We start from the raw sequence: 57,671 nt of genomic DNA on the forward strand, positions 1-57,671 counted from the left end.
AACGTGCTTCGTCAATCAGACACTGCGTGGCGGTTCGCGCCAGCCATTCGGCACCACCTTCAACCTGAATCTGGGGCAGAAGTTTCATTACCAGCTCCGGAATTTCGCAGGTGGGTTGTAAAGACCGCCGGACCATTCAACCAGGTCAGACACGCTACCTGCCGCCAGCAGAGAGCGAGTGGCGTCGGTGCGGCGAATACCCATATCTTCCGGGTAAACCACTTTGCCGCTCTGGCGCAGTTCCGCCACGCGTTTAGCGTCAACGCCCAGACCGATGTCGGTGATACCGGCAACTGCGGCCACCATGGCGCGACGTTCTTCGAGGTCTTTCGCACGATAGAGGTAGGCAATCCCCTCTTCCGTGAGCACGTGGGTAACGTCATCGCCGTAGATCATCACCGGTGCCAGTGGCATCCCGGAGGCTTTAGCCACCTCGACGGCATCGAGTTTTTCCACGAAGGTGGGTTTCACACCGGCCTGGAAGGTTTCGACCATTTGCACGACCAGTTTTTTACCGCGCTGCATTGGGTCAGGCTCGGTGATCATGTTCAGCCAGGCTGGCGTGGCGTGACGACGACCGTGCGGGTCATGACCCATGTTTGGCGCGCCGCCGAAGCCGGAAAGACGACCACGCGTGACCGTTGAGGAGTTGGCGTAACCGTCAACCTGCAAGGTAGAACCGATAAACATATCCACCGCGTACTGACCCGCCAGCTGGCAGAAGGCACGGTTGGACCGCATAGAGCCGTCAGCACCGGTAAAGAAGACGTCAGGACGGGCGCGGATATACTCTTCCATTCCCAGTTCGCCGCCGAAGCAGTGCACGCTTTCCACCCAGCCGCTTTCAATTGCCGGAATAAGCGTAGGGTGCGGGTTCAGCGTCCAGTGTTTACAGATTTTTCCCTTCAGACCGAGCTGTTCGCCGTAGGTGGGCAGCAGCAGCTCAATCGCAGCGGTGTTAAAGCCAATCCCGTGGTTCAGGGACTGCACCTGATGTTCCGCGTAGATGCCTTTAATCGCCATCATCGCCATCAGGATGTGTTCCTGCTTGATCAGACGCGGGTCTCGGGTAAACAGCGGTTCGATAAAGAACGGTTTATCAGCTACGACAACGTAATCAATCCAGGAGCCAGGAATATCAACACGCGGCAGGTCACACTCGTCGTCCACCAGCTCGTTAACCTGCGCGATAACAATCCCATCATGGAAGGCAGCGGCCTCTACCAGCGCCGGAGTATCTTCGGTGCTGGCACCGGTGTAGAGGTTGCCTTTGCGGTCGGCTTTGAAACCAGCAATCAGCGCCACGTTTGGCGAAAGGTCGACGTACAGGCGGGAATAAAGCTCGATGTAAGTATGGATGGCACCAATTTCGAGTTGCCCGTCTTCGAGCAGCTGCGAGATACGCAGGCTTTGCGTCCCGGAGAAGGAGAAGTCCAGCTTGCGGGCGATACCTTTCTCAAAGATATCCAGATGTTCGCTACGCCCGACGCTTGGCATGATCATATGCAGGTCGTGGACGATTTGCGGGTTCACTTCAGCAAGTGAGCGAGAAAGGAAATCCGCCTGCTTCTGGTTGTTGCCTTCCAGGACGACTTTGTCGCCAGGGGCGATCAGTTTTTCCAGCATGGCGACAAGATCGCCGGTTGGCAGTACCTTGCCCTGCACCGGTACGGATGCCAGACGACGCGCTTTCTCACTGCGTCGCGTGTTCCATTGCCGGGTGGGTGTTTGCCCAGATAACATTATTAACCTCCTGATTCAGCTAATCATTTTGATTTGCCTAACGCTGAATAAAGTGTGCGCCCTGGTGAGAAAGGCATCAATTAAGCGTAGAGTCTAATCATTAGCCTGAGAGTAATAATCAGCGTAAATATTTGTGATCGGGATCAGTTCATGTTTCGGAAAAACAGGCTAAACGGGGTACAATTCGGAAGGTATAGTAAATAACTGACAAGAATCAGCATCGCCGTTATGACCCAAATCATCCCATCAGACTTCGACATTGCAGCCGAAGAGAGCGCAGAATTTGTGCCCATGCGTGGCGTAGCCAATCGCCATTTGCAGACCATGTTGCCGCGCCTTATCCGCCGCAAGGTGCAGTTCACCCCACACTGGCAACGTCTGGATTTGCCGGACGGGGACTTTTTGGATCTTGCCTGGAGCGAAGAGCCGGAGCAGGCTAAACATAAACCCCGTCTGGTGGTGTTTCACGGTCTGGAAGGCAGCCTGTACAGCCCATATGCACATGGTCTGATCCAGGCGGCGAAAGAGCATGGTTGGCTCGGCGTGGTGATGCATTTTCGCGGGTGCAGCGGTGAGCCAAATCGCCAGAAGCGCATTTACCATTCAGGCGAAACCGAAGACGGCACCTGGTTTTTACACTGGCTGAGTGACAATTTTGGTACGGTGCCCACGGCGGCCGTGGGCTATTCGCTGGGAGGTAATATGCTGGCCTGCCTGCTGGCGAAAGAGGGTGACACGGTTCCTCTGGACGCTGCGGTGATTGTCTCTGCCCCGTTTATGCTGGAGCAGTGCAGCTACCATATGGAAAAAGGCTTTTCCCGGGTGTATCAGCGTTATCTGCTCAACCTGCTGAAAGCCAATGCCGCGCGTAAGCTCAAAGCCTACCCGGACACTCTGCCGGTAAGTCTGCGTCAGCTGAAGAAGGTGCGTCGTATTCGCGAGTTCGACGACTTGATCACCGCCAAAATTCACGGTTTTGCCGATGCGATAGATTACTATCGCCAGTGCAGCGCCATGCCACTGTTGAGCAAAATCACCAAACCGACGCTTATCATCCATGCGAAAGATGATCCGTTCATGGATCATCACTCCATCCCCGCGCAGGAATTTCTGCCCGCCAACGTGCAGTACCAACTGACTGAACATGGCGGTCATGTTGGCTTTGTGGGTGGTACGCTCAGACGCCCGCAGATGTGGCTGGAAACACGCATTCCAGCCTGGCTCACCGCTTTTCTGGACGGTAAAAAATGATTATCCCCTGGCAGGATCTGGCGCCCGAAACGCTCGATAATCTTATTGAAAGCTTTGTATTACGCGAAGGCACAGATTATGGTGAACAAGAACGTTCGCTTGAACAAAAGGTCAACGATGTAAAGCGCCAGCTCAAAAGTGGCGAGGTGGTGCTGGTATGGTCTGAGCTGCACGAAACGGTCAATATCATGCCCCGCAATGCCTTTCACGACTGACCTTTAACACTATTCCAGTCAGGGAGTTGCTATGTCTGCCAGACATCCGGTTATTGCCGTTACAGGCTCAAGTGGTGCGGGTACAACCACCACCAGCCTCGCCTTTCGCAAGATTTTCGCGCAACTGAATTTACGGTCCGCAGAGGTAGAAGGTGATAGCTTTCACCGCTACACCCGCCCTGAAATGGATATGGCGATCCGCAAAGCTCGCGATCTCGGCAAACACATCAGCTATTTTGGGCCAGATGCCAACGATTTCGGTCTGCTGGAGCAGACTTTCAAAGAATACGGACAGACCGGCAAAGGCCAGTCGCGGAAGTATCTGCACACCTATGACGAAGCCGTTCCCTGGAATCAGGTACCAGGGACATTCACCCCCTGGCAGCCTCTTCCCGAACCTACCGACGTGCTATTTTATGAAGGATTACATGGCGGCGTGGTGACCACGCAGCATGATGTGGCGCGCCACGTGGACCTGTTGGTCGGCGTTGTGCCGATTGTGAACCTGGAGTGGATCCAGAAGCTGACGCGCGATACCAGCGAGCGCGGTCATTCACGCGAAGCGGTGATGGATTCGGTTGTTCGTTCGATGGAAGATTACATTAACTTCCTGACGCCGCAGTTCTCACGCACCCACATCAACTTCCAGCGCGTGCCGACGGTAGATACCTCCAACCCGTTTGCGGCCAAAAGCATTCCCTCGCTGGACGAAAGCTTTGTGGTTATTCATTTCCGCAATCTCGAAGGCATTGATTACCCCTGGCTGCTGGCCATGCTGCAAGGCTCATTCATTTCGCATATGAATACGTTGGTAGTGCCGGGCGGGAAAATGGGGCTGGCGATGGAACTGATTATGTCACCGCTGGTGCAGCGGTTGATGGAAGGGAAGCAGATCGCGTGATCCTTTTCCCTCTCCCCGTGGGAGAGGGTTAGGGTGAGGGCATCAACGCGTATGATGCCCCTTGCATTAAGCCTCGATCACTTCATACGAATGCGTGATTTTTACCGCTTTCTCCAGCATTAACGCCACGGAGCAATATTTCTCCGCAGAAAGATCCACCGCACGTGATACCGCAGCGTCTTTCAGCTCTTTGCCGGTCACAATAAAATGCAAATTGATGTGCGTAAACAGGCGTGGTGCTTCTTCACGGCGTTCAGAAGTGAGTTTTACTTCGCAATCCGTCACGTCATGACGACCTTTTTGCAAAATCGACACCACGTCAATTGCGCTGCAACCACCCGCCGCCATCAGCACCATCTCCATTGGGCTTGGTGCTTTATCGCCGGAGTTCCCATCCATTAAAATCTGGTGTCCGGAAGCGGATTCGCCCAGGAACGTTAAACCTTCAACCCATTTCACACGCGCTTGCATATTCATTAACTCCAACGTTGCATTTTTGGTGACAGATTACGCGTACGTTACATTTCTCGCAACGGAAGGCGACCTGCATCATGCTGAAGCGAGACACCAGGAGACACGCGACAAAAGCTATGCTAAAACACTCTGGATGCTACAGTAATACATTGACGTTACACATGTATGCAGAGGACATCAAACTTTACTGGCTGCGACTATTACGACAGCCGACTTCCCAGGGTATGGGTAAGAATTCGATTGCAACCCCAGAGTCTGGATGCATCTTATGACTCTGGTGACAGCTTATAACAGAGGATAACAGCGCATGGTGCTTGGCAAACCGCAAACAGACCCGACTCTCGAATGGTTCTTGTCTCATTGCCACATTCATAAGTACCCATCGAAGAGCACGCTGATTCACCAGGGTGAAAAAGCGGAAACGTTGTATTACATCGTCAAAGGCTCGGTGGCAGTGCTGATCAAAGATGAGGAAGGGAAAGAAATGATCCTTTCTTATCTGAACCAGGGCGATTTCATCGGTGAACTGGGCCTGTTTGAAGAAGGCCAGGAACGTAGCGCCTGGGTTCGTGCAAAAACCGCGTGTGAAGTGGCCGAAATCTCCTACAAGAAATTCCGTCAGCTGATTCAGGTTAACCCTGACATCCTGATGCGTCTTTCTTCGCAGATGGCTCGCCGCCTGCAAGTCACGTCTGAGAAAGTGGGTAACCTCGCCTTCCTGGACGTAACGGGCCGTATCGCTCAGACTCTGCTGAACCTGGCGAAACAACCAGACGCGATGACCCACCCGGACGGAATGCAAATTAAAATTACCCGTCAGGAAATTGGTCAGATCGTGGGTTGCTCCCGTGAAACAGTGGGCCGTATTCTGAAAATGCTCGAAGACCAGAACCTGATCTCCGCCCACGGTAAAACCATCGTGGTTTACGGAACACGTTAATTCCGGTCAAACGGCGTGCCATCGCAAGGTGTCACGCCGTTTTTGTCTCTACTCCCCATGTGGCGCAGGCTAATTTATCACCCGGAAGTTAACTACGCACTGCGACAAACGCTGGTGTTGTGCCTTCCTGTGGCCGTGGGTTTGCTGCTGGGCCATCTGCAACAGGGTCTGTTGTTCTCCCTGGTTCCTGCCTGCTGCAACATTGCAGGTCTGGACACACCGCATAAACGTTTCTTCAAGCGCCTGATTATTGGCGGCTGTCTGTTTGCAGGCTGTAGCCTCGCTGTACAACTGCTGCTTGCCCGTGATATTCCGCTTCCCCTGATCCTGACCGTACTGGCCATGACGCTTGGCGTGACCGCTGAAATCAGCGCGCTACATGCCCGGTTGCTGCCCGCGTCGTTGATTGCCGCCATCTTCACGCTGAGCCTCGCCGGGAATATGCCGGTGTGGGAGCCGCTACTCATCTACGCGCTGGGAACCCTGTGGTACGGCGTGTTCAACTGGATCTGGTTCCGCCTGTGGCGCGAACAACCGCTGCGCGAATCGCTCAGCCTGCTCTACGTGCAGCTTGCCGACTACTGCGAAGCCAAGTACACCCTGCTCACTCAGCATACGGATCCGGAAAAATCGCTGCCGCCGCTGCTGGCGCGCCAGCAAAAAGTCGTCGATCTGATTAGCCAGTGTTATCAGCAGTTGCACATGCTCGCCGCCAATAAAAATCATGACTATAAGCGACTGCTGCGTATCTTCCAGGTCGGTCTGGATTTACAGGAACATATCTCTGTGAGCCTGCATCATCCGCAGGAGGTGCAAAAGCTGGTCGAACGTAGCCACGCCGAGGCGGTGATCCGCTGGAACGCCCAAACCGTGGCAGCGCGCCTGCGCATTCTCGCTGACGATATCCTGTATCACCGCTATCCCACGCGTTTTAACATGGACAAACAGCTGGGGGCGCTGGAGAAAATTGCCCATCAGCACGCGGAAAACCCGGTGGGCCAATTTGCGGCGTGGCACTTCAGCCGCATCGCCCGTGTCCTGCGGACTCAGCGGCCACTTTACCCCCGTGACCTGATGGCCGATAAACAAAAGCGTCTGCCGCTGCTGCCAGCCCTGAAAAGCTATCTGTCACTGAAATCTGCCGCGCTGCGTAATGCCGCGCGTATCAGCGTGATGCTTAGCACCGCCAGTCTGATGGGCGTCGCGCTGCACTTACCGAAACCGTACTGGATCTTAATGACCGTGCTGTTTGTTACGCAGAACGGTTACGGTGCTACGCGGGTGCGCATTCTGCACCGGGCAGGTGGCACAATCGCGGGGCTTATCATTGCCGGGGTGACGCTGCACTTTCACGTACCGGAAGGCTATACGCTGCTGGGGATGCTGGCTGTCACCATGGTGAGCTACCTGATTATTCGCAAGAACTATGGCTGGGCGATGGTGGGCTTTACGGTCACTGCGGTATACACCCTGCAACTGCTCACGCTCAATGGCGAACAGTTTATTCTCGCCCGCCTGGTCGACACCCTGATTGGCTGCCTGATTGCCTTTGGCGGCCTGGTCTGGCTCTGGCCCCAGTGGCAAAGCGGGTTGTTGCGCCAGAACGCCCATGATGCGCTGGAAGCAGATCAACAGGCGATACGCCTGATCCTGAGCGATGATCCACAGCCTTCGCCGCTGGCGTATCAGCGCATGAAGGTTAACCAGGCACATAACGCCCTGTTTAACTCACTGAACCAGGCGATGCAGGAGCCGGGCTTTAATTCCCACTATCTGGCAGACATGAAACTGTGGGTGACGCACAGCCAGTTTATCGTCGAGCACATTAACGCCATGACCACGCTTGCACGCGAGCACACGATGCTGACACCCGATCTGGCGCAGCGCTATTTGCAGTCCTGTGAGATTGCCTTGCAGCGATGTCAGCAGCGCCTGGAGTACGACGCGCCGGGAGAAGCAGGAGATTCGAATATTCTTGAAGCACCGGAAACACTGACGCTTGGCCCAATGAGCACCCTGGAGCAGCATTTGCAGCGCATCCTGGGGCATCTGAGCACCATGCACACCATTTCGTCGGTGGCATGGCGTCAGCGTCCGCATCACGGGATTTGGTTAACGCGGGTATTAAAACGCACGCCGTATTGAATCACGTCCGGCTGGATTGTAGGCCCGTGCAAGCGCAGCGCCGCCGGGCAATCATGTTATCCCCGGACGATCTTCTCGACCGCCGCCGCAAAACGGTTTAAGCCGTCTTCTATGTCTTTGTCTTCAATCACCAGCGACGGCGCGAAACGCATCACGTCCGGCCCGGCATTCAGCACCATCACCCCTTCATGAGCTGCGGCGTGCAGGAAATCGCGTGCGCGACCTTTGTACTGTGGCTTCAGCTCAGCGCCAATTAACAGCCCCATACCACGGATCTCGCTGAACACGTTGTACTGCTCATCAATCTGCTGAAGGTGTTTCACGAACAGCTCGCGCTTCGCATTAACGCCGTTCAGCACCTCTGGCGTGTTGATGATATCGAACGCCGCACCAGCAATGGCGCAGGCCAGCGGGTTGCCGCCGTAGGTCGAACCGTGAGAACCCACGTGGAACGCAGAAGCGATATCCTGCGTGGTGAGCACCGCACTTACCGGGAAACCGCCGCCGAGCGCTTTGGCGCTGGTCAGGATATCTGGCGTCACGCCGTAGTGCATATAGGCAAAGAGATCGCCGGTACGCCCCATGCCGCTCTGCACTTCATCAAACACCAGCAGCGCCTGGTGCGCATCGCACAGTTCACGCAGGCCTTGCAGGAACTCAGGCGTTGCCGCCATTACGCCGCCTTCGCCCTGAATCGGCTCGACCACAACCGCGCAGGTATGGTCGTCCATCACCGCTTTTACCGCATGAAGGTCGTTAAACGGCACGTGGATGATATCGGCCGGTTTCGGGCCAAAGCCATCGGAATACTTTGGCTGCCCGCCAACGGACACGGTAAACAGCGAACGGCCGTGGAAGGCGTTATGGAAGGCAATGATTTTGGTTTTATACGGGCTATGACGGGTTGAAGCATAGTAGCGTGCCAGCTTAAAGGCCGTTTCGTTGGCTTCAGTACCGGAGTTCATGAACAGCACACGTTCAGCAAAGGTCGCGTCGATGATTTTACGTCCCAGGCGCAGCGCGGGTTCGTTGGTAAAGACGTTACTGGTGTGCCACAGGGTTTCGCCCTGGGTTTTTAACGCGTCTACCAGAGCAGGATGACAATGACCCAACGCCGTCACCGCAATCCCCCCCGCGAAATCAACGTACTCTTTACCCTGCTGATCCCAGACGCGGCTGCCCTTCCCTTTAACCGGGATAAACTCAGCCGGTGCATAAATCGGCAGGATCACTTCATCGAATGTCGCGCGGGTAATTGCTGATTGTTCAGTTGCCATGTCATGCCCATCCATTTTATGTCACATTGATTGTGAAAATATAATCACAAAATATGCATAAAAAATCATAATAAGGCAATAAAAATTCAGCGATTGAGGAAATTCGCCAGCAGCTGATGTCCCTGCTCGCTCAGGATGCTTTCAGGATGGAACTGCACCCCTTCGAGATCCCATTCCTTATGACGAATGCCCATAATTTCGTTGGTGTCGCTCCAGGCGGTGACGTCAAAGCACGCTGGCAGCGTAGGGGGATCAATCACCAGGGAGTGATAGCGCGTAACGGTTAACGGATTATTTAATCCGCTGAACACGCCTGCGCCATTGTGGGTAACGGGGGAGGTTTTGCCATGCATCACTTTCGCCGCACGCACAATGGTTGCGCCAAACACCTGAGCAATAGCCTGATGGCCAAGACAGACACCCAGAATAGGCAGCTTACCGGCAAACTGTTTTATAACGTCCAGAGAGATACCGGATTCCGACGGCGTACACGGCCCCGGTGAGATAACGATTTTCTGCGGAGCAAGCGTCTCAATATCGGCAAGGGTGATGTCGTCATTGCGGCGGACAACCACCTCCGCGCCCAGTTCGCAGAAATACTGGTACAGATTCCAGGTAAAGGAATCGTAGTTATCTATCAGCAGGATCATGGCGGCTCCACAGCAAAAAGGCGCCCTATTCTACTCAGTTTCGCGCGCTTCGCTCACCACTTTACTAAAGATGGCAGTCAACGCGCTTAAATCGCCCATCGCACCACTCTGGTTTGCCGCCGCCCAGGCCTGCGAGTCGATATTTTGCCAGCTCAGCTGATAGCCTGCGTGGAGCGCGAGCTGCTCAAAGAAGACCCGCTGGGCAATGCCGTTACCGATGCGAAACGGATGCAGCACGTTAATTTCGCAGTAGTAGTGGCTCAGACGGGCAACAAACTCGCTTTTCTCAAGACCGGCCAGATAGCCCTCTTCTTCGAGATCCTGCATCAGGCTGTTGCCCTCTTTTTCGATGTAGGCGAAATGACAAAAACGGGTATCGCCCTGATAAATATCCACTTCGCGAATATCACCAGCCCAGTCGAAAATGTCCTGATACAGATGACGGTGGATAGCACACAGATGCGGTAACCCGCGCGCGGGCGGCCCTAAACCGAGCGTGGCCGCACGCAGAGCGGTGAGTTCATAAGAAGCATGGGCAAGCCGGTCTGCCTGATGGATGTTCAGCAGATTACGCATCACATTCAGACCAGGATAGAGGTAGGGATCGCGGTCGTCGCCGTATTTATCGCTCATAGTGCCTCCTCAGTTCTTCAAGGCGGCGCTGTGCATCCAGGGCATTAAGCGTGACGAGTGGGCTGTCGACACCCTCCAGGCGGCGGCTGGCCTGGAAATTCGCATTTCGCTGCTGCTCCCAAAGTCGGGATTTTTGCTTGTCGGTGAGTTTTTTCACTTAACGCCTCCCTGAATGTGTCCGCTTGCCACAAGTATAAGCAGCAAAACGCGCTTTCGCAGGGAGGGTCAGCAACGCGGGCAAAGAATGCCCGCGCAAGGAAGATTACGGCAGAACTTTTGCAGAAAGGATCACAACAGGTTTGGACGGCACATTCTGATATGGGCCGACATCGTGGGTTGGCACCTGAGAAATTTTGTCCGCCACGTCCATCCCTTTCACAATTTTACCAAATACCGCATACCCGAAATCACGCTGACCGTGGTCGAGGAAGGCGTTATCCGCAACGTTGAGGAAGAACTGGCTGGTTGCGCTGTCTTTATCTGCAGTACGGGCCATAGAGATGGTGCCACGGGTATTCAGCAGGCCATTGTCCGCTTCGTTTTTGATTGGCGGGTTAGGCTGCTTTTGCTGCATCTGCTCTGTAAAACCGCCGCCCTGCACCATAAAGCCCGGGATCACGCGGTGAAAAGTGGTGTTGTTATAGAAACCGCTGTTCACGTAGTCGAGGAAGTTTTTCACAGAAACAGGTGCTTTCTGGCTATTCAGTTCCAGCTCAATATTTCCGGCAGAGGTTGTCAGCAGAACGTGAGGGTCACCTTTTGCTGCCAGTGCAGCAGGGGTAACGGCAGAAAGAGCAAACACAGCTACAACAGCCGCCAGCGTTGATTTGAGCATGAGAATTCCTTAACAAAGCGCAGTAAAGAGAGCGAGTGGCTTGATTCTAAAGAGCAGTATGAACGGAGGCCAGCCTTTTACCTAATTTTACGAAATTGAAACAGTTGTTACTGCGCAAACGATTGGTTATAGCGCCAATTAACGTGATCGCGATCACACTAAAGCATGCAACTTGGATCAAAGGTTTCCTAAAAGATTTAAATAGATCACTTTCGCGACTAAAATCTGCCCGCTCAAACGCAGTCAATGCGTTTTACTTTACTTTGAACAGGCCAGACATGACTAACAGCAATCGCATCAAGCTCACATGGATCAGCTTCTTCTCCTACGCCCTGACCGGCGCGTTGGTGATCGTCACCGGGATGGTGATGGGGAACATCGCAGACTACTTTCAGCTGCCCGTTTCCAGTATGAGTAACACCTTCACCTTCCTGAACGCAGGTATTTTGATCTCTATCTTCCTGAATGCCTGGCTGATGGAAATCGTCCCGCTGAAAACGCAGTTGCGTTTTGGTTTTGTGCTGATGGTCGCCGCCGTGGCGGGCCTGATGCTGAGCCACAGCATCGCCCTGTTCTCTGCGGCCATGTTTGTACTTGGCCTGGTGAGCGGTATTACGATGTCTATCGGTACGTTCCTGATTACTCACATGTATGAAGGCCGTCAGCGCGGCGCACGCCTGCTGTTTACCGACTCCTTCTTCAGTATGGCAGGCATGATCTTCCCAATGGTGGCCGCCGTTCTGCTGGCGCGCAGCATTGAGTGGTACTGGGTTTATGCCTGTATTGGCCTGGTCTACGTGGCCATATTTATTCTGACCTTCGGCTGTGAATTCCCGGCGCTGGGTAAAAAAGCGCAAACCGTGGCAGAGCCTGTCGCGAAAGAGAAATGGGGGATCGGCGTGCTGTTCCTCTCCATCGCCGCACTGTGCTACATCCTGGGCCAGCTGGGCTTTATCTCCTGGGTGCCGGAATACGCTAAAGGTCTGGGCATGAGCCTAAACGACGCGGGCAAACTGGTGAGCGATTTCTGGATGTCTTACATGTTTGGCATGTGGGCGTTTAGCTTCATCCTGCGCTTCTTCGACCTGCAACGCATTCTGACCGTACTGGCAGGTATGGCGACCGTCCTGATGTATCTGTTCATCAACGGTTCACCGGAACATTTACCGTGGTTCATTCTGACCCTGGGCTTCTTCTCCAGCGCGATTTACACCTCGATCATCACCCTGGGCTCACTGCAAACTAAAGTGGCGTCCCCGAAACTGGTGAACTTCGTTCTGACCTGCGGCACCATCGGCACCATGCTGACCTTTGTGGTAACAGGTCCGATTGTGGCTCACAGCGGCCCACTGGCTGCACTGCATACGGCTAACGTTCTGTATGCCGTGGTGTTCATCATGTGCTTTATCCTGGGCTTCGTGACCCGCCACCGCCAGCATAACGTGGCGGCAGCGTCTCACTAATCGCCTTGCCCCTTTGTGTTATGCAGAGGGGCTGTTTCTGGCAAAACTCACCTCTTCCCCACCGTTGTCCATCTGGATCCACGTCTGCGCCAGTTGCGTGGTGGCAATAATCCGCCCCTGACGAATCGACCAGCGTACCGGCACCTGGCAGCGTACCGCTTCAAATCCGCTCTCTGCTGGCAGAATGATCAGGTTTGCCGGGTTCCCCTTTGCAATGCCGTAATCGCTCAAACCAAAGGTTCGGGCGCTGTTGTGGGTAATCAGGTTCAGCCCGCTGTCAATCTGCGGATACCCCATCATCTGACACACATGCAGCCCCATATGCAGCACCTGCAACATATTACCGGTGCCGAGCGGGTACCACGGGTCAAAGACATCATCATGGCCAAAGCAGACGTTGATGCCCGCCTCCTGAAGCTCCTTCACGCGCGTGATCCCCCGGCGTTTCGGGTAATCGTCAAAGCGTCCCTGAAGATGGATATTCACCAGCGGGTTGGCGACGAAGTTAATCCCCGACATCTTCAACAGGCGGAACAGCCGCGAGGTATATGCGCCGTTATAGGAGTGCATGGCTGTAGTGTGGCTGGCGGTTACACGCGCGCCAATACCGGCCTCATACGCCAGAGTCGCAACCGTCTCAACAAACCGTGACTGCTCGTCGTCGATTTCATCGCAGTGGATATCCAGCAGACGGTCATATTTCTTCGCCAGTTCGAAGGCAATATGCAGCGACTGCACGCCGTATTCGCGGGTAAATTCGAAGTGCGGGATCGCGCCCACCACATCGGCGCCCAGCTTTAAGGCTTCTTCCAGCAGTGCCGCGCCGTTCGGGTAAGACAGGATCCCCTCCTGCGGGAAGGCCACGATTTGCAGCGTTATCCACGGAGCGACCTCCTTTTTGACTTCCAGCATGGCTTTCAGCGCCGTGAGCGTTGGGTCGGACACATCCACATGCGTGCGGACAAACTGAATACCGTTGGCGATTTGCCATTTCAGCGTTTTCCAGGCCCGCGCTTTCACATCTTCGTGGCTGAGCAGCGCCTTGCGCTCCGCCCAGCGTTCGATACCTTCAAACAACGTGCCGGACTGGTTCCAGTTCGGCTCGCCTGCCGTCTGAGTGGTATCCAGGTGAATATGCGGCTCAATAAACGGCGGGATAGCGAGCCCTCCACGGCCGTTTAAGATCTCGTAGCTTTCACTGCTGGCCTCCCCCATCGGGGTGATCTCGCCAAATCGCCCGTTCTCAATGGCGACCTGCCATAACCCTTCACGATCTGGTAACCGAACATTCTGGACCAGCCAAAGTGGTGCTGTAGACATACCTATCCCCCCGGAAAACGCGACTGAAATTCAGGAGTACGCGTTTATTAAAATTAGCCACCTATTTTGTACACAAAATCGTCTCAGACGAAAAGCGAACGATTTCCATAACTTATAAAAATCCTGACAAATCAACTATATACCACCTAAGGAGTAGTTGAAAGCGTATTTGATTTGCATCAATAAGCGCCGTAGCTGAATCGTTAAGGTAGGCAGTAATAGAAAAGAAATCGAGGCAAAAATGAGCAAAGTCAGACTCGCTATCATCGGTAACGGCATGGTCGGCCATCGCTTTATTGAGGATCTTCTCGATAAAGCTGACGCTGCCCAGTTCGATATTACCGTGTTCTGTGAAGAACCCCGCAAGGCGTACGACCGTGTGCACCTTTCTTCCTACTTCTCCCACCACACCGCCGAAGAGCTTTCTCTGGTGCGTGAAGGTTTCTACGAGAAGCATGGCGTAAAAGTGCTGGTGGGCGAACGCGCTATCACCATCAATCGCCAGGAAAAAGTAATCCACTCCAGCGCCGGACGTACGGTTTTTTACGACAAGCTGATCATGGCGACTGGCTCTTATCCTTGGATCCCGCCTATCAAAGGCTCAGAAACCCAGGATTGCTTCGTTTACCGCACCATTGAAGACCTCAAAGCCATTGAAAACTGTGCACGCCGCAGCAAACGCGGTGCGGTTGTCGGCGGCGGCCTGCTGGGTCTGGAAGCCGCTGGCGCACTGAAAAACCTCGGCGTTGAAACCCACGTTATCGAATTTGCCCCAATGCTGATGGCAGAGCAGCTTGACCACATGGGTGGTGACCAGCTGCGTCGTAAAATCGAAAGCATGGGCGTGAAAGTTCACACCAGCAAGAACACCAAAGAGATCGTCCAGGAAGGCAGTGAAGCACGCAAAACCATGCGCTTTGCCGACGGCAGCGAGCTGGAAGTGGACTTTATCGTCTTCTCCACCGGTATTCGCCCACGCGACAAACTGGCTAACCAGTGCGGTCTGGCCGTGGCGCAGCGCGGTGGGATCATGATTAATGATGCCTGCCAGACCTCTGACCCGGATATCTACGCTATCGGCGAATGTGCCAGCTGGAATAACCGCGTGTACGGGCTGGTAGCGCCTGGCTATAAAATGGCGCAGGTTGCCGTTGACCACATCCTTGGCAGTGAAAACGCCTTCGAAGGCGCAGACATGAGCGCCAAGCTGAAACTGCTCGGCGTGGACGTTGGCGGTATCGGCGATGCCCACGGCCGCACCCCGAACTCCCGCAGCTACGTTTACCTGGACGAAAGCAAAGAAGTCTATAAACGCCTGATCGTGAGCCAGGACAACAAAACCCTGCTCGGCGCAGTTCTGGTGGGCGACACCAGCGACTACGGCAACTTGCTGCAACTGGTGCTGAATGCCATCGAACTGCCAGAAAACCCGGACGCCCTGATCCTGCCTGCTCACGCCTCGAGCGGCAAACCGTCTATCGGCGTCGATAAATTGCCAGACAGCGCGCAGATTTGCTCCTGCTTCGACGTCACGAAAGGCATGTTGATTTCCGCTATCAACAAAGGCTGCCACACCGTTGCAGCGCTGAAAGCCGAAACCAAAGCCGGTACTGGCTGCGGGGGCTGTATTCCACTGGTGACTCAGGTGCTGAACGCCGAACTGGCGAAACAGGGCATCGAAGTGAACAATAACCTGTGCGAACACTTCTCTTATTCTCGCCAGGAGCTTTACCACCTGATCCGCGTAGAAGGCATCAAGTCCTTCGACGAAATGCTTGAGAAACACGGCCAGGGTTATGGCTGCGAAGTGTGTAAACCTACCGTCGGTTCTCTGCTGGCCTCCTGCTGGAATGAGTACGTACTCAAACCAGAACATACGCCGCTTCAGGACACCAACGACAACTTCCTGGCAAACATCCAGAAAGACGGGACCTATTCTGTTATCCCACGCTCTGCCGGTGGCGAAATCACTCCAGAAGGTCTGGTGGCGGTCGGCCGTATCGCGCGTGAATTTAACCTGTATACCAAAATTACCGGTTCCCAGCGTATCGGCCTGTTTGGTGCGCAGAAAGATGACCTGCCAGAAATCTGGCGTCAGCTGATTGAAGCGGGCTTTGAAACCGGCCACGCGTATGCCAAAGCGCTGCGTATGGCAAAAACCTGCGTGGGCAGCACCTGGTGCCGCTATGGCGTGGGCGACAGCGTGGGCTTTGGCGTTGAGCTGGAAAACCGCTACAAAGGCATTCGTACACCGCACAAAATGAAGTTTGGCGTCTCCGGCTGTACCCGTGAATGTGCCGAAGCACAGGGTAAAGACGTGGGTATTATCGCCACCGAAAAAGGCTGGAACCTGTACGTGTGCGGTAACGGCGGGATGAAACCACGTCACGCCGATCTGCTGGCGGCGGATCTCGACCACGATACGCTGATTCAGTATCTCGACCGCTTCATGATGTTCTACATCCGTACCGCCGACAAACTGACCCGTACCGCATCCTGGCTGGACAACCTGGAAGGCGGCATCGACTACCTGAAGTCAGTCATCATCGATGACAAGCTGGGCCTGAACGAGCAGCTTGAAGCCGAAATGGCTCGCCTGCGCGACGCGGTGATTTGCGAGTGGACTGAAACCGTGAATACCCCGGCGGCGCAGACGCGCTTCAAACACTTTATCAACAGCACCCAGCGCGACCCGAACGTACAGGTTGTGGCAGAGCGCGAACAGCATCGTCCGGCGACACCTTATGAACGTATTCCGGTGACTCTGGTGGAGGAAAACGCATGAGCCAGTGGGTAAACATCTGCAACATTAACGACATCCTGCCTGCCACCGGCGTCTGCGCGCTGCTGGGTAAAGAGCAGGTCGCGATTTTCCGCCCACGCCACGACGAACAGGTTTTTGCCATCAGCAATATCGACCCGTTCTTTGAGGCCAGCGTGCTGTCCCGTGGGTTGATTGCGGAGCATCAGGGCGAACTGTGGGTCGCAAGCCCGCTGAAAAAGCAGCGTTTCCGCTTAAGCGACGGGCACTGCATGGAAGATGAGAGCCACTCTGTGAAGCATTACGACGCCCGGGTGAAGGACGGAAAAGTGCAGCTGAAAGGCTAATTCTCTCGCCTTTTCAATATGAAAAGCTTATGACCCCTTATGGGTAACGGCAGGAAAAACCGTATGTTCTGTACGATTCCTGCTGTTATCCTGACAGCAACTCTTATCCCCTCCTTGAATGCTGTGAGGTATTGTCGTGGATCACCTGCCGATTTTTTGTCAATTACGCCACCGCGACTGCCTGCTTGTGGGCGGCGGTGACGTGGCTGAGCGCAAAGCTCGCCTGCTGCTAGAGGCTGGCGCCCGACTGACCGTCAACGCCATTAACTTCGCCCCACAGTTTGACGTCTGGGCGCAGGAAGGGATGCTTACGCTGGAACAGGGGGAGTTTAACGAATCTCTGCTGGATACCTGCTGGCTGACCATTGCCGCAACGGATGACGATGAAGTGAACCAGCGCGTAAGCGATGCCTGCGAAACACGTCGTATCTTCTGTAACGTGGTGGATGCGCCGAAAGAAGCCAGCTTTATCATGCCGTCGATTATCGACCGTTCGCCGTTGATAATCGCGGTGTCGTCGGGCGGCCGCTCGCCCGTTCTGGCGCGCCTGCTGCGGGAAAAGCTGGAAGCCATATTGCCACAACACCTCGGTCAGATTGCCCACTACGCAGGGCAACTGCGTTCACGCGTGAAGCAAACCTTCGCGACCGTTGGTGAGCGCCGTCGCTTCTGGGAAAAATTTTTTGTGAATGACAGGCTGGCGCAATCGCTGGCGAATCAGGATCAGAAAGCAGTTGAAGAGATAACCGGAAAGTTACTCAGCGAACCGCTGGATAATCGTGGTGAAGTGGTGCTGGTGGGCGCTGGGCCAGGTGATGCAGGGTTGTTGACGCTTAAGGGTTTGCAGCAGATCCAGCAGGCAGACATCGTGGTTTACGACCGTCTGGTCTCCGATGACATTATGAACCTGGTGCGCCGCGATGCTGACCGCGTATTCGTGGGTAAACGCGCGGGTTACCACTGCGTTCCACAGGAAGAGATTAACCAGATCCTGCTACGTGAAGCGCAAAAAGGTAAACGCGTGGTGCGCCTGAAAGGCGGTGATCCGTTTATCTTTGGTCGCGGCGGCGAGGAGCTGGAAACCCTGTGTAATGCGGGCATTCCGTTCTCTGTCGTACCTGGGATCACGGCAGCTTCCGGCTGTTCGGCCTATTCCGGCATTCCGTTAACCCATCGCGACTACGCGCAAAGCGTGCGTCTGGTGACGGGCCACCTGAAAACCGGCAGCGAGCTGGACTGGCACAACCTGGCCGCCGAAAAACAGACGCTGGTGTTTTATATGGGTCTGAATCAGGCCGCAACCATTCAGGCGAAACTGCTGGAACACGGAATGCAGGAAGATATGCCTGTTGCCCTTGTAGAGAATGGTACATCGATTACTCAGCGCGTGGTGAACGGCGTAATAATGCAGTTAGGTGAACTGGCGCAGCAGGTAGAAAGCCCGGCGCTGATTGTGGTGGGTCGCGTGGTTGAACTGCGCGAAAAACTGAACTGGTTCTCTAACCACTAACGCATAACATCCCTTCTTCGGGTAGTCCTTAACCGGACTACTCGCTTCTTGTCGCCGCCGCTAACATACCGCCCCGAAGTGGAACTTTTCCATTTATTCCCTCGTGTTACATCAAAAATTCGTTTTTAGACAAGGAATGCGTATGTTCAAACTGGCAAAGGCAGCCGCTCTGGTCGCCGTGTTATCGACTCTTACAGCCTGTACGGGTCACGTTGAAAACACCAAAAATAACTGTAGCTATGATTACCTGCTGCACCCGGCGATCTCCATTTCGAAGATCATCGGTGGTTGCGGTCCGGCGGCACAGCAGTAAGCGTTTTTCAGGCATAAAAAAAACCGGGATTTCCCGGTTTTTTTATTTGGAAGGACGCGGTCTGATGCCCTCACCCTGACCCGCTCTCACAGGGAGAGGGAAAAGTGCATCATGGCTTCGCTACAAACCCAATCGCTTCGTATACCGCTTTCAGGGTTTCGGACGCGCGAGCACTGGCTTTTTCCGCGCCATCTTTCATCACTTTTTGCAGGAAAGCTTCGTCGTTGCGATAGCGGTTATAACGCTCCTGCAACTCGGTCAGCATCCCGGATACTGCGTCCGCCACTTCGCCTTTCAGGTGGCCATACATCTTGCCTTCGAAGTGCTGCTCCAGCTCAGGGATCGTACGACCCGTCACGCCAGAGAGAATATCCAGCAGGTTAGAAACACCCGCTTTGTTCTGCACGTCGTAACGTACTACAGGCGGCTCTTCGGAGTCGGTCACTGCACGTTTAAGCTTTTTAACCACCGATTTCGGGTCTTCCAGCAGGCCGATAACGTTGTTGCGGTTATCGTCAGACTTGGACATCTTCTTGGTTGGCTCCAGCAGCGACATCACGCGCGCACCGGATTTCGGAATAAACGGCTCAGGCACTTTGAAAACATCACCATAAATGGCGTTGAAACGCTGGGCTATATCGCGGCTCAACTCCAGGTGCTGCTTCTGGTCTTCACCGACGGGAACCTGGTTGGTCTGGTACAGCAGAATGTCTGCCGCCATCAGTACCGGGTAATCAAACAGACCTGCGTTGATGTTTTCAGAATAGCGAGCGGATTTGTCCTTGAACTGGGTCATACGGCTCAGCTCACCGAAATAGGTGTAGCAGTTCAGCGCCCAGCCCAGCTGCGCGTGCTCTGGCACGTGAGACTGAACGAAGATGGTGCTTTTCTCTGGATCAATACCACATGCCAGATAGAGTGCCAGCGTATCGAGAGTGGCTTTACGCAGTTTCTCAGGATCCTGACGCGCGGTAATGGCATGAAGATCCACGATGCAATAAATGCAATGGTAGTCATCTTGCATATTGACCCACTGACGCAGCGCACCCATGTAGTTACCAATGGTCAATTCACCTGACGGCTGTGCGCCACTAAAAACGATGGGCTTAGTCATTTTTCAATTCCTGATTTTCACTGTGCGAGAGCCCGAGTGCGGGCAATATATCTTTGAAGTGATCGAACACCACGTCCGGCTCACTTAGCGTGATGGCTTCACCGTAGTTGTAGCCATAGGTTAATCCCACGGAAGGACAGCCTGCCGCTCTGGCAGCCAGAATATCATTGCGTGAATCACCGACAAAGAGCAGCTGCTCAGGCGTTAAGGATAATTTTCCTGCCACCAGTAATAGCGGTTCAGGATGTGGCTTTTTGTTCTGCACATCATCGCCACCCACAATCACGGAAAAATATTTCGCGATATCCAGCGCTTCCAGCAGCGGTGCAACGAATGGCGTGGGTTTGTTTGTCACCAGGCCCAGCGGAATGCCTTGCGCGTGGAGGGTGCTCAGCGTTTCAGCCACATCCGGGAACAGGAAGCTCCCTTCCTCGACCGTTTCTTCATAGAAACGGTCGAACAGTTTACGCAGAATACGCTGCTGCTCTTCCTGAGGAATATCCGCATGATCAACACCGGGTTTCCCCTGTGCGGCACGCAGTACGGCACGCTCCTGGCGCGCCCAGGTCAGGGCGCGTTCCATCAGCACATCGGCACCGTTACCAATCCACGTCACCACGCGCTCTTCACCCGCAACGGGCAATTCAAGCGCGTACAGCGCCTGATCGACAGCGCTACTTAAGCCCGGCGCGCTGTCTACCAGCGTGCCGTCGAGGTCAAATGCTACACCCCGGGTTGCCTGCAATTTATCCATGACTTACCTTTGCCAGTTCACGGCGCATTTCATCAATGACTTTCTTATAATCCGGTTGGTCGAAGATAGCTGAGCCCGCGACGAACATATCTGCACCCGCAGCCGCAATCTCACCAATGTTATTCACCTTAACACCACCATCCACTTCCAGACGAATGTCATAGCCTGACTCATCAATACGGCGGCGTACTTCACGCAGTTTATCCAGCGTATGAGGAATGAACGACTGACCACCAAAGCCCGGGTTGACGGACATCAGTAAGATCACGTCCAGCTTATCCATAACGTAATCGAGATAAGTCAGTGGTGTCGCCGGGTTAAAGACCAGGCCTGCTTTACAGCCGTTCTCTTTGATCAGTTGCAGCGTGCGGTCGACGTGCTCGGAAGCTTCAGGGTGGAAAGTGATGATGCTGGCACCCGCAGCGGCAAAATCGGGAACAAGGCGATCGACCGGTTTAACCATCAGATGCACGTCAATCGGCGCGGTAATACCATAATTACGCAGCGCTTTCAGGACCATCGGGCCGATGGTCAGATTGGGAACATAGTGGTTATCCATAACGTCGAAATGGACGACATCCGCACCCGCAGCAAGCGCTTTGGCGGTGTCCTCACCCAGGCGGGCAAAATCGGCCGACAGAATTGAGGGGGCAATCAAAAACTGTTTCATCCGCATCTCCTTGAAATGTGTTTACCGGCAGGCAAAACGGCTCAGGGTCGATAAAGAGCCAGCAGTTCGTCCACCTTTTTACGTGTACCGCCGTTGCTGCTAATACTGCGTCGTACCTTAACCTGGAATTGCTTCGCGGCTTTGTACCATTCGCGTGTATCCGGCGTATCGTGATTCGAAATTAACACTGGAATTCTTTTACTGACCAGCTTTTCTGCCATCTCCGCCAGACGCGCCTGCTCAGCCGGGCTGAAGCTGTTGGTGTGATAAGCAGTGAAGTTCGCCGTCGCAGAAAGTGGCGCATAAGGTGGGTCACAATAGACCACCGAATTCGCGTCAGCCTGCTCCATGCACTCTTCATACGAGAGGCAATAAAACTCTGCGTTCTGCGCTTTTTCAGCAAAGTGGTACAGCTCAGCCTGCGGGAAATAAGGGCGCTTATAGCGGCCAAACGGCACGTTAAATTCACCACGCAGGTTATACCGGCACAGGCCATTGTAGCCATGACGGTTGAGGTACAGGAACAACAACGCGCGGCGGAACGGATCCTGGCTTTGATTAAACTCTGCGCGAAGTTGATAGTAAATGTCTGGATTGTTGTGCTCTGGGGTAAACAGCTTACGTGCCTCGTCCACGTACTCATCGGTACGCAGTTTGACGATGGTGTAGAGGCTGATGAGGTCGCTGTTAATATCCGCCAGAATATAACGCGAAAAATCGGTATTCAGGAATACCGATCCAGCACCCACGAAGGGCTCGATAAGGCACTCGCCTTTCGGCAGGTGTTTTTTAATATCGTCGAGCAGGGGGTATTTCCCCCCTGCCCATTTCAGAAAAGCGCGATTTTTTTTCATGCTGACTAACTGATTACACCTTCTCCGGCTGTGGAGAAAGCTCCGACAGCATCCTGCGCTTTATACATTACTTAAGATCGGCCTGGACCTGATGAATCGGCTTCGCCCACGGGTTTTTCGCCTGAACATCAGCTGGCAATGAGGCTACCGCGCGTTTTGCTTCGTCTTTAGACGAATAAACACCGCTCACCAACACGTACCACGGTTGCCCGTTGCGGGTCGTCTGATAAACCACGTAGTTTTTCAGATTCGACTTCTTCGCCCAACCGTTGAGGTTGTCATAGCTAGACGAACTGCTCAGTTGCAGCGTGTAGTTGTTGGACGGTGCTGACTTCAGGGAACCAACGTTACCTGTGGTTTTGCCTGTCGCTGCCGCACTCGCCGCTGGTGCCGGAGTCGCCGCTGGCGCGGTTGTGGTAGCCGTTGCTTTAGGTGTTGCCGTTACTGGTGCTTTTACAGGCTCGCTAACAGCGACTGTTTCAGTACGTTTTGGCGGCGTTTCAACTTTTGATTCTGGCGCTTTTACAATGGCCTGCGGTTTAACTTCACGCTTCGGCTCAATGACAACCTGCTTACGTTCCTGATGCGTTGCCGTTTGCGTCTGACGCGGCTTAGTTTCCGTTGCAGCGGTTTGCGGCTGTGCGTTACCACCACGAATCGGAGCCACAGTGGCAGGTTCAGTTGGCAGCGTAGAGTTCGCCACTACGTTGTTTACCTGTTCCTGATTCTGAGGCTGTGTCAGTGCGTTGTTCAGATCGCCCTGAACTTCTACACGCTGCTGGCCTTCTGGCGTAGCAGGTGCCTGACCCTGAGTCGGGGTAGAAGAGACTGGCGGCAGAGAAACATCCTGCGGGGTCGTTGTGTTTGCGGCGGTCTGCTCTGTAGAGGTTGCGCCCGGCGCTGGTTGCGCGCCATTCGCCTGATTGGACGCATCATTATCAGACAGGTTGATGCTCTTCTCAGTCGAAGCGGTCTGTGAATTTGAGTCAGTTGATGGTGCTTTTAGCGCGGAACCGATGCCAACAATCAGCAGCAACAGAACCAGGACGCCCAGGCCCATCATGATGTACTGGCGGGAAGCCGGTTTGCTTGCCGCAGCTTTTTTACGTTTACGCGGGCGACGCTCTACCGGCTCTTCGTCCATTGAATCTTCTTCAGGCTCATAATCCTCTTCTTCTCGCTCATCACGCGCGTTACGGCTGCGTGAAGGGCGACGATCGTCTGCATCCAGATCAACCTCGTCAAAGTTGATCTGCGGCTCGTTATCACGTTCTGAAGATTGACGAGAACGACCAGTACGACGATCGCTGGGATCGGGTTTCAGCTCGTCTTCTGGTTTGAATTCATCCATTTAACACCCCACTCAAAGGCTTATGCCAACGACTTTGCATTTCACCTGAAGCTAAACGACCACTTTTGACAGTGGCCTGACCTTTCTAATTGTTACGCTTGCTGACAATCAGCGATAGCGCCAAGAACAACATCATGCGGCACTCCGCCGCGCACTTCACTCTTCCCTATTGCAAGTGGGAGTACCAGACGCATCTCACCTGCCAATACTTTTTTATCGCGCATCATGTGGGGTAAATACGCTTGTGCAGACATTTCCTGCGGCCCAGTCACCGGCAAGCCAGCGCGCTCAAGCAGCGTAATAATGCGCTGAGTCTCTTCCGGTTTGAACTGACCGAGACGTTCAGAGGTGCGGGCAGCCATCACCATACCGGCTGCAACCGCTTCGCCGTGAAGCCAGTTGCCATAACCCATTTCGGCTTCAATAGCGTGACCAAACGTATGCCCCAGATTCAGTAAAGCACGTAAGCCGGTTTCACGCTCGTCTGCGGCTACAACTTCCGCTTTCAGCTCACAACAACGACGGATGCAGTAGGCCAGAGCAGCCCCATCCAGACGCAGCAGGGCATCCATATTCTCTTCAAGCCAGGTGAAAAACTCGCCGTCAAGAATGATGCCGTATTTGATCACTTCAGCAAGACCAGAGGCCAGCTCGCGTTTTGGCAACGTTGACAGGCAATCGAGATCCACCACGACCGATGCCGGCTGATAGAACGCGCCGATCATGTTTTTACCGAGTGGATGGTTGACTGCCGTTTTGCCGCCAACAGAAGAGTCGACCTGTGACAACAATGTAGTTGGGATCTGAATAAAGCGTACGCCGCGTTGATAACTTGCGGCGGCAAAACCCGTCAGATCGCCAACAACACCGCCGCCAAGAGCAAGCAGTGTCGTATCGCGACCATGGGGTTTTTGCAGTAATGCGGTAAAGACGGTATCCAGTACCGTCAGGCTCTTATACTGCTCGCCATCGGGCAGAATCACACTGTCGACCTTCACGCCCGCTTGTTCAAGCAGATGGCGTACACGGTCGAGATAAAGCGGAGCCAGAGTCTCATTGGTGACCAGCATCGCCTGATCACCCGCTTTCAGTGGTAAGAAGGAAGCTGGGTCGTTAAACAAACCAGCCGCGATGGTGATAGGGTAACTACGTTCCCCGAGAGTAACTGTAATCCTCTCCATGACGCGACATCCACCTTAAATGCTTTTACCCGCAGGCGAGTGTATATAAAGCCAGAATCAGTTGCTTTCCAGCATATGAATAATCTGGTTTGCAACCACTTTAGCGCTCTGATCGTCAGTACGAATGGTCACATCAGCAATCTCTTCGTACAGAGGATTGCGTTCACCGGCCAGGGCTTCCAGAACTTCGCGTGGCGGCGTTTCAACTTGCAGCAACGGGCGCTTTTTATCACGCTGCGTACGTGCCAGCTGTTTTTCAATGGTCGTCTCAAGATAGACCACAACGCCACGGGCGGAGAGACGGTTGCGGGTTTCGCGAGATTTCACAGAACCGCCGCCTGTCGCCAGAACGATGCCCTGTTTTTCCGTGAGTTCGTTGATCACTTTTTCTTCTCGGTCACGGAAACCTTCTTCGCCTTCTACGTCGAAGACCCAGCCCACATCAGCTCCGGTTCGTTTCTCAATCTCTTGATCAGAATCGTAAAATTCCATATTGAGTTGTTGAGCTAACTGACGCCCAATAGTGCTTTTGCCGGCACCCATAGGCCCAACCAGAAAGATATTGCGTTTCTCTGCCATTTTTTCGGTACTACTAAGACTATTCGTTAATGGTAATCCCCGCTTCGCAGACACCTCGCGTAGCAGGACATGAACTGAAACCTCATATGCAATAGAGCGAGAGTCAGACTAAAAATTATCTCAATACTACGGCTTGTTTGGCAACTGATTAAATCACCGCACCAGACGCATAAGACAAGTCCAACTCAAATCGGTACTCCTTGTATGCTAATTCATGCCCCACGTCAAACATCTGCAACAAACTGAATGCAAAATCATTGCGGGGATCGTTTCCCATTAGTGGATACCTACCAGGCGTGGCGTAATAAACACCACTAACTCACGTCGTTCATTGTCCTTACCATCATGGCGAAAAAACTGCCCAAACCAGGGGATTCTTCCAAGACCGGGCACACTATCACTCCCTGTTTTATTCTTTTGCGAGAAAATACCGCCCAGCGTCAGCGTTTCCCCACTTTTGACCTCAACCTGAGTTTCAATCTCCTGCTTATCGATAGCGAGTGTTTCGCCATTTTCCTGCTGCAACACCTGCCCCGGCATGTTTTCACTGATGTGCAATTTCAACCGCACCCGCCCGCCGGGTAACACGACGGGGGTCACCTCCATGCCTAATACGGCCTCTTTGAACTCAACGGAAGTGGCTCCGCTTTCTCCGCTGGACACCTGATAAGGTATTTCACTGCCCTGCTTAATGCTGGCCGGCTGCATATGCGATGCAAGCAATCGTGGGCTGGCGATAATCTCGACCTGTTGCTTTTGCTCCAGCGCCGACAGCTCAAGGTCCAGCAACCTGCCGTTGATCCGCCCAATGTTAAAACCCACATGCGTTGTTGCCTGGGACACGGAAAGATCGGCACTCAACGTGGTCGCTTGCCCGACGCTTCCAGCCCCCGTGGATTCAGCAAGATTCCATTTCACCCCTAACTCACGCAGACTTTTTTCTGTGATTGTCACAATGTGTGCAGCCAACTCTACCTGTTCGACGGGCATATCCATCTGTTCAGCCCAGAGCTGTAGCGAATCCAGCACGGCCTGGTTGTCACGCGCCAGCAGGCGGTTGGTGCGTTTATCCACCGACAAACTGCCCTTTGGGCTGAGAAGTTTTTCAGCCGCCTTTTGCAACTCCCCGGCATCCGCATATGAAAGTGAAATACTGCGCGATAGCAGCGGGGCATCAAGCTGCCGCTTGATCTGTTCCTGCTCTTTAAGCGTCTGTTGTTCACGTTGCCAGGCTGCGGTGTGAACGTAAAAAATCCCACGTTCTTCCCGTAAGACAAGTCCGGCACTGGCGACAACGGTGTTAAGCGCTTGCCGCCAGGGAATACGCGTCAGATTCAGCGACAACGTACCGCTCACATCGGGTGACACCACAAGATTACGATCCTCCTGTGCGGCCAGTGCCTGTAGCACCTGCACCACAGGAACATCATCGACGACCAGAGTGACCGGCTTTGGGGTGCCCGCCCACACCGGATGGCTGAGTATCATCAGCAAGAGCATTATCCTGATTTTCATTTTTTCCCGTTCCTTCTCGTTGCCACTGCCATTGCTTTGGCTCGCACGCATCGCCCAGGGCAATGACCAGTTCCTTTTCATCCATAGCGATCACCCGCCATCCCACCGACAAACGATCATCTTCCCTGACACGATGCCAGCGTTTTTGCCCATCCTGCAAAATACCAATGCTGCTGATACCGCTGACGATCCCCTGATATCGCCACAGCGCTAACTGCCCCACCGCACAGCGGTCTTCTGGTGGATGAAAGGGATCGCGCATCCCGGTTAACAACAGCAAGGAACACAGGAGCAGAAAACGCACGTTACTCTGCATGAAGTCGCTCCAGTTGGATGCTCAGACGAAGCTGTGCCCCCTGTGGACTCATGTCGAAAGCCTCCACATTGACATCCCGCTGCGCCAGCCGGGTAAACACGTCAGGGATCTGCGCCCAGTCAGCATCGAGCGTCAACTCGCCTCCATTCCGCGAGGGCTTCCAGTGGACGAGCTTCGTGCCACCATGTTGAAAATCCAGGGGTGAAAAGCCCTGCCGTATTTGCGCGTTACCCTGTTCTGCCGCAGGTGAATAGCGCATGGCCATTGTCCAGAGGGTTGCGCGGGTTCGCAGGGTATCGGCAAGCTGAACATTCAGTGCCACCTGCCGGGAATGCAGCGGCTTCACCACCGCTCCCCAGGCGACAAGCGTTAACATTGCGACCCCTGAACACCCCAGGAGCACCCGTATCCGCAAATGGTACGCACACCAGCGTTCATAAAAGTTGTGCACGGGCTATCCCTGACTTACCAGCCTGAAAGTGAACATCCACCGCCCCTGGTTATCCTGTTGTAACTCGCCAGCGGCCCCCGGACTCATCCCCTTCACCCTTGTGAGCGCGTCAGCCATCGCGGTGAGCGCCGAAAGCGATGCGGCATAGCCTGTCAGCGTCAGAGAAGGCGGCTGATAACGTAGCTGCGTTAGCCATGCCTGAGACGGGATCTCCTGTGCCAGTGACAGCAGCACTGGTTGCCACGGCTGATTCGCGGAAGGTTGCACAGCCGCCTGCGGAATCTGTAAGACCTGTTTCTGCCGCGCTTCAAGCGCGTGCTGCACAGCCGACAGACCTGCTATGTCCTGCTGTAGCGCGCGGATGCCGATAAAGTGATGCGCCCGCAGCCAGAACGTGACGGTCAACACCATCAGCAACCAGCCCACCAACAGCAAGCCCCAGAGCCGAATGCATCGCGTCTGCCGTTGTTGCCTCCAGGGCAGAAGATTCACCCTGCTCATACGGGCATCTCGTTCATGGCCAGCGCCAGCGCCACTGTGAATTCAGCCCCACATTCAGGCAGTGGAGGCTGGCAACGTGATACGGCGTCCCACGGGTCACGAGCCTGGGCATCAAACAGGGCAATATCGTCGGGGGAAAGCGCCAGCAATGCGGCCAGTTCAGTCACATTTGCTGCCTCGTGGCATAAACGGCGTCCCCACTGGTGGCGCATAGCCCACAGCCACTGATGTTCATCGCGCCAGGCAACACACTGAGCGGGTGCGGCCGAAGGAAGCAGGCTGACCAGCGCCCCGGCATCAGGCGTTACGGTTGCCACTCGCAGGCGCAGGGTTGTCGCCAGTGACAGAAGGGTTGCGACCTCTTTGTTTTGCGCCGCAGTCACATGGAAAGTGCTGCTGAAGGTATCTTGCGCATAATCAAAGCATAACGAATCAGGCGGCATTTCAAGTTCGCGCGCCAGCGCAGAGCTCACCCAGGTAGCCTGTTCACTGTCACGCAGTGCAATAGCCGGCCGAGGAAGTGTCTTTTGCAGGGTCCGGGCCGCAGGGAAAGCAAGATAGATCCGATGATAAAACGGTAGCATTCTCCGCCAGCCACGTAGTGACGCAACCAGTTGTTCTGGCTTAATAATTTTCCCATCGCGAATAATATCGTCCGCCAGCGGGATGGCCCACCAACGGCGCAAGCTCCAGGCTGATTTCTCCTTCGCCAGCGCAACAATCCGTACCTTATCTTGTTGAATATGAACGCCCGTATGCCATGTTTTGAAAGCCATATTTCACGATCTCCTTATCGACCATCAGGTTGACGGCTATATCAATGCATCAGGCTTGCCTTTATACTACCGCGCGATTGTTTATAAACTGCCCAAGTGAAACCAAATGGGAAATCTCCGGTGAAGTTCGTAAAGTATTTATTGATCCTTGCAGTCTGTTGCATTCTGCTGGGAGCAGGCTCGATTTATGGTTTGTACAAGTACATTGAGCCGCAGCTACCTGATGTCGCCACGCTTCGCGATGTTCGACTCCAGATCCCTATGCAGGTCTATAGCGCCGATGGCGAGCTCATGGCGCAATACGGCGAAAAGCGTCGTATCCCGCTGACCTTAAAACAAGTCCCACCCGTTATGGTGAAAGCCTTTATTGCGACCGAGGACAGCCGTTTTTACGAGCACCACGGTGTCGATCCAGTGGGGATTTTCCGTGCTGCAAGCGTTGCGTTGTTCTCAGGCCATGCGTCTCAGGGGGCAAGTACCATTACGCAGCAGCTGGCGCGTAACTTCTTCCTCAGCCCTGAAAAGACGCTGATGCGTAAGATCAAAGAAGTGTTCCTCGCGATCCGCATTGAGCAGCTGCTGAGCAAAGATGAGATCCTTGAGCTTTACCTTAACAAGATCTATCTGGGCTACCGCGCCTACGGCGTGGGCGCTGCTGCACAGGTGTACTTCGGTAAACCGGTTGATCAGCTCACGCTGAGCGAAATGGCCACGATTGCCGGCCTGCCAAAAGCGCCGTCCACGTTCAACCCGCTCTACTCTCTTGATCGTGCCACTGCGCGACGTAACGTCGTGCTGTCACGTATGCTGAGCGAAGGCTACATCAGCCAGAACGAGTATGATCAGGCGCGTAATGATGTGATCGACGCCAACTACCACGCACCGGAAATTGCGTTCTCTGCGCCATATCTCACAGAAATGGTTCGTCAGGATATGGTGAGCCGCTACGGTGAGAACGCTTATGAAGATGGCTATCGCGTTTACACTACAATCACCCGTAAAGTGCAGCAGGCGGCACAGGACGCAGTGCGCAATAACGTGATGGACTATGACATGCGTCACGGCTATCGCGGCCCGTCAAACGTGCTGTGGAAAGTGGGCGAAAGCGCATGGGACAGCAAAAAAATCACCCATTCGCTGAAAGCGCTGCCAACGTATGGTCCGTTACTGCCTGCCGTGGTAACTCAGGCCGATCCGCAGGAAGCCGTAGTAATGCTGGCAGATGGTACGTCGGTCTCCCTGCGCATGGACGGCGTTCGCTGGGCGCGCCCATACCGCTCTGACACTCTGCAAGGCGCAACGCCACGCAAAGTGACCGATGCCATTCAGACCGGGGAGCAAATCTGGGTTCGCAAGGTTGGCGATGCCTGGTGGCTGGCGCAGGTTCCAGACGTGAACTCCGCGCTGGTGTCCATCAACCCGCAAAACGGCGCAGTGATGGCGCTGGTCGGCGGATTCGATTTCAACCAGAGCAAATTTAACCGCGCCACACAGGCGCTGCGTCAGGTGGGTTCTAACATCAAGCCATTCCTGTATACCGCCGCGATGGATAAAGGGCTGACGCTCGCCAGTATCCTCAACGACGTGCCAATTTCTCGCTGGGATGCAGGTGCGGGTTCTGACTGGCAGCCGAAGAACTCCCCGGCGGAATATGCAGGCCCGATTCGTCTTCGTCAGGGTCTGGGGCAGTCGAAAAACGTAGTGATGGTCCGTGCGATGCGTGCGATGGGCGTTGATTATGCAGCGGAATACCTGCAACGCTTTGGCTTCCCTGCGCAGAACATCGTGCATACCGAATCGCTGGCGTTGGGTTCTGCTTCCTTTACCCCGCTTCAGGTGGCTCGCGGCTATTCTGTCATGGCAAACGGTGGGTTCCTGGTCGATCCGTATTACATCAGTAAAATCGAGAACGATCAGGGCGGCGTGCTGTTCGAAGCAAGGCCGAAAATTGCTTGCGCCGAGTGCGATATTCCGGTGATTTACGGCGACACGCCTAAATCCAATGTGCTTGAGAACAAGGACATGGAAGACGTTGCGATTTCTCAGGAGCAGCAGAATTCCACCGTGCCACAGCCTCAGCTGGAGCAGGCGAATCAGGCGCTGGTCGCGCAAAGTGGCGCGCAAGAGTACGCCCCGCACGTGATCAACACGCCGCTGTCGTTCCTGATTAAGAGCGCGCTGAATACCAACATCTTTGGTGAACCAGGCTGGCAGGGTACAGGCTGGCGTGCCGGACGTGATTTGCAACGTCACGACATTGGCGGCAAAACAGGGACCACTAACAGCTCGAAAGACGCCTGGTTCTCTGGTTATGGCCCGGGCGTGGTGACATCGGTCTGGATCGGCTTTGACGATCACCGTCGTGATTTGGGTCGTACGACGGCATCAGGCGCCATTAAAGATCAAATCTCCGGTTATGAAGGTGGCGCGAAGAGTGCGCAACCGGCATGGGATGCTTACATGAAATCCGTCCTGGATGGTGTGCCGGAACAACCGCTAAGCCCGCCTCCTGGCGTGGTGACGGTGAATATCGACCGGGGCACCGGGCAGCTCGCCAATGGCGGTAACAGCCGTGAAGAGTATTTCATCGAAGGCACACAGCCAACCACGCAGGCGGTGCATGAAGTGGGTACAGAAATGATTGATAACGGCGAAACGCACGAGTTGTTCTGACGCCAATAAAAAAAGCCGGGTGGCGGCTACGCCTTACCCGGCCTACATTTCCTTGCAAAACGGCAACCTGATGGTGGCCGTTTTTACTTGTTGCACTACAACCGCCCCTGCCCTTTCAGCCACTCACGCACCAGGAACAGCGCGCTCACGTTACGGGCCTCGTTAAAATCTGAGTCTTCCAGTAAATCCAGAAGATGCGCCAGCGGCCAACGCACCTGCGGCAGCGGCTCGGGTTCGTCCCCTTCCAGCGACTCCGGGTACAGTTCTTCTGCCACCACGATATTCATTTTGCTGGAGAAATAGGAGGGTGCCATGCTGAGCTTTTTCAGGAACGACAGTTCCTTCGCGCCAAAACCGACCTCTTCTTTCAGCTCGCGGTTTGCCGCTTCAAACACGGTTTCACCCGGGTCAATCAGCCCTTTAGAGAATCCAAGTTCGTAAGATTCTGTCCCCACTGCATATTCACGGATTAAAATCAGATGATCGTCGATGATGGGGATAATCATCACCGCTTCGCGCGCAGAGGGGCGCATACGTTCATAAACGCGACGCACACCGTTGCTGAACTCCAGGTCCACACTTTCGACATTAAACAGGCGCGATTTGGCGACAGTTTCAACATTCAGAATGGTGGGTTTTTGTAATGGTTTGCTCATCTTGATGGGTCTTTGCTGTGAGAACTGGGTTTATTGTGCGATACGCCGCACGGTTTCGGCAATGTCAATCGTTCTTTATTTACATTTGTGCAACCTAATGAGAATCAATCCTTATTTCAAAACAAAAGTCAAGAGGTTGAAATAATTCCAGGAATTTGCTGATATCGCCCCATGGCAGGCTTTGCTATCATCATCGATCACTGGGATGCGCTTCAAAATGCTCAAGTTCGACTCCATACTTGCCGATAGCCAGCCACAGACTCTCATTCATTGTTAAAGGTGCTACTGACTACACCTGTAAGAAGATAAGTAAGATGGGGAAAGCATGAGCACCATTTTGATTTTTATCGCTGCTATGCTGGCCGGCGCTTTGATTGCAGGGTGGGTATACAGGCGTCGCATACAGCGCCGATATCGGCTGCCATTTTTAACTGCATTTGCCGGTGCGAATACGCGTAAGCTCTCGCCGGAAGAACGCAGCGCTGCTGAAAGCTATCTTGAAACGCTTAACCGCTCGCAGCTGACACCTGGGCCGACGGGTGCCAGTGCAGCGCCTGTATCGCTCAAACTTAACGGACAGAGTGATACCGTTATCTGCGTAACGCGTTCGATTACCCGCTACGGTATTACCACCGACGATCCCAACAAATGGCGTTACTATCTCGACTCCGTTGAAGTTCATCTGCCCCCTTTCTGGGAGCAATATATCAATGATGAAAACAGCGTTGAGCTTATCCATACCGACGCCTTACCGCTGGTCATCGCCCTTAACGGCCACACCCTGAGCGAATACGTTCAGGAAGTGCCTCGCTTTGCGCTGGAACGCGCCAGTTCAACCCAGGCCTCCATTCGCGGTGAAGAGACAGAACAAATTGAGCTGCTCAATATTCGTCAGGAGACGCATGAAGAATTTGCCCTGAACCGCCCGGATGGCATTCGGGAAGCAGTGCTCATCGTTACCTCTTTTCTGCTGTTCTTCATCTGCCTGCTTACGCCAGATGTGTTTGCGCCCTGGCTGGCTGGCAGCGCGGTACTGCTGCTGGCTGCGGGTCTGTGGGGGCTGTTTGCGCCTCCGGCCAAAACTACCTTACGAGAAATTCACTGCCTGCGCGGCACGCCAAAACGCTGGGGGTTGTTCGGTGAGAACGACCAGGAACACCTCAACAACATCTCGCTTGGCATTATCGACCTTATCTATCCGCGCCACTGGCAGCCGTGGATTGCCCAGGATTTAGGGCATAAAACCGACATCGATATCTATCTCGATCGCCATGTCGTGCGTCAGGGTCGGTATTTGTCCCTGCATGACGAGGTGAAGAACTTCCCGCTCCAGCACTGGTTGCGGAGTACCGTTATCGCGGGTGGAGCCGCGGCGGTGCTTATGATGCTGATTTTCTTCGTGCCACTCGATATGCCCATCAAATTTACCCTGTCGTGGATTAAAGGGGCGCAAACCGTGGAGGCCACCAGCGTAAATCAGCTGGAAGAAGCCGGTGTGCGGGTGGGCGATACACTGCGACTGAAAGGAACCGGGATGTGTAATATTCATACCCCGGGCACCTGGAATACACGGCAAAACTCTCCGTTTACCCCGTTTGATTGCTCGCAAATCATCTGGAACGATGCCGCTCCGCTGCCTCTGCCGGAATCCGATGTGGTGGGCAAAGCGACGGCGCTCACCCAGACGGTAAGCCGTCAGTTGCATCCTAAAGCGGACGATGATTCACGCGTCAGCCCTGCGCTGCGCTCCGCCATTCAGAAATCCGGCATGGTATTGCTGGATGACTTTGGCGAAATCGTGATGAAAACACAGGATTTATGTTCCGCACCCGATGAGTGCGTACGCCTTAAGAATGCCCTCGTGAACCTCGGCAACAGTAAAGACTGGGAATCGCTGGTTAAACGTGCCGAAGCAGGTCGGCTGGACGGTGTTAACGTTCTGCTACGCCCGGTTAGCGCTGAATCGCTGGATAACCTGGTGGCAACCTCTACCGCGCCGTTCGTCATTCGTGAAACGTCCCGAGCCGCGCAGTCACTGAATAGCCCGGCCCCTGGGGGCTTCCTGATTGTCAGCGATGAAGGTAGCGACCTGGTCGATCAGCCGTACCCACAAATCACACTCTATGATTATCCAGCCCAGGAACAATGGGGTGAATTTCAACGTCTGGCACAGATGCTGATGCAGACGCCGTTCAGCGCCGAGGGGATTGTGACGGGTATCTTTACCGATGCCAACGGCACGCGCCATATAGACCTGCACCGGATGCCGGACAGCGCCGGTCTGTGGCGTTATATTGGAACATCCCTGCTGATGATAGCGATGCTGGTGTCTATTTTCTGGAACGGTTTTATGGCCGTACGTCGCTATCAGCGTTCGCGCACGCGTCTGGCTGAAATTCAGCAATACTACGAAAATTGCCTCAATCCCAAACTCATCCCTGCCCCTGAGAGCCTGATCGGATAACGTCACTGCGCGACAAGTTGTGCTACCCTGTCGCGCACGTAACTTCTGGCTGGAGAGTTCCCCTTATGCATCTTGATATCGCCTGGCAGGACGTTGATACCGTCCTGCTGGATATGGACGGCACACTGCTCGATCTCGCCTTTGATAATTATTTCTGGCAAAAACTGGTGCCGGAAACTTATGGACAGCAGCAGGGCATCTCTCCGACGGAAGCACAGGAGTTCATTCGTTCGCAATATAGCGCCGTGCAGCATACGCTAAACTGGTACTGTCTGGACTACTGGAGCGAGCGCCTCGGTTTGGATATCTGTGCCATGACCACCGCCCAGGGCCCGCGTGCCGTGCTGCGTGAGGACACAGTACCCTTCCTGGATGCGCTAAAAGCAAGCGGCAAGCGCCGTATTTTGCTAACCAATGCGCACCCACATAATCTGGCCGTGAAGCTGGAGCATACTGGTCTTGCTTCACACCTTGATTTATTACTTTCCACCCACACATTTGGTTATCCGAAAGAGGATCAGCGGTTGTGGCACGCGGTTGCAGAAGAGACGGGTTTGCAGCCTGAAAGAACCCTGTTCATAGATGACAGTGAACCGATTCTGGATTCTGCTGCTACCTTCGGCATTCGCTATTGCCTGGGCGTGACCAATCCTGATTCTGGCCTGGCTGAAAAAAGCTATCTGCGACATCCGGGGCTGAGCGACTATCGCCGGATGATCCCCTCACTGACCGTGAAGGAGTAGCCATGAAAGAAAAACCCTCTGAAGGGGTGAGACTGGATAAATGGCTGTGGGCAGCCCGTTTTTATAAAACCCGCGCACTTGCCCGAGAGATGATTGACGGCGGCAAGGTGCATTACAACGGCCAGCGCGGTAAACCGAGCAAGCTGGTTGAGCTGAATGCCACCTTAACGCTGCGTCAGGGCAACGATGAACGAACGGTAGTGATCAAAGCCATTACCGAACAGCGCAGACCCGCAACCGAAGCTGTTTTGCTCTACGAAGAAACGGCGGAGAGTATCGAGAAACGCGAAAAGACGGCGCTGGCTCGCAAAATGAATGCACTGACCATGCCGCACCCGGATCGGCGTCCGGATAAAAAAGAGCGCCGTGAACTGATGAAATTTAAACACGGTGAGAGCGAGTAACCCCTCACCTGCACGAGAGACTATTATGGCCCAACACGACCAATTACACCGCTATCTGTTTGAACAATTTGCCGTTCGCGGCGAGCTGGTGACCGTATCCGAAACCTGGAAACAGATTCTGGAAAACCACAACTACCCGCTGCCAGTAAAAACCCTGCTGGGCGAACTGCTGGTTGCCACCAGCCTGCTAACCGCGACGCTGAAATTTGCCGGCGATATCACCGTGCAGTTACAGGGCGATGGCCCAATGACGCTGGCGGTGATTAACGGGAATAACCAGCAGCAAATGCGCGGTGTTGCGCGCGTTCAGGGCGACGTACCGGAAGGCGCTGACCTGAAAACGCTGGTCGGCAATGGCTATCTGGTTATCACTATTTCTCCAGAAGAAGGTGAACGTTATCAAGGTGTTGTTGGTCTGGAAGGCCACACACTGGCGGCATGTCTGGAAGATTACTTCATGCGCTCCGAACAGTTGCCAACCCGTCTGTTCATTCGCACCGGTGAAGTAGACGGTCAGCCTGTGGCGGGCGGGATGCTGTTGCAGGTTCTGCCAGCGCAGGATGCACAGACCAACGACTTCGAACATCTGGCAACACTGACTGAAACCATTAAGGCAGATGAGCTGTTCAACCTGTCTGCAACCGATGTGCTGTGGCGCCTGTATCACGAAGAAGAAGTGACGGTTTACGATCCGCAGTCCGTTGAGTTCAAGTGTACCTGTTCCCGCGAGCGTTGCGCGGACGCGCTGAAAACCCTGCCGGATGAAGAGATCGACAGCATCATGGCGGAAGACGGTGAAATTGATATGCATTGTGACTACTGCAGTACGCACTACGTGTTCAATTCAATGGATATTGCCGAGATCCGCAACAACGCCTCCCCGGCGGATCCGCAGGTTCACTGATCCTCTCTTTCCCCCTCACCCTGACCCTCTCCCCTTTGGGGAGAGGGCTGGGGTGAGGGGCAAAAATCCCCCCATAAGCTGAATCGTTTTCAGAATGTAACCCTTACGTAATTTTTCTACATGTATGCGATTACATTCACATTCCTTCCGTTAAAATCACCACCGCTTAACCTTTTCAGAACATTTTCCCCAACAAAAAACCGATTCCTGCGATAATCCGCCTGCCCTGTGACTGGAGTCGCAGCGTTTTCCGTTAGCAAGGGTTTTGTCCAGATACGTAAATCTATGAGCCCCGTCGCGGTTAACAAACACAGAAAAACCCTACAATTTTAGGCAGTACATATTGGCTAAGGAGCAGTGATATGCGTGTTACTGGTTTAACCCCGCAAGATCTCAAGGCTTATGGTATTCACGACGTCCAGGAAGTCGTCTACAACCCCGATTACGATACGCTGTATCAGGAAGAGCTCAATCCAGCACTGGAAGGATACGAGCGAGGTGTGTTGACGAACCTTGGTGCTATCGCCGTCGATACCGGTATTTTTACCGGTCGTTCGCCGAAAGATAAGTATATCGTCCGAGACGAAACCACCCGCGATACGCTGTGGTGGGCAGATAAAGGCAAAGGGAAGAACGACAACAAACCGCTCTCCCCTGAAACCTGGCAGCATCTGAAAGGGCTCGTCACCCAACAACTCTCCGGCAAGCGTCTGTTCATTATTGATGCCTTCTGTGGCGCAAACGCCGACACCCGTCTTTCCGTCCGTTTTATCACCGAAGTGGCCTGGCAGGCGCATTTCGTGAAAAACATGTTTATTCGTCCGACTGGTGAAGAGTTAAAGGATTTCACCCCGGATTTCATCGTGATGAACGGTGCAAAATGCACTAACCCACAGTGGAAAGAACAAGGCCTGAATTCCGAGAATTTCATCGCCTTCAACCTGACCGAACGTATCCAGCTGATTGGCGGTACCTGGTACGGCGGCGAGATGAAGAAAGGGATGTTCTCGGTGATGAACTACCTTCTGCCATTGCAGGGCATTGCCTCCATGCACTGTTCCGCGAACGTTGGCGAGAAAGGTGATGTGGCCGTGTTCTTTGGCCTGTCAGGCACCGGGAAAACCACGCTTTCCACCGATCCGAAACGCCGTCTGATTGGCGATGATGAGCACGGCTGGGATGACGATGGCGTGTTTAACTTCGAAGGCGGTTGCTACGCCAAAACCATTCGTTTGTCTGAGGAAGCTGAGCCGGACATCTTCCACGCCATCCGTCGCGATGCATTGCTGGAAAACGTTACCGTGCGTGCCGATGGCACCATCGATTTCGATGATGCATCCAAAACCGAAAATACCCGTGTCTCCTACCCGATCAACCACATCGAAAACATTGTGAAACCGGTGTCGAAAGCGGGTCATGCCACGAAGGTCATTTTCCTGACGGCAGATGCGTTCGGCGTGCTGCCTCCGGTATCACGGCTGACGGCCAACCAGACGCAGTACCACTTCCTCTCTGGCTTTACCGCTAAACTGGCCGGTACAGAGCGCGGTGTGACTGAACCAACGCCAACCTTCTCCGCCTGCTTTGGCGCGGCATTCCTGTCGCTGCACCCAACGCAGTACGCTGAAGTGCTGGTGAAGCGTATGCAGGCATCCGGCGCACAGGCGTATCTGGTCAACACTGGCTGGAACGGTACGGGCAAACGTATCTCTATCAAAGATACCCGCGCTATTATCGATGCCATTCTGGATGGATCGCTGGATAACGCTGAAACCTTCACCCTGCCGATGTTTGATCTGGCGATCCCAACGGAACTGCCGGGCGTGGATACGCATATCCTTGACCCGCGTAATACCTACGGCTCACCGGAGCAGTGGCGTGAGAAAGCGGAATCGCTGGCGAAGCTGTTTATTGAGAACTTTGAGAAGTACACCGATACACCAGCAGGTGTTGCGCTGGTGAGTGCGGGACCGAAGCTGTAACCCTTCTCCCTCTCCCACGGGGAGAGGGTCGGGGTGAGGGCATCAGGCCGCAGAGACCGTACCTTAGTCAGGTGGCGGCTTCGCCTTACCCGACCTACGAAAAAGGGTGGCTAGTGCCACCCTTTTTTAACTCTCTTTCACCTGTCGCGTGACAGGTACCGGCAACCACGCACGAATACTCAAACCACCCCGCTCGCTGGTTCCAATTTCCAGCAAACCGTTATGGTTATCGATAATACGCTGCACAATCGCCAGACCTAAGCCCGTGCCGCTGGTGCTACGCGCGCTATCGCCACGCACAAACGGCTGGAACAGATGCTTACGCTGCTCGGGCTTGATGCCCGGGCCGTCATCCTCAACCTGGAACCAGGCGCGGTTAAGCTCAGATCCACTGCTGACCTTTATCCAGCCATTCCCGTAACGCGCCGCATTGACCACCATATTGGCGACAGCACGTTTGATAGAGAGCGGATGCATTCGCACCTGGATCTCTCCCAGCTGAAGGTCGGTGTCAATTTCGCGCTCGTAGCCGCTTTCCGCTGCCACCACTTCACCCAGCACCGCATTCAGATCCGCCATCTCCATCGGCATCTCCTGCCCGGTGCGCAGGTAATCAATGAACTGCTCAATGATGGCATTACACTCTTCGATGTCTTTGTTAATAGACTCCGCGAGATAACCATCCTCTTCGCCCATCATCTCTGTGGCCAGACGAATACGCGTCAGCGGGGTGCGCAGATCATGGCTGACACCGGCCATCAGCAGCGTACGGTCATCCGCCAGCTGTTTCACGCCTGCCGCCATATGGTTGAAGGCACGCGTAACCGAACGCACTTCCGACGCGCCATATTCGCGCAGCGGCGGTGGAATAATCCCTTTACCGACCTGAAGCGCTGCGTGCTCCAGGTCGACCAGTGGTCGGTTCTGTATACGAATAAACAGCCACGCGCCCCCTATCGCCAGCAGCATAATGGCCAGGGTATAGCGGAACAGTGGCGAAAAATCGCCCTGATGGATTTCGGTCAGCGGGACTCGCACCCAGATATTGGGTGAGAGCCAGGTTTTTAGCCAGACAACCGGCGAGCTTTTGTTGACCTCAACGCGGACTTCCGTCGGGCCACCCAGCTGCTGCGCCATCTGTTGACTCAGGAATTCGTAGTGTTGCGCCCAACGCAGGCCTGCATCTTCTGCCGCTTCATTGGAATAAAGCGAAATACCCAGCTCGCGGTAAATCTCACGACGAAACGCCGGAGGAACCACCAGCTGTGTGCCATCCTCCAGTTGCAGTTTATCGGTCATCAGCATACGGACTTCATACGCCAGGACCTTATTAAACTGCTGGAGACTGGGCAGGATCGCAAAGTTCAGCACCACCAGATAGGTCGTCACCAGGCTGACGAACAGCAAGGTGACGATCAGTAACAGCGTGCGGGCAAACGAACTTCGCGGCGAGAAGCGCATTCGCCTCATGCTTTAGAGCCGTCCGGCACGAATACGTAGCCCAGACCCCAGACGGTCTGAATATAACGAGGATGCGCCGGATCTTCTTCCACCATGCGGCGCAGACGAGAGATCTGCACGTCGATTGAGCGTTCCATTGCGGAGTATTCGCGGCCACGCGCCAGGTTCATCAGCTTGTCACGGGAAAGTGGTTCACGCGGGTGGCTAACCAGCGCTTTCAGAACCGCGAACTCGCCGCTGGTGAGAGGCATTGGCTCATCTTCACGGAACATCTCACGCGTACCGAGGTTCAGCTTAAACTTACCGAACGCGATAACCGCTTCTTCCTGAGACGGCGCACCCGGCAGTTCGTTCGCCTGACGACGCAGCACAGCGCGAATACGCGCCAGTAGCTCACGCGGGTTAAACGGTTTTGGAATGTAGTCGTCGGCACCGATTTCCAGGCCCACGATACGGTCAACTTCTTCACCTTTCGCCGTCACCATAATGATCGGCATTGGGTTGCTCTGGCTACGCAGACGGCGGCAGATAGAAAGCCCATCTTCGCCAGGCAGCATCAGGTCGAGAACCATCAGGTGAAAAGATTCACGGGTCAGCAGACGGTCCATCTGTTCAGCGTTCGCAACGCTACGAACCTGGAAGCCCTGCTCGGTCAGATAACGTTCCAGCAGCGCGCGCAGGCGCATGTCGTCATCCACGACCAGAATTTTGTAGTTCTCTTGCATTATGTGTACTCCCAAAGGTTCGGATAGTCTTTGTAACAGCGTATTCTAAAAAAGTGCACGTGTTCGACCAGCTAATTCTGGTATAAATTCTAGTCGAAATTGTTACAAAGCATATTTAACAGCAGCTTATCTGCACATTTCATCACATAAATCATTATTAACGCTGTCTGTTACTATATTTGATACGTAATGTGCGCAACGTCTGCAATGAAGTCGAGTCTGAAGGTCACACCATGAAAACGCCCCTGATCACCCGCGAAGGGTACGAAAAACTCAAAAAAGAGATGGATTACCTGTGGCGAGAAGAGCGCCCGGAAGTGACCAAAAAAGTCACCTGGGCGGCAAGTCTTGGCGATCGCAGCGAAAATGCTGACTACCAGTACAACAAAAAACGCCTGCGTGAGATAGACCGTCGGGTACGTTACCTGACCAAATGCCTTGAGAACCTCAAAATCGTCGATTACTCCCCGCAACAGGAGGGCAAGGTGTTCTTCGGCGCTTGGGTTGAAATTGAAAATGATGACGGCAACACCCTGCGTTTTCGTATTGTCGGCTATGATGAAATTTTTGGTCGTAAGGATTACATCTCTATCGACTCACCGATGGCCCGCGCGCTGCTGAAAAAGGAAGTGGGTGATTTGGCCGTCGTGCAGACACCTGCCGGTGAGGCCAGCTGGTACGTGAATGAGATAGAGTACGTTAAATAGTCCGAGAGCGCCCTCCACGGCTGGCATTTTGCCGTGTCAGCCCGTATAACTATCCCCTGATTTTTCGACTCAACAGATGATAAAGCCATGATGAATGATTCGCTCTGCCGCATTATTGCGGGTGATATTCAGGCCAGAGCCGAACAGGTAGAAGCTGCCGTTCGCCTGCTTGATGAAGGGAACACCGTGCCGTTTATTGCACGTTATCGTAAGGAAGTCACTGGCGGTCTGGATGATACTCAGCTGCGTAATCTGGAAACCCGCCTGGGTTATCTGCGTGAGCTGGAAGACCGACGTCAGGCAATCCTCAAATCCATTGGCGAACAGGGCAAGCTCACCAGCGACCTGGAAAAAGCCATTAACGGCACGCTGAGCAAAACCGAATTAGAAGATCTCTATCTGCCGTATAAACCGAAGCGTCGCACGCGCGGGCAGATTGCGATTGAAGCCGGTCTGGAACCTCTGGCCGAGCTGCTGTGGAACACCCCATCCCACGACCCGGAATCCGAAGCCGCGAAATTTATCGATGCCGATAAAGGCGTGGCCGACACCAAAGCCGCCCTCGATGGCGCGCGTTATATCCTGATGGAGCGCTTCGCCGAAGACGCCGCGCTGCTCTCTAAAGTGCGTGACTATCTGTGGAAGAACGCGCACCTGGTGTCAACCGTGGTGAGCGGCAAAGAGGAAGAAGGTGCGAAATTCCGCGATTATTTCGATCACCACGAGTCCATTTCAACTACCCCTTCTCACCGCGCGCTGGCGATGTTCCGTGGCCGCAACGAAGGTGTGTTGCAGCTTTCCCTGAATGCCGATCCGCAGTTCGATGAGCCGCCAAAAGAGAGCCACTGCGAGCAGATCATTATCGATCACCTCGGACTGCGTCTGAACAACGCCCCGGCAGACAGTTGGCGTAAAGGCGTAGTGAGCTGGACGTGGCGTATCAAAGTGCTGATGCACCTCGAAACCGAGCTGATGGGCACCGTGCGCGAGCGCGCCGAAGACGAAGCGATTAACGTTTTTGCCCGTAACCTGCACGATCTGCTGATGGCGGCACCTGCGGGCCTGCGTGCCACCATGGGCCTCGACCCTGGCCTGCGTACCGGCGTGAAAGTGGCAGTGGTTGACGGTACCGGCAAACTGGTGGCTACCGACACCATTTACCCACACACCGGCCAGGCTGCGAAAGCGGCCGTCGCGGTTGCGGCGCTGTGCGAAAAGTACAACGTTGAACTGGTTGCTATCGGTAACGGGACTGCATCCCGTGAAACCGAGCGTTTCTTCCTTGATGTACAAAAACAGTTCCCGAAAGTCACTGCCCAGAAGGTTATCGTCAGTGAAGCGGGGGCGTCTGTTTATTCCGCATCTGAACTGGCAGCCCAGGAATTCCCGGATCTGGACGTTTCCCTGCGCGGCGCGGTGTCTATTGCCCGCCGCCTGCAAGATCCGCTGGCAGAACTGGTGAAAATCGATCCGAAATCCATCGGTGTGGGCCAGTATCAGCACGACGTCAGCCAGACTCAGCTGGCGCGTAAGCTGGATGCGGTCGTGGAAGACTGTGTTAACGCCGTCGGTGTAGACCTGAATACTGCCTCCGTTGCCCTGCTGACCCGCGTGGCGGGCTTAACCCGCATGATGGCGCAAAACATCGTGGCCTGGCGTGATGAAAACGGTCAGTTCCAGAACCGCCAGCAACTGCTGAAGGTGAGCCGTCTGGGGCCGAAAGCGTTTGAGCAGTGCGCGGGTTTCCTGCGTATCAACCACGGCGATAACCCGCTGGATGCCTCAACCGTGCACCCGGAAGCTTATCCGGTTGTCGAGCGCATTCTGGCTGCAACGCAACAGGCGCTGAAAGAGCTGATGGGTGACAACAGCGCCCTGCGCAACCTGAAAGCGGCTGATTTCACCGACGAACAGTTCGGTGTACCGACGGTCACCGACATCATCAAAGAGCTGGAAAAACCAGGCCGCGATCCGCGTCCTGAGTTTAAAACCGCGACCTTTGCTGAAGGTGTCGAAACCATGAACGACCTGCTGCCGGGTATGGTACTGGAAGGCGCCGTCACTAACGTCACCAACTTTGGTGCGTTTGTGGATATCGGTGTGCATCAGGATGGCCTGGTCCATATCTCATCGCTGGCCGATAAGTTCGTTGAAGATCCACACACCGTGGTCAAAGCGGGCGATATCGTGAAAGTGAAAGTGCTGGAAGTTGACCTGCAACGTAAGCGTATTGCCCTGACCATGCGTCTGGACGAGCAACCGGGTGAAACCAATGCGCGCCGTGGCAACGGCGGTGGTGCTCGCGAGCAGCAGCGTCCTGCGGCCAAAGCCGCAAAACCGCGTGGCCGTGATGCTCAGCCTGCGGGTAACAGCGCCATGATGGATGCGCTGGCAGCCGCAATGGGCAAGAAAAAGTAACGTAGTTAATTCCCTCACCCTCTCTTTTTGAGAGTGTGAGGGTAAATTAATTAGCCTGCAAAATAATGGCTAATATGAAACCGATTGCATATCCATATTTAAACCAACCTTCATCAGTTTATTAACAAATACGTTAATTCTGCGTGACACCCAATTGCATTAAATATTGCGCCAGGTCAATTCCCCTTCAAATTAATACCCGCGTTAGCATCCCGTCACATTTTATGTATTGATGATAAAAACAATTCTCATTACCATCGTATTGTTGATTATTTAATCTTTCCTTCTTTAAGTAGGCACTATGCAATTCACTCCCGACAGTGCATGGAAAATTACCGGCTTCACCCGTGAAATTAGCCCGGCTTATCGGCAAAAACTGCTGTCATTAGGCATGTTACCTGGCTCGTCATTCCAGGTCGTGCGCGTGGCACCGCTGGGTGATCCTGTTCATATCGAAACCCGACGCGTAAACCTGGTTCTGCGTAAAAAAGACCTCGCATTAATCGAAGTCGAAGCTATTTCCCGATAACAAGCCAGCGGTTTCAGTGAGTCTAATGCAATGAAAAAATTAACTATTGGCTTAATTGGCAATCCTAATTCCGGCAAGACAACCTTATTTAACCAGTTAACGGGCGCACGTCAGCGTGTGGGAAATTGGGCGGGTGTCACCGTTGAACGAAAAGAAGGTCAGTTTTCCACAACAGACCATCAGGTCACGCTGGTTGATCTGCCCGGAACCTATTCATTAACCACTATCTCGTCGCAAACCTCGCTCGATGAGCAGATTGCCTGCCACTATATTTTGAGCGGCGATGCGGATTTATTAATTAACGTGGTGGACGCCTCCAATCTGGAGCGCAACCTGTACCTGACACTGCAACTGCTTGAGCTCGGTATTCCGTGCATTGTGGCGCTGAATATGCTCGACATCGCGGAAAAACAACACCTGCGCATTGATGTCGATGCGCTCTCTGCCCGTCTGGGTTGCCCGGTTGTGCCGCTGGTCTCCACCCGCGCGCGCGGCATTGATGCCCTGAAACTGGCGATCGACCGCCATGCGGGTAACACCAGCGTTGAGCTGGTGCACTATGCCCAACCGCTGCTTCGCGAAGCCAGCCTGCTGGCGCAGGAAATGGAACAACACATGCCGGCCAAACAGCGCATGTGGCTCGGCCTGCAAATGCTGGAAGGGGATATCTATAGCCGCGCCTACTCAGGCAACGCTGCCGATAAACTGGATGTCGCGCTGGCGCGTCTTAGCGACGAGCTGGACGATCCCGCGCTGCACATTGCAGACGCCCGCTATCAGGCCATTGCCGCCATTTGTGATGTCGTGAGTAACGCCCTGACCGCAGAGCCAAGCAAATTCACCGCCGCAGTCGATAAAATCGTCATTAACCGTTTCCTCGGGTTGCCGGTGTTCTTGCTGGTGATGTACCTGATGTTCCTGCTGGCTATCAACATCGGGGGCGCGCTTCAGCCAATTTTTGACGCCGGCTCGGTGGCGATATTTGTCCATGGTATTCAGTGGATTGGCTACACTCTGCACTTCCCGGAGTGGCTGACCATTTTCCTTGCCCAGGGGCTTGGTGGCGGTATCAACACCGTTCTGCCGCTGGTTCCGCAAATCGGCATGATGTACCTGTTCCTCTCCTTCCTTGAGGATTCCGGCTACATGGCGCGCGCGGCCTTCGTGATGGACCGCCTGATGCAGGCACTGGGTCTGCCGGGGAAATCCTTTGTGCCGCTGATTGTCGGCTTCGGCTGTAACGTACCATCGGTGATGGGTGCCCGCACCCTGGATGCGCCGCGTGAACGTCTGATGACCATCATGATGGCGCCGTTTATGTCCTGCGGCGCGCGTCTGGCGATCTTCGCGGTCTTTGCGGCGGCCTTCTTTGGCCAGCAAGGTGCGCTGGCGGTGTTCTCGCTGTATGTGCTGGGCATCGTTATGGCTATCCTCACAGGGCTGATGCTCAAACACACCATCATGCGTGGTGAAGCTTCGCCGTTTGTGATGGAGCTGCCGGTATATCACGTTCCTCATCTGAAAAGCCTGATTATTCAGACCTGGCAACGTCTGAAAGGCTTTGTGCTGCGCGCCGGTAAAGTGATTGTCATCGTCAGCATCTTCCTGAGCGCGCTGAACAGCTTCACGCTGAGCGGTGAGGCGGCGGACAACATCAACGACTCTGCCCTTGCCTCCGTCAGCCGCGTCATCACGCCTGTCTTCAAACCGATTGGCGTGCATGAGGATAACTGGCAGGCGACCGTCGGCCTGTTCACCGGCGCGATGGCAAAAGAGGTGGTGGTCGGTACACTGAACACACTCTTTACGGCGGAAAACATTCAGGAACAAGAGTTCAATCCGGCAGATTTCCACCTCGGTGACGAACTGCTCAACGCAGTAAAAGAAACCGGGCAGAGCCTGAAAGATACCTTCAGCCTGAGCGTGCTGGCGAACCCAATCGAAGCCAGCAAAGGCGATGGCGAAATGGCGACAGGTGCAATGGGTGTCATGAGCGAGAAATTTGGCAGCGCATCCGCAGCCTACAGCTACCTGATCTTCGTGCTGCTCTACATCCCGTGCATCTCCGTGATGGGTGCGATTTCCCGCGAGTCCAGCCGTGGCTGGATGGGCTTCTCGATTTTGTGGGGGCTGAACATTGCTTACTCACTGGCCACGCTCTTCTATCAGGCAACGAACTTTAGCCAGCATCCACGCTATAGCCTGGTCTGTATCCTGGCGGTTATTTTGTTCAACGTGATAGTTCTGGGCCTGCTGCGCCGGGCGCGCAGTCGTGTCGACATCAACCTGCTGGCAACGCGCAAAACCGCAGCCACCTGCTGCGACAGCCCGGCAGGCGACTGTCACTAAGGAGAATCGCCATGGCATCGTTGATTCAGGTTCGTGATTTACTGGCGCTGCAAGGGCGTATGGAGGCAAAGCAGTTGAGCCTCAGCCTGCATACGCCGCAACCGATGATCGATGCCATGCTTGAAAAACTGGAGGCGATGGGGAAAGCCATGCGAATTCAGGAAGATGCAGACGGTTGTTTATCCGGCAGTTGCAAAAGCTGCCCGGAAGGAAAGGCCTGTCTCAGGGAGTGGTGGACGCTTCGTTAAAAATGCCGGGAAAGCAGAGCGCTTCCCGGCGTTTTTATTACTTATACACGTCCGCGGTTGCGCGTACGTTTTTGGTTTGTTTTTCCGCACTGGTCACGACGTAGTACGTACCGCCCAGCTCATCTGCCTTTTTAGACAACTCTTTTCTCGCGTCCATTGGCGCGGTGGTGTCAGAGGTCGTGATCTCACCAATTTTGGTCAGATTCATCCCGGCAAGCTTATCTTTTTCCAGCTCTTTAGCTGCAAAAACACCAAATGACAGTGACCCAATAACCAGAGAAGTGACAATACCTGTAACAAGTTTCATAACCATGACTCTCCATAGGATTGTAATTTTGATTATCGTAGGCAGTTCGACCGCAACGATATGATGAGTATTGTTGCGGTGTGTAACTTTTGCCAGGATGGATGGAAAATAATCAGTTTAAACGTTGACTTAACGCAACGAGAGCGGAACAAAATTCAGCGGGATGAGAGATAAACGGCGCGTGCGCGGCTTTCACAACCACATGTGATTCGCTTTGCGGCCACAGCGTATCCAGCAGCGGAACCACTTTACGTGGCACCAGCCCGTCCAGATAACCGTAGATCCGCAGATGCGGCAGGGCAAGCGTTGCCAGTGGCTCACGCAGGTCGACCGTTTTTAAAATCTCCAGCCCACCGTTCAGCACATCAACGTCCGGCATCGGCAGTGACAACACGGTGTTTTTCAGCGTGCGGGCGTCTTGCCGTGCCGTTTCGGTACCCATTGTTTGCAGCGCCAGGAAGCGTTCCACGGTCCGCTGAAAATCTTCACTCAACTGCAGCTGGAACCCGGCCAGTACGTCAGGCTTAATACCAGGCCACGCATCGCGTGCGCTAAAGCATGGCGAAGAGGCCACTGTCACCAGCGCCTGCACGCGTTCCGGGTGGGTCAGCGCAATCTTGCTTGCCACCAGCCCACCCAGACTCCAGCCGAGCCAGATGGCGTTTTGCGGCGCCGCATCCAGAACGTGCTGTGCCATCTCATCAAGCGACATCGCCTGATAGCCATGGCTGCGGCCAAAACCCGGAAGATCAACCAGGTGCAGCGTAAAATGCGAGGCCAGTTCCTCACTTACGCAATGCCATACTTCGGCGTTCAGTCCCCATCCGTGCAGCAGCACAAGATGGCAATTTCCCGTCCCTACGGTCTGCCACCACAGAGTCTTCATCAGTTACTGTTCTCTTTTTTCACAAGGAGGTTGCACATGCTAACAGTGCCTGGCTTGTGCTGGCTATGCCGAATGCCACTTGCCCTGAGCCGATGGGGGATCTGCTCAGTGTGCACGCGCGCGCTCATGCGCCCTGCCTGCGGGTGCCCACAGTGCGGTTTACCTGCCATGAACCCGAACATCCCTTGCGGGCGTTGCCTGCAAAAGCCACCGCCGTGGTGTGCGTTAGTGGCAGTGACGGATTACATCCCGCCGCTGAGTGGGCTTGTTCACCAGTTTAAATTTTCCCGCCAGAGCACCCTGGCCATCCCACTTGCCCGCGTGTTGCTCCTCGCGATTTTACAGGCGCGCCGCACGCGTACCTTGCCACATGCCGACTGCATCGTGAATGTGCCCCTGCACGCCCGCCGCCACTGGCGGCGCGGCTATAACCAGAGCGACCTGCTCTGCCGGCTGCTCGCTCACTGGCTGGGTTGTCGCTACCCCGCGTCTGCGCTCAAACGCGTCCACGCCACCGCGATACAGCACCAGTTGACTGCGCGGCTTCGCAAAAAGAACCTTAAAAATGCCTTTCGCCTTGAATTCGCGGTGAAAGGCCTCCATATCGCGATCGTGGATGATGTCGTCACTACGGGCAGTACCGTTGCTGAACTTTCCCGACTGCTTTTGCGAAGCGGTGCCGCGTCTGTTCAGGTATGGTGTCTGTGCCGTACCTTGTAGCCCTTCTTCAATGGGCGTATGATTATACCCAGGTAATTTAGTCAACTATTAGGCCAAAGCTATGATCCGTATTTCCGATTCTGCACAAGCGCACTTTGCCAAACTGCTGGCAAATCAGGAAGAAGGGACGCAGATCCGCGTGTTTGTGATCAATCCAGGCACTCCGAATGCAGAATGTGGTGTTTCTTATTGTCCCCCGGACGCTGTGGAAGCAACTGACACTGCCCTTAAATTTGAACAGCTCACCGCGTATGTAGATGAGCTGAGCGCACCGTATCTTGACGATGCGGAAATCGACTTCGTCACAGACCAATTGGGCTCTCAGCTGACCCTGAAAGCGCCAAACGCGAAAATGCGTAAAGTGTCTGACGATGCGCCACTGATGGAGCGCGTTGAATACCTGCTGCAATCCCAGATTAACCCTCAGCTGGCAGGCCACGGCGGCCGTGTTTCGCTGATGGAAATCACTGAAGATGGTCTGGCGATCCTTCAGTTTGGCGGCGGCTGTAACGGCTGTTCCATGGTCGATGTGACCCTGAAAGAAGGGATCGAGAAGCAGCTGCTGAACGAATTCCCTGAACTGAAAGGCGTGCGTGACCTGACCGAGCACCAACGCGGCGAGCACTCTTACTACTAAGTTGCCCGTCTGCTTGCCCGGTGGCGCTGCGCTTACCGGGCCTACAAAATATGCGGTTTGATGCCCTCACCCCGCCCCTCTCCCACGGGAGAGGGAGAAAGCATTAAAAACGGTAACCTCTGGGTTACCGTTTTGCGTTTATCCCCCCAGATGTTGACCTGCGTCCCAGAATTTAAATTTTGCCTCCCAGGGTGATTCTCAATCACACCATGTTACCCGTATCATTCTCGTGGGCACTAAACACCCTCATAACAGCCGACTAAACTTAATAGTTTCACAGGCATCAGTATTAGTGCCGTTAACGCTCTGTTCCCAGTTGGGACAATCGGAACTTGTCGTTGAAACAATGACGTTACCCATAACAATTCAAAGGCCAGGTAAATCATGCCATTAGTCATCGTCGCTATCGGTGTAGTCTTATTACTGCTCTTGATGATCCGCTTCAAACTGAACGGATTTATCGCTCTGGTTCTGGTGGCACTTGCAGTCGGTCTGATGCAAGGGATGCCGCTGGTGAAAGTCATCAGCTCCATTAAAGCCGGTGTCGGTGGTACTCTCGGCGGCCTGGCGCTGATCATGGGCTTCGGTGCCATGCTCGGTAAAATGCTGGCGGATTGCGGCGGTGCGCAGCGTATTGCGACCACGCTTATCGCCAAATTCGGTAAGAAAAACATTCAGTGGGCAGTAGTGTTAACCGGTTTTACCGTCGGTTTTGCGCTGTTCTATGAAGTCGGCTTCGTGCTGATGCTGCCGCTGGTGTTCACCATCGCCGCGGCGGCGAACATTCCTCTGCTGTTCGTCGGTGTGCCAATGGCAGCAGCGCTGTCCGTGACGCACGGCTTCCTGCCGCCGCACCCGGGCCCAACTGCTATCGCGACCATTTTCCACGCCGACATGGGTAAAACCCTGCTGTTCGGTACGATTCTGGCGATCCCAACCGTGATTCTGGCAGGCCCGGTATTTGCGCGTTTCCTGAAAGGCATTGATAAGCCAATCCCGGAAGGTCTGTACAGCGCGAAAACCTTCACGGAAGAAGAGATGCCAGGCTTCGGTGTCAGCGTCTGGACCTCTCTGGTACCGGTAATTCTGATGGCGATGCGTGCTGTCGCAGAGATGATCCTGCCAAAAGGTCACGCGTTCCTGTCCGTTGCCGAATTCCTGGGTGACCCGGTCATGGCGACGTTGATTGCAGTCCTGATTGCGATGTTCACCTTCGGTCTGAACCGTGGTCGTTCAATGGATCAGATCAACGACACGCTGACCTCTTCCATCAAAATTATTGCCATGATGCTCCTGATCATCGGCGGTGGCGGTGCGTTCAAGCAAGTTCTGGTCGACAGTGGCGTGGATAAGTACATCGCCGCAATGATGCATGAAACCAACGTCTCTCCACTGTTTATGGCCTGGTCTATTGCTGCGGTTCTGCGTATCGCACTGGGTTCTGCAACCGTCGCAGCAATCACTGCCGGTGGTATTGTTGCACCGTTGATTGCAACTACTGGCGTCAGCCCGGAGCTGATGGTGATTGCGGTCGGTTCCGGTAGCGTGATTTTCTCTCACGTAAACGATCCAGGCTTCTGGCTGTTCAAGGAGTACTTCAACCTGACTATCGGTGAAACCATCAAGTCCTGGTCGATGCTGGAAACCATCATTTCGGTGTGTGGTCTGGTCGGGGTTCTGCTGTTGAATATGGTTATCTGATGCCATAAGTCGGGTGGCGGCTTCGCCTTACCCGACCTACTCGCTCCATGTAGGCCCGGTAAGCGTAGCGCCACCGGGCAATAAAAAACCCGCCACTGGCGCAATGCCGTTCACTTAAGCGGAGCGGCACGGGAGTTCACCGGATAGCGGGTTTTTGACATCTTTACCGCCCTCGGCCCTGATGGTCGGGGGCGTTTTGTTATGAACACCGCGTCCAGATTTCCCCGCAGATGTTCCAGCCGTTTCGGGATAGTCCCCGGCGAGACCGTGTTCCCCAGCACTATCATTTCCGTGGCGATAAACTGGAACGCGAACTTAAAACTTATTTCTGAGGGCGCTTTTTTGTGTTTCTCCGCAGCCCTGGTCGCCTCGCGCCGTATCAGGTTATACGCCAGCAACATCCCCCAGACCTCCTGCTCCAGCAGCTCTGTCTTACGGCTTCTCAGCACCAGAGCATTATCCAGCAGGCTGCTCTTGAGGTTCCTGAACCCGACCTCGATTTCCCTCCGGGAGTGGTAAAGCTCCGCCACCTCTTTCGCTTTATAGCGGTCTGCCGGAAGTGACGTCAGGACCGTTTTTTCCACGCCGTTCACCTCGTAAGTGACCGCCCGGGCATACCAGAACTCCGGCAATGCAGGATTCTTTTTCCGCGCCTGCGGCGATACTTTCAGTTTCAGCAGCCTGTCGCCCGAACCGTAACTTTCTTCTGTTTCCGCCACCATATTCTTACGGGCCGGCAGCAGCCAGTGCCGGTTATTCCCCTGCTGATTCAGCGTCAGCAGCAGGTCTGCGCTATAAAACAGTTTGTCGAACAGTGTGACGGAGTTGTCCGGGATGGATGCCGTCAGCGACGGCGAACAGTCGCGTGCTCAGAAAGGGTCAGGCAATGCTGTATCCACTCCGTGGGAAGATGCTCGGCAAACATCTGTGCCGAAGGCGGTGGCATAAGAGGATGGTCGCTGAAATCGAGCAGGTCATTGAGAAGTGGCATAAGAAAACGGCTCCCTGTAGTGGAAGCCGTTATAGTGCCGCAGTTTAAGGATCGGTCAACCGATCCTTAACTGATCGGCATTGCGCCATCGGCGGGTTTTTTTCACTTCTTCGCGGCTGCTTTTCGCCGCTTATCCAAATCCTTAATCAGCTTGTTCACCCCAGCATCGGCAAACATCTTCTCAAGCGTTACGGACAACTTACGGCGCCAGTTCTTGTACTGATAGCTGGTGCCCGGAATGTTCACCGGCTCAGGCATGTCTATCCAGTCTTCCGGCTGCAGACCCAGCAGGGCACTGTTGCTGTCAGCAATATAGCGCTGTAAGCCACGGTTGAGCGTTGAGGTCATCGCCATCAGCGACGCTTTATGCCCGGCACGTTTCGGCAGGCAGCCATGCTTATGCAGCGCATCCAGCAGACCCTGCTTCGCCAGCTCGCGATCCTGATACAGACCGCGTAGCACTTCTTCATCAGGATACAGTCCCAGCGTTTTGCCAAGGGTCAGATCGCCGCTTTCCCAATAGCCACGAAGCGTAGGAAGGTCATGCGTCGTCGCGACTGCCATTGACTGCTCCGGATACGCTTTTGGCGCACGGAAGGTTTTCTCATGGTCGTTTTCAAAATAGAGCACTTTGTAGGAATACACGCCGCTATCACGCAGCTTGCTGACAATCTCAACCGGTACGGTACCCAGATCTTCGCCGATCACCATGCACTGATGACGTTTACTCTCCAGCGCCAGGATCGACAGCAGATCGTCCACCGGATACTGAACATAGGCCCCATGATCGGCCGTTTCGCCATATGGGATCCACCACAGACGCAGCACGGACATTACATGGTCAATACGCAGCGCTCCGCAGTTCTGCATGTTGGCGCGCAGCAAGTCGATAAACGGCTCGTAAGCACGCGCAGCCATCACGTGCGGATCCATCGGCGGCAGCCCCCAGTTCTGGCCGAGCGGACCAAGAATATCCGGTGGCGCACCCACAGAGGCTTTCAGGCAGTAAAGTTCGCGGTCACACCAGGTTTCCGCCCCACCCTCTGCCACGCCTACCGCCAGGTCACGGTACAGACCGATAGGCATCTTGTAACCCTGGCTTACCTGCCAGCAGGCCGCGAACTGGCTGTACGCCAGCCATTGCAGCCACAGGAAGAAATCGACTTCATCAGCATGTTTTTTGCAGAAGGCTTTCACTTCAGGTGTATCAACGGTTTGGTACGCTTCCGGCCATACCGGCCAGCCCCAGCGCATTTCGTCTTCTTTTACCTGATAAGCATGTAAGGCATCAAAAGCAGCCTGCCAGTAAAGGCTCTCACCTTCCTGGGTCACAAACTGACGGAAAGCTGCCATCTGTTCGTCATCGCGCTTCGCAAAACCTTTCCACGTCAGACGCAGTGCAGCCATCTTCAGGGCGGTGACAGTGGCGTAATCCACCCAATCAGCGTTGCGCGCCTGTTTTAGCGCCTGCTGAGTGGTGCTGAGTTTCCACCAGTCCTGGGCCTCTTTGCTGTTTTTGAAGTCATCTAAGGCGTTAACGTCGATGTAAATCACGTTCAGCCAGCGGCGAGACGACGGGCTGTACGGGCTGGCGCTCTCCGGGTTCGCCGGATAGAGCGCGTGGATCGGGTTGAGGCCGATAAACGCGCCGCCGCGTTCACCCACATCTGCCAGCATCTTCTTCAGATCGCCAAAATCGCCGATACCCCAGTTGCTGTCGGACCGCAGCGTGTAGAGTTGCACGCAGGCACCCCACAGTTTCTTGCCTTCCAGCAGTGCCTGTGGCTCATAGCAGCGCTTTGGCGCGACAATCACCCGGCAGTGAAAACGCTGGTCTTCCTGGGTGAGCGTTAAGGTGTGGTAGCCCTCCGGCAGCTTCGCCGGAAGGGTAAATGGTTTGCCGCCGGTGGCGTGACCTTTATGCTGATGCCCTTCTTCAGTCGTGAGCAGCCAGCTAAACTCGCCACGCCCTTCCACCGCCAGCGGCATCTTTTTGCCTGCGGTAAAGACCTTTACATTCGGCACCGGGGCAACCGGCGCTTTCGCGTCGGTTTTGGTTTTGTGCATGGCATCCAGCAGACGTCTTTTGGTGTCCGCACCAATAGATTGCGGTTTGCCGTGAGCATTGATGTAACTGAGGCTGATCCCCGCCGCCTGCGCGGCACTGTCCAGACGTTTGCTATCCATTGCGCTTCCTTAACGTTTTGCCTGCCAGATACGAGCCTGATAATCGCGGATTGAGCGGTCAGAGCTGAACATCCCACAACGGGCAGTGTTCAGAATGCACGCACGGGTCCAGGCTTCCTGGTCGCGATACAGCACGTCGACCTGTTTTTGCGCTTCAACGTAGGCCGTGAAATCGGCCATCACCAGATACGGGTCACCGCCGTGTTTGTTCATGCTGTGCAGCATCTGGTCAAACGCATGTTTGTCGCCGTCGCTGTATTTACCGCTCTCCAGCTCTTTCAGCACTGCATCGAGCACCTTGTCTTTCTTACGCCATTTCACCGGATCGTAGCCTTTGGCTTTGATGGCTTTCACCTGCTCAACGGTATTGCCGAAGATAAAGATGTTCTCTTCACCCACTTTTTCGGCGATTTCGACGTTTGCTCCGTCCAGCGTACCCACCGTCAGCGCGCCATTGAGCGCCAGCTTCATGTTGCCAGTACCGGAAGCCTCTTTCCCCGCCGTGGAGATCTGCTCAGAGATATCCGCCGCCGGGATCAGCATTTCAGCCGCAGAGACACAGTAATCCGGCAGGAACACCACTTTCAGCTTATCGCCCACTTTCGGATCGTTGTTGATGGCTTCAGCAACCTTGTTGATTGCCAGAATGATGTTCTTCGCCAGGTAGTAGCCCGGCGCCGCTTTCGCACCGAACAGGAACACGCGTGGAACGCGATCGGCTTTCGGGTTTTCGCGGATCTCTTTGTACAGCGCCAGAATGTGCAGCAGGTTCAGGTGCTGACGTTTGTATTCGTGCAGGCGTTTAATCTGGATGTCGAAAATGGCATTCGGGTTGATCTCAATCCCGGTACGCATTTTCACAAACGCCGCCAGGCGAACTTTGTTCTCTTGCTTGATGGCGCGGTACTGCTCGCGGAATTTCGCGTCGTCGGCGTATTTTTCCAGGTTGATGAGCTGGTCAAGATCGTTGGCCCACTCTTTCTTCAGGGTTTTATCCAGCAGCCCTGCCAGCAGTGGGTTGCACTGCTTGATCCAGCGACGTGGCGTGATGCCGTTGGTCACGTTGTGGAATTTGGTTGGCCACAGCTGGTGGTATTCAGGGAACAGATCTTTCACCACCAGATCGGAGTGCAGCGCGGCAACGCCGTTAACCGCAAAGCCGCTCACCACGCACATGTTCGCCATGCGGACCTGCTTGTCGTGAACCACAGCCAGCTTCGCCCAAACCTCTTTGTCACCCGGCCAGGTCTTTTTCACCAGCACTTTAAAGTTGTCGTTAATCTTGTTGATTATCTGCATATGGCGCGGCAGCAGTGCTTTCACCAGCTTCTCGTCCCAGCACTCCAGCGCTTCTGGCATCAGGGTGTGGTTGGTGTAAGCGAAGGTGCGGCTGGTTATCGCCCATGCGTCATCCCAGCTCAGCTGATGCTCATCGATCAGCACGCGCAGCAGTTCCGGGATAGCAATGGTCGGGTGCGTGTCGTTCAGTTGGATAACTTCGAAGTCTGGCAGTTGCGCCAGCTTGCGACCCGCCAGATGGTGACGACGCAGAATATCAGCCACAGAGCAGGCGCACTGGAAGTACTGCTGCATCAGGCGCAGTTTTTTACCCGCCAGATGGTTGTCGTTCGGGTAAAGCACTTTGGTCAGTTTTTCGGCGTCGATCCCCTGCTGCTCGGCACGCAGGAAATCGCCATCGTTGAATTTGGTGAGGTTGAACGGATGCGCGTGCTTCGCCTGCCACAAACGTAGTGGCTGCGCCACGCCGTTACGGTAACCCAGCACTGGCAGATCCCATGCTTCGCCGCTAATGACAAAGCCCGGTTCCCAGTGTCCCTCTTTCGACACTTTACCGCCAATGCCCACCTGCACATCGAGCTGCGCGTTGTGGCGGAACCATGGGTAGGTATTGCGATGCCAGTCGTCCGGCGCTTCCATCTGATGCCCGTCAGCAAAAGACTGGCGGAACAGGCCGTATTGATAGTTCAGACCATAACCAATTGCCGACTGGCCCACGGTTGCCATTGAATCCAGGAAACAGGCTGCCAGACGCCCAAGACCACCGTTACCCAGAGCCGGGTCAATTTCTTCTTCCAGCAGGTCGGTGAGGTTAACGTCGTGCTCTTGCAGAACATCACCCACTTCCTGATACCAGCCAAGGTTCAGCAGGTTGTTGCCGGTCAGACGGCCAATCAGGAATTCCATCGAAATGTAGTTCACGTGACGCTGGCCTTTTACGGGCTTCGCCACCGGCTGAGCATCCAGCTGCTCTGCGAGCGCACCGCTCACCGCCTGCCACCACTGGTGAGGCGTCATCTCGTTTGCAGCATGTAGGCCAAAACGCTGCCACTGACGCGTCAGGGCAGCCTGGAATTGAGCTTTGTTAAAAGTAGGCTGTGACATAGGGAATCGGCATCCTGTAGAGAGAAAAAACATGTTGGCGCTAGTGTGCCTGGCTCATTTCACCTCTTCCTCATCCTGTCGGGGATTAGACAGGGAGGAGTAGTGGGGATGAGCATAAAAGTGTGATCAAGGCCACTCAGTGAGCATAGCCGGAGTGTGCCTGGATAGGGAAAAGATAACCTGGAAGGATGTCAAAAAAATGAAATGCAGTTTCGTAAAAAATTATTCCACGTAGAAATGATTACTTACGTAGAATAATATTTCTGCAATTAGGGAATCTCTAAGAACACTATTTAGCTTGCTCAACTTTACCGAAACTTTATTAACTCTGACGTCACTATACCTTTCTGAAACCAGTTTCAGTTTATTCGCACTAAATGCATACAAGCCAGCATCCACGCGGCATGTGAGCCATTTTAAAAAGTTCCCCTCTTAGCCTGAATATTTTGTGACAGAGTGCAAATTCAGAGGCACAAAACCCAGACATAACTTGCAATAGTTCCCTTTCTGGCCGACCTTATATCTATTAATTACGAAGCGCAAAAAAAAATAAAATCCCTCGTTCCCACAGTGAAGTGAAAACTATGTTGATTCCGTCTAAATTAAGTCGCCCGGTTCGTCTCGACCATACAGTGGTCCGCGAACGTCTGTTGGCTAAACTTTCCGGCGCGCATAATTTCCGACTGGCGCTGGTTACGAGCCCGGCAGGCTATGGAAAAACAACGCTCATTTCGCA

Annotated in this window: 53 protein-coding genes and 1 pseudogene (2 of these 54 running past the window's edge); 25 read left to right on the forward strand and 29 right to left on the reverse strand. The window is 54.4% G+C overall.

Translation table 11 applies throughout. The features are described from left to right. Together HV107_RS07970 and mdcA are read right to left on the reverse strand one after the other, a co-directional pair. Positions 1–88, reverse strand: partial view of a triphosphoribosyl-dephospho-CoA synthase gene (locus tag HV107_RS07970; protein ID WP_182062781.1) — the 5' end (the start) only. 770 nt of this gene lie to the left of the window's left edge; 88 of the gene's 858 nt are visible here — the first part of the coding sequence; its start codon is at positions 86–88; its stop codon lies off the left edge, out of view. Continuing rightward, positions 88–1,743, reverse strand: coding sequence for a malonate decarboxylase subunit alpha (gene mdcA, locus HV107_RS07975; RefSeq protein ID WP_182062782.1), 1,656 nt, complete (start codon positions 1,741–1,743; stop codon positions 88–90). Before mdcA ends, HV107_RS07970 begins: the two co-directional genes overlap by 1 nt. 228 nt (positions 1,744–1,971) lie before the next feature. Between mdcA and HV107_RS07980 the strand changes: the two genes are divergently transcribed. The 3 genes from HV107_RS07980 to HV107_RS07990 are packed head-to-tail and all read left to right on the forward strand — an operon-like array spanning position 1,972 to position 4,110. Further along, positions 1,972–2,994 (forward strand): hydrolase, encoded by a 1,023-nt coding sequence (locus HV107_RS07980; RefSeq protein WP_014072080.1) that lies wholly within the window; start codon positions 1,972–1,974, stop codon positions 2,992–2,994. Beyond that, on the forward strand, positions 2,991–3,209 hold the full coding sequence (locus HV107_RS07985; RefSeq protein ID WP_014072081.1) for a YheU family protein: 219 nt from the start codon (positions 2,991–2,993) through the stop codon (positions 3,207–3,209). Before HV107_RS07980 ends, HV107_RS07985 begins: the two co-directional genes overlap by 4 nt. Before the next feature lie 31 nt (positions 3,210–3,240). Beyond that, the gene (locus HV107_RS07990; RefSeq protein ID WP_182062783.1) at positions 3,241–4,110 is read left to right on the forward strand and encodes a phosphoribulokinase; all 870 of its coding nucleotides are present in this window, start codon (positions 3,241–3,243) and stop codon (positions 4,108–4,110) included. 66 nt (positions 4,111–4,176) lie between these two features. Here HV107_RS07990 and HV107_RS07995 read toward each other — a convergent pair whose 3' ends face one another. Next, positions 4,177–4,581, reverse strand: coding sequence for an OsmC family protein (locus HV107_RS07995; RefSeq protein ID WP_010436331.1), 405 nt, complete (start codon positions 4,579–4,581; stop codon positions 4,177–4,179). Between the two features lie 310 nt (positions 4,582–4,891). Between HV107_RS07995 and crp the strand changes: the two genes are divergently transcribed. After that, a complete protein-coding gene (crp, locus tag HV107_RS08000) occupies positions 4,892–5,524 on the forward strand; it encodes a cAMP-activated global transcriptional regulator CRP (protein ID WP_000242758.1) in 633 nt (210 codons plus the stop codon). Positions 5,525–5,581: 57 nt separating this feature from the next. Beyond that, entirely contained in the window at positions 5,582–7,669 is a 2,088-nt protein-coding gene (locus HV107_RS08005; RefSeq protein ID WP_182063484.1) for a YccS/YhfK family putative transporter, read from the forward strand. Between the two features lie 56 nt (positions 7,670–7,725). Here the strand turns inward: HV107_RS08005 and HV107_RS08010 are convergent, their stop codons facing one another. From HV107_RS08010 to ppiA, 5 genes are all read right to left on the reverse strand, one after another. Continuing rightward, positions 7,726–8,946, reverse strand: coding sequence for an aspartate aminotransferase family protein (locus tag HV107_RS08010; protein WP_182062784.1), 1,221 nt, complete (start codon positions 8,944–8,946; stop codon positions 7,726–7,728). Between the two features lie 86 nt (positions 8,947–9,032). After that, positions 9,033–9,596, reverse strand: coding sequence for an aminodeoxychorismate synthase component 2 (gene pabA / locus HV107_RS08015; protein ID WP_182062785.1), 564 nt, complete (start codon positions 9,594–9,596; stop codon positions 9,033–9,035). A gap of 30 nt (positions 9,597–9,626) precedes the next feature. Next, the gene (locus tag HV107_RS08020) at positions 9,627–10,229 is read right to left on the reverse strand and encodes a putative adenosine monophosphate-protein transferase Fic (RefSeq protein ID WP_014072087.1); all 603 of its coding nucleotides are present in this window, start codon (positions 10,227–10,229) and stop codon (positions 9,627–9,629) included. Continuing rightward, positions 10,219–10,386, reverse strand: coding sequence for a YhfG family protein (locus tag HV107_RS08025; RefSeq protein WP_182062786.1), 168 nt, complete (start codon positions 10,384–10,386; stop codon positions 10,219–10,221). Before HV107_RS08025 ends, HV107_RS08020 begins: the two co-directional genes overlap by 11 nt. A gap of 105 nt (positions 10,387–10,491) precedes the next feature. Beyond that, the gene (ppiA, locus tag HV107_RS08030) at positions 10,492–11,064 is read right to left on the reverse strand and encodes a peptidylprolyl isomerase A (RefSeq protein WP_182062787.1); all 573 of its coding nucleotides are present in this window, start codon (positions 11,062–11,064) and stop codon (positions 10,492–10,494) included. 278 nt (positions 11,065–11,342) lie between these two features. On the opposite strand from ppiA, the gene tsgA reads away from it, so the two are divergent. Next, positions 11,343–12,527 carry an MFS transporter TsgA gene (gene tsgA, locus HV107_RS08035; RefSeq protein WP_182062788.1) on the forward strand — a complete coding sequence of 395 codons (1,185 nt, stop codon included), beginning with the start codon at positions 11,343–11,345 and terminating at the stop codon, positions 12,525–12,527. An 18-nt stretch (positions 12,528–12,545) separates the two neighbouring features. Here the strand turns inward: tsgA and HV107_RS08040 are convergent, their stop codons facing one another. Further along, a complete protein-coding gene (locus HV107_RS08040) occupies positions 12,546–13,847 on the reverse strand; it encodes a cytosine deaminase (RefSeq protein ID WP_182062789.1) in 1,302 nt (433 codons plus the stop codon). A 241-nt stretch (positions 13,848–14,088) separates the two neighbouring features. Between HV107_RS08040 and nirB the strand changes: the two genes are divergently transcribed. The 4 genes from nirB (at position 14,089) to HV107_RS08060 (ending at position 18,778) form a co-directional block, all read left to right on the forward strand. After that, entirely contained in the window at positions 14,089–16,632 is a 2,544-nt protein-coding gene (gene nirB / locus HV107_RS08045) for a nitrite reductase large subunit NirB (protein WP_182062790.1), read from the forward strand. After that, complete coding sequence (gene nirD, locus HV107_RS08050) at positions 16,629–16,955, forward strand: nitrite reductase small subunit NirD (protein ID WP_182062791.1); 327 nt, start codon at positions 16,629–16,631, stop codon at positions 16,953–16,955. Before nirB ends, nirD begins: the two co-directional genes overlap by 4 nt. Before the next feature lie 136 nt (positions 16,956–17,091). After that, on the forward strand, positions 17,092–18,465 hold the full coding sequence (gene cysG, locus HV107_RS08055) for a siroheme synthase CysG (protein ID WP_182062792.1): 1,374 nt from the start codon (positions 17,092–17,094) through the stop codon (positions 18,463–18,465). Positions 18,466–18,607: 142 nt separating this feature from the next. Continuing rightward, positions 18,608–18,778 (forward strand): DUF4223 family protein, encoded by a 171-nt coding sequence (locus tag HV107_RS08060; RefSeq protein ID WP_182062793.1) that lies wholly within the window; start codon positions 18,608–18,610, stop codon positions 18,776–18,778. A gap of 109 nt (positions 18,779–18,887) precedes the next feature. On the opposite strand, the gene trpS is transcribed toward HV107_RS08060, so the two are convergent. The 12 genes from trpS to pilM all read right to left on the reverse strand — a co-directional run bounded on the left by trpS (position 18,888) and on the right by pilM (position 28,840). Then, positions 18,888–19,892, reverse strand: a complete 1,005-nt coding sequence (gene trpS, locus HV107_RS08065) for a tryptophan--tRNA ligase (RefSeq protein WP_182062794.1) — start codon at positions 19,890–19,892, stop codon at positions 18,888–18,890. Next, the gene (gene gph, locus HV107_RS08070; RefSeq protein ID WP_182062795.1) at positions 19,885–20,646 is read right to left on the reverse strand and encodes a phosphoglycolate phosphatase; all 762 of its coding nucleotides are present in this window, start codon (positions 20,644–20,646) and stop codon (positions 19,885–19,887) included. The genes trpS and gph overlap by 8 nt, the downstream gene beginning before the upstream one ends. Next, positions 20,639–21,316 (reverse strand): ribulose-phosphate 3-epimerase, encoded by a 678-nt coding sequence (gene rpe / locus HV107_RS08075; RefSeq protein ID WP_014072099.1) that lies wholly within the window; start codon positions 21,314–21,316, stop codon positions 20,639–20,641. Before rpe ends, gph begins: the two co-directional genes overlap by 8 nt. A gap of 41 nt (positions 21,317–21,357) precedes the next feature. Next, the gene (gene dam / locus HV107_RS08080; RefSeq protein ID WP_166718374.1) at positions 21,358–22,170 is read right to left on the reverse strand and encodes an adenine-specific DNA-methyltransferase; all 813 of its coding nucleotides are present in this window, start codon (positions 22,168–22,170) and stop codon (positions 21,358–21,360) included. A 67-nt stretch (positions 22,171–22,237) separates the two neighbouring features. After that, positions 22,238–23,521 carry a cell division protein DamX gene (gene damX / locus HV107_RS08085; protein ID WP_182062796.1) on the reverse strand — a complete coding sequence of 428 codons (1,284 nt, stop codon included), beginning with the start codon at positions 23,519–23,521 and terminating at the stop codon, positions 22,238–22,240. A gap of 92 nt (positions 23,522–23,613) precedes the next feature. Continuing rightward, complete coding sequence (aroB, locus tag HV107_RS08090; RefSeq protein WP_014072102.1) at positions 23,614–24,702, reverse strand: 3-dehydroquinate synthase; 1,089 nt, start codon at positions 24,700–24,702, stop codon at positions 23,614–23,616. Between the two features lie 57 nt (positions 24,703–24,759). Then, on the reverse strand, positions 24,760–25,281 hold the full coding sequence (gene aroK, locus HV107_RS08095; protein WP_010436374.1) for a shikimate kinase AroK: 522 nt from the start codon (positions 25,279–25,281) through the stop codon (positions 24,760–24,762). 276 nt (positions 25,282–25,557) lie between these two features. Then, a complete protein-coding gene (hofQ, locus tag HV107_RS08100) occupies positions 25,558–26,796 on the reverse strand; it encodes a DNA uptake porin HofQ (RefSeq protein WP_182062797.1) in 1,239 nt (412 codons plus the stop codon). Further along, entirely contained in the window at positions 26,708–27,112 is a 405-nt protein-coding gene (locus tag HV107_RS08105; protein WP_182062798.1) for a HofP DNA utilization family protein, read from the reverse strand. The genes hofQ and HV107_RS08105 overlap by 89 nt, the downstream gene beginning before the upstream one ends. After that, entirely contained in the window at positions 27,102–27,488 is a 387-nt protein-coding gene (locus HV107_RS08110) for a HofO (RefSeq protein ID WP_259349689.1), read from the reverse strand. Before HV107_RS08110 ends, HV107_RS08105 begins: the two co-directional genes overlap by 11 nt. 78 nt (positions 27,489–27,566) lie before the next feature. Continuing rightward, on the reverse strand, positions 27,567–28,064 hold the full coding sequence (locus HV107_RS08115; protein WP_182062799.1) for a PilN domain-containing protein: 498 nt from the start codon (positions 28,062–28,064) through the stop codon (positions 27,567–27,569). Beyond that, positions 28,061–28,840, reverse strand: a complete 780-nt coding sequence (gene pilM / locus HV107_RS08120; RefSeq protein ID WP_182062800.1) for a pilus assembly protein PilM — start codon at positions 28,838–28,840, stop codon at positions 28,061–28,063. The genes HV107_RS08115 and pilM overlap by 4 nt, the downstream gene beginning before the upstream one ends. Before the next feature lie 120 nt (positions 28,841–28,960). Between pilM and mrcA the strand changes: the two genes are divergently transcribed. Then, on the forward strand, positions 28,961–31,513 hold the full coding sequence (gene mrcA, locus HV107_RS08125) for a peptidoglycan glycosyltransferase/peptidoglycan DD-transpeptidase MrcA (RefSeq protein WP_182062801.1): 2,553 nt from the start codon (positions 28,961–28,963) through the stop codon (positions 31,511–31,513). A 95-nt stretch (positions 31,514–31,608) separates the two neighbouring features. Here the strand turns inward: mrcA and nudE are convergent, their stop codons facing one another. Then, positions 31,609–32,169, reverse strand: a complete 561-nt coding sequence (nudE, locus tag HV107_RS08130; protein WP_182062802.1) for an ADP compounds hydrolase NudE — start codon at positions 32,167–32,169, stop codon at positions 31,609–31,611. Positions 32,170–32,494: 325 nt separating this feature from the next. Here nudE and HV107_RS08135 point away from each other — a divergent pair, with 325 nt between their 5' ends. The 5 genes from HV107_RS08135 to pckA all read left to right on the forward strand — a co-directional run bounded on the left by HV107_RS08135 (position 32,495) and on the right by pckA (position 38,666). Further along, positions 32,495–34,633, forward strand: a complete 2,139-nt coding sequence (locus HV107_RS08135; protein ID WP_182062803.1) for an intracellular growth attenuator family protein — start codon at positions 32,495–32,497, stop codon at positions 34,631–34,633. Between the two features lie 65 nt (positions 34,634–34,698). Then, positions 34,699–35,376 (forward strand): GMP/IMP nucleotidase, encoded by a 678-nt coding sequence (yrfG, locus tag HV107_RS08140; RefSeq protein ID WP_182062804.1) that lies wholly within the window; start codon positions 34,699–34,701, stop codon positions 35,374–35,376. A gap of 2 nt (positions 35,377–35,378) precedes the next feature. After that, positions 35,379–35,780: a ribosome-associated heat shock protein Hsp15 gene (hslR, locus tag HV107_RS08145; RefSeq protein ID WP_182062805.1), complete on the forward strand. Its 402-nt coding sequence runs from the start codon at positions 35,379–35,381 to the stop codon at positions 35,778–35,780. Positions 35,781–35,805: 25 nt separating this feature from the next. Next, positions 35,806–36,684: an Hsp33 family molecular chaperone HslO gene (hslO, locus tag HV107_RS08150; RefSeq protein ID WP_182062806.1), complete on the forward strand. Its 879-nt coding sequence runs from the start codon at positions 35,806–35,808 to the stop codon at positions 36,682–36,684. A gap of 362 nt (positions 36,685–37,046) precedes the next feature. Next, positions 37,047–38,666 (forward strand): phosphoenolpyruvate carboxykinase (ATP), encoded by a 1,620-nt coding sequence (gene pckA / locus HV107_RS08155; protein ID WP_182062807.1) that lies wholly within the window; start codon positions 37,047–37,049, stop codon positions 38,664–38,666. Positions 38,667–38,792: 126 nt separating this feature from the next. Here pckA and envZ read toward each other — a convergent pair whose 3' ends face one another. After that, positions 38,793–40,136, reverse strand: coding sequence for a two-component system sensor histidine kinase EnvZ (envZ, locus tag HV107_RS08160; protein WP_182062808.1), 1,344 nt, complete (start codon positions 40,134–40,136; stop codon positions 38,793–38,795). After that, on the reverse strand, positions 40,133–40,852 hold the full coding sequence (gene ompR, locus HV107_RS08165) for a two-component system response regulator OmpR (RefSeq protein WP_001157751.1): 720 nt from the start codon (positions 40,850–40,852) through the stop codon (positions 40,133–40,135). The genes envZ and ompR overlap by 4 nt, the downstream gene beginning before the upstream one ends. 233 nt (positions 40,853–41,085) lie before the next feature. Between ompR and greB the strand changes: the two genes are divergently transcribed. The 5 genes from greB (at position 41,086) to feoC (ending at position 47,103) form a co-directional block, all read left to right on the forward strand. Then, positions 41,086–41,559: a transcription elongation factor GreB gene (gene greB / locus HV107_RS08170; protein WP_014072116.1), complete on the forward strand. Its 474-nt coding sequence runs from the start codon at positions 41,086–41,088 to the stop codon at positions 41,557–41,559. Between the two features lie 87 nt (positions 41,560–41,646). Next, the gene (locus HV107_RS08175) at positions 41,647–43,977 is read left to right on the forward strand and encodes a Tex family protein (RefSeq protein WP_182062809.1); all 2,331 of its coding nucleotides are present in this window, start codon (positions 41,647–41,649) and stop codon (positions 43,975–43,977) included. 301 nt (positions 43,978–44,278) lie between these two features. Continuing rightward, complete coding sequence (gene feoA, locus HV107_RS08180; RefSeq protein WP_014072118.1) at positions 44,279–44,506, forward strand: ferrous iron transporter A; 228 nt, start codon at positions 44,279–44,281, stop codon at positions 44,504–44,506. A gap of 30 nt (positions 44,507–44,536) precedes the next feature. After that, positions 44,537–46,855 carry a Fe(2+) transporter permease subunit FeoB gene (gene feoB / locus HV107_RS08185; protein WP_182062810.1) on the forward strand — a complete coding sequence of 773 codons (2,319 nt, stop codon included), beginning with the start codon at positions 44,537–44,539 and terminating at the stop codon, positions 46,853–46,855. 11 nt (positions 46,856–46,866) lie between these two features. Further along, the gene (gene feoC, locus HV107_RS08190) at positions 46,867–47,103 is read left to right on the forward strand and encodes a [Fe-S]-dependent transcriptional repressor FeoC (RefSeq protein WP_182062811.1); all 237 of its coding nucleotides are present in this window, start codon (positions 46,867–46,869) and stop codon (positions 47,101–47,103) included. A gap of 37 nt (positions 47,104–47,140) precedes the next feature. Here the strand turns inward: feoC and HV107_RS08195 are convergent, their stop codons facing one another. Together HV107_RS08195 and bioH are read right to left on the reverse strand one after the other, a co-directional pair. After that, on the reverse strand, positions 47,141–47,410 hold the full coding sequence (locus HV107_RS08195; protein WP_014072121.1) for a YdgH/BhsA/McbA-like domain containing protein: 270 nt from the start codon (positions 47,408–47,410) through the stop codon (positions 47,141–47,143). 112 nt (positions 47,411–47,522) lie between these two features. Then, positions 47,523–48,296, reverse strand: a complete 774-nt coding sequence (bioH, locus tag HV107_RS08200; protein WP_182062812.1) for a pimeloyl-ACP methyl ester esterase BioH — start codon at positions 48,294–48,296, stop codon at positions 47,523–47,525. 36 nt (positions 48,297–48,332) lie between these two features. On the opposite strand from bioH, the gene gntX reads away from it, so the two are divergent. The 3 genes from gntX to gntT all read left to right on the forward strand — a co-directional run bounded on the left by gntX (position 48,333) and on the right by gntT (position 51,354). After that, positions 48,333–49,016: a DNA utilization protein GntX gene (gene gntX / locus HV107_RS08205; RefSeq protein WP_182062813.1), complete on the forward strand. Its 684-nt coding sequence runs from the start codon at positions 48,333–48,335 to the stop codon at positions 49,014–49,016. 61 nt (positions 49,017–49,077) lie between these two features. Further along, a complete protein-coding gene (gene nfuA / locus HV107_RS08210; RefSeq protein WP_014072124.1) occupies positions 49,078–49,653 on the forward strand; it encodes a Fe-S biogenesis protein NfuA in 576 nt (191 codons plus the stop codon). A gap of 384 nt (positions 49,654–50,037) precedes the next feature. Continuing rightward, positions 50,038–51,354, forward strand: a complete 1,317-nt coding sequence (gntT, locus tag HV107_RS08215; protein ID WP_182062814.1) for a gluconate transporter — start codon at positions 50,038–50,040, stop codon at positions 51,352–51,354. Between the two features lie 110 nt (positions 51,355–51,464). Here the strand turns inward: gntT and HV107_RS08220 are convergent. The 3 genes and pseudogenes from HV107_RS08220 to malP form a co-directional block, all read right to left on the reverse strand. Further along, a pseudogene (locus HV107_RS08220) lies at positions 51,465–52,345 on the reverse strand (IS4 family transposase). A gap of 102 nt (positions 52,346–52,447) precedes the next feature. Continuing rightward, positions 52,448–54,532, reverse strand: coding sequence for a 4-alpha-glucanotransferase (gene malQ, locus HV107_RS08225; RefSeq protein ID WP_182062815.1), 2,085 nt, complete (start codon positions 54,530–54,532; stop codon positions 52,448–52,450). A 9-nt stretch (positions 54,533–54,541) separates the two neighbouring features. After that, positions 54,542–56,935, reverse strand: coding sequence for a maltodextrin phosphorylase (gene malP / locus HV107_RS08230; protein WP_182062816.1), 2,394 nt, complete (start codon positions 56,933–56,935; stop codon positions 54,542–54,544). A 584-nt stretch (positions 56,936–57,519) separates the two neighbouring features. Between malP and malT the strand changes: the two genes are divergently transcribed. Beyond that, on the forward strand, positions 57,520–57,671 hold the beginning of the coding sequence (gene malT / locus HV107_RS08235) for an HTH-type transcriptional regulator MalT (protein ID WP_182063486.1). Its footprint extends 2,554 nt past the window's final position; the window shows 152 of its 2,706 coding nt (coding positions 1–152); it begins with the start codon at positions 57,520–57,522; the stop codon falls past the right edge of the window.

The sequence above is a fragment of the Enterobacter sp. RHBSTW-00175 genome (genome assembly GCF_013927005.1).
GTDB lineage: Bacteria > Pseudomonadota > Gammaproteobacteria > Enterobacterales > Enterobacteriaceae > Enterobacter.

Coding starts and splice junctions, on each gene's coding strand:
- mdcA (WP_182062782.1), bottom strand. CDS start 1,743: ATGTTATCTGGGCAAACACCCACCCGGCAATGGAACACGCGACGCAGT.
- HV107_RS07980 (WP_014072080.1), top strand. CDS start 1,972: ATGACCCAAATCATCCCATCAGACTTCGACATTGCAGCCGAAGAGAGC.
- HV107_RS07985 (WP_014072081.1), top strand. CDS start 2,991: ATGATTATCCCCTGGCAGGATCTGGCGCCCGAAACGCTCGATAATCTT.
- HV107_RS07990 (WP_182062783.1), top strand. CDS start 3,241: ATGTCTGCCAGACATCCGGTTATTGCCGTTACAGGCTCAAGTGGTGCG.
- HV107_RS07995 (WP_010436331.1), bottom strand. CDS start 4,581: ATGCAAGCGCGTGTGAAATGGGTTGAAGGTTTAACGTTCCTGGGCGAA.
- crp (WP_000242758.1), top strand. CDS start 4,892: ATGGTGCTTGGCAAACCGCAAACAGACCCGACTCTCGAATGGTTCTTG.
- HV107_RS08005 (WP_182063484.1), top strand. CDS start 5,582: ATGTGGCGCAGGCTAATTTATCACCCGGAAGTTAACTACGCACTGCGA.
- HV107_RS08010 (WP_182062784.1), bottom strand. CDS start 8,946: ATGGCAACTGAACAATCAGCAATTACCCGCGCGACATTCGATGAAGTG.
- pabA (WP_182062785.1), bottom strand. CDS start 9,596: ATGATCCTGCTGATAGATAACTACGATTCCTTTACCTGGAATCTGTAC.
- HV107_RS08020 (WP_014072087.1), bottom strand. CDS start 10,229: ATGAGCGATAAATACGGCGACGACCGCGATCCCTACCTCTATCCTGGT.
- ppiA (WP_182062787.1), bottom strand. CDS start 11,064: ATGCTCAAATCAACGCTGGCGGCTGTTGTAGCTGTGTTTGCTCTTTCT.
- tsgA (WP_182062788.1), top strand. CDS start 11,343: ATGACTAACAGCAATCGCATCAAGCTCACATGGATCAGCTTCTTCTCC.
- HV107_RS08040 (WP_182062789.1), bottom strand. CDS start 13,847: ATGTCTACAGCACCACTTTGGCTGGTCCAGAATGTTCGGTTACCAGAT.
- nirB (WP_182062790.1), top strand. CDS start 14,089: ATGAGCAAAGTCAGACTCGCTATCATCGGTAACGGCATGGTCGGCCAT.
- nirD (WP_182062791.1), top strand. CDS start 16,629: ATGAGCCAGTGGGTAAACATCTGCAACATTAACGACATCCTGCCTGCC.
- HV107_RS08060 (WP_182062793.1), top strand. CDS start 18,608: ATGTTCAAACTGGCAAAGGCAGCCGCTCTGGTCGCCGTGTTATCGACT.
- trpS (WP_182062794.1), bottom strand. CDS start 19,892: ATGACTAAGCCCATCGTTTTTAGTGGCGCACAGCCGTCAGGTGAATTG.
- gph (WP_182062795.1), bottom strand. CDS start 20,646: ATGGATAAATTGCAGGCAACCCGGGGTGTAGCATTTGACCTCGACGGC.
- rpe (WP_014072099.1), bottom strand. CDS start 21,316: ATGAAACAGTTTTTGATTGCCCCCTCAATTCTGTCGGCCGATTTTGCC.
- dam (WP_166718374.1), bottom strand. CDS start 22,170: ATGAAAAAAAATCGCGCTTTTCTGAAATGGGCAGGGGGGAAATACCCC.
- damX (WP_182062796.1), bottom strand. CDS start 23,521: ATGGATGAATTCAAACCAGAAGACGAGCTGAAACCCGATCCCAGCGAT.
- aroB (WP_014072102.1), bottom strand. CDS start 24,702: ATGGAGAGGATTACAGTTACTCTCGGGGAACGTAGTTACCCTATCACC.
- aroK (WP_010436374.1), bottom strand. CDS start 25,281: ATGGCAGAGAAACGCAATATCTTTCTGGTTGGGCCTATGGGTGCCGGC.
- hofQ (WP_182062797.1), bottom strand. CDS start 26,796: ATGAAAATCAGGATAATGCTCTTGCTGATGATACTCAGCCATCCGGTG.
- HV107_RS08105 (WP_182062798.1), bottom strand. CDS start 27,112: ATGCAGAGTAACGTGCGTTTTCTGCTCCTGTGTTCCTTGCTGTTGTTA.
- HV107_RS08110 (WP_259349689.1), bottom strand. CDS start 27,488: ATGTTAACGCTTGTCGCCTGGGGAGCGGTGGTGAAGCCGCTGCATTCC.
- HV107_RS08115 (WP_182062799.1), bottom strand. CDS start 28,064: ATGAGCAGGGTGAATCTTCTGCCCTGGAGGCAACAACGGCAGACGCGA.
- pilM (WP_182062800.1), bottom strand. CDS start 28,840: ATGGCTTTCAAAACATGGCATACGGGCGTTCATATTCAACAAGATAAG.
- nudE (WP_182062802.1), bottom strand. CDS start 32,169: ATGAGCAAACCATTACAAAAACCCACCATTCTGAATGTTGAAACTGTC.
- HV107_RS08135 (WP_182062803.1), top strand. CDS start 32,495: ATGAGCACCATTTTGATTTTTATCGCTGCTATGCTGGCCGGCGCTTTG.
- yrfG (WP_182062804.1), top strand. CDS start 34,699: ATGCATCTTGATATCGCCTGGCAGGACGTTGATACCGTCCTGCTGGAT.
- hslR (WP_182062805.1), top strand. CDS start 35,379: ATGAAAGAAAAACCCTCTGAAGGGGTGAGACTGGATAAATGGCTGTGG.
- hslO (WP_182062806.1), top strand. CDS start 35,806: ATGGCCCAACACGACCAATTACACCGCTATCTGTTTGAACAATTTGCC.
- pckA (WP_182062807.1), top strand. CDS start 37,047: ATGCGTGTTACTGGTTTAACCCCGCAAGATCTCAAGGCTTATGGTATT.
- envZ (WP_182062808.1), bottom strand. CDS start 40,136: ATGAGGCGAATGCGCTTCTCGCCGCGAAGTTCGTTTGCCCGCACGCTG.
- ompR (WP_001157751.1), bottom strand. CDS start 40,852: ATGCAAGAGAACTACAAAATTCTGGTCGTGGATGACGACATGCGCCTG.
- greB (WP_014072116.1), top strand. CDS start 41,086: ATGAAAACGCCCCTGATCACCCGCGAAGGGTACGAAAAACTCAAAAAA.
- HV107_RS08175 (WP_182062809.1), top strand. CDS start 41,647: ATGATGAATGATTCGCTCTGCCGCATTATTGCGGGTGATATTCAGGCC.
- feoA (WP_014072118.1), top strand. CDS start 44,279: ATGCAATTCACTCCCGACAGTGCATGGAAAATTACCGGCTTCACCCGT.
- feoB (WP_182062810.1), top strand. CDS start 44,537: ATGAAAAAATTAACTATTGGCTTAATTGGCAATCCTAATTCCGGCAAG.
- feoC (WP_182062811.1), top strand. CDS start 46,867: ATGGCATCGTTGATTCAGGTTCGTGATTTACTGGCGCTGCAAGGGCGT.
- HV107_RS08195 (WP_014072121.1), bottom strand. CDS start 47,410: ATGAAACTTGTTACAGGTATTGTCACTTCTCTGGTTATTGGGTCACTG.
- bioH (WP_182062812.1), bottom strand. CDS start 48,296: ATGAAGACTCTGTGGTGGCAGACCGTAGGGACGGGAAATTGCCATCTT.
- gntX (WP_182062813.1), top strand. CDS start 48,333: ATGCTAACAGTGCCTGGCTTGTGCTGGCTATGCCGAATGCCACTTGCC.
- nfuA (WP_014072124.1), top strand. CDS start 49,078: ATGATCCGTATTTCCGATTCTGCACAAGCGCACTTTGCCAAACTGCTG.
- gntT (WP_182062814.1), top strand. CDS start 50,038: ATGCCATTAGTCATCGTCGCTATCGGTGTAGTCTTATTACTGCTCTTG.
- malQ (WP_182062815.1), bottom strand. CDS start 54,532: ATGGATAGCAAACGTCTGGACAGTGCCGCGCAGGCGGCGGGGATCAGC.
- malP (WP_182062816.1), bottom strand. CDS start 56,935: ATGTCACAGCCTACTTTTAACAAAGCTCAATTCCAGGCTGCCCTGACG.